The 57,671-nt window shown below is 69.3% G+C and carries 43 protein-coding genes and 1 pseudogene (2 of these 44 only partly in view); 9 read left to right on the forward strand and 35 right to left on the reverse strand.

Annotation, left to right across the window (positions count from 1 at the left end):
- The 16 genes from ACFQ9K_RS35230 to ACFQ9K_RS35305 all read right to left on the reverse strand — a co-directional run.
- Positions 1 to 845, reverse strand: the 5' portion of a protein-coding gene (locus ACFQ9K_RS35230) for an MAB_1171c family putative transporter (protein WP_378713374.1). It extends 229 nt beyond the left edge of the window; 845 of the gene's 1,074 nt are visible here — the first part of the coding sequence; its start codon is at positions 843 to 845; its stop codon lies off the left edge, out of view.
- The gene (locus ACFQ9K_RS35235) at positions 842 to 1,915 is read right to left on the reverse strand and encodes an MAB_1171c family putative transporter (RefSeq protein WP_378713375.1); all 1,074 of its coding nucleotides are present in this window, start codon (positions 1,913 to 1,915) and stop codon (positions 842 to 844) included. Before ACFQ9K_RS35235 ends, ACFQ9K_RS35230 begins: the two co-directional genes overlap by 4 nt.
- A 54-nt stretch (positions 1,916 to 1,969) precedes the next feature.
- Positions 1,970 to 2,734 (reverse strand): ABC transporter permease, encoded by a 765-nt coding sequence (locus ACFQ9K_RS35240; protein WP_378713377.1) that lies wholly within the window; start codon positions 2,732 to 2,734, stop codon positions 1,970 to 1,972.
- A complete protein-coding gene (locus tag ACFQ9K_RS35245) occupies positions 2,731 to 3,501 on the reverse strand; it encodes an ABC transporter permease (RefSeq protein WP_378713379.1) in 771 nt (256 codons plus the stop codon). The genes ACFQ9K_RS35240 and ACFQ9K_RS35245 overlap by 4 nt, the downstream gene beginning before the upstream one ends.
- On the reverse strand, positions 3,498 to 4,478 hold the full coding sequence (locus tag ACFQ9K_RS35250) for an ATP-binding cassette domain-containing protein (RefSeq protein WP_378713381.1): 981 nt from the start codon (positions 4,476 to 4,478) through the stop codon (positions 3,498 to 3,500). Before ACFQ9K_RS35250 ends, ACFQ9K_RS35245 begins: the two co-directional genes overlap by 4 nt.
- Before the next feature lie 108 nt (positions 4,479 to 4,586).
- The gene (nbtC, locus tag ACFQ9K_RS35255) at positions 4,587 to 7,685 is read right to left on the reverse strand and encodes a nocobactin polyketide synthase NbtC (RefSeq protein ID WP_378713382.1); all 3,099 of its coding nucleotides are present in this window, start codon (positions 7,683 to 7,685) and stop codon (positions 4,587 to 4,589) included.
- Positions 7,678 to 9,006 (reverse strand): polyketide synthase, encoded by a 1,329-nt coding sequence (locus ACFQ9K_RS35260; RefSeq protein ID WP_378713384.1) that lies wholly within the window; start codon positions 9,004 to 9,006, stop codon positions 7,678 to 7,680. Before ACFQ9K_RS35260 ends, nbtC begins: the two co-directional genes overlap by 8 nt.
- Positions 9,003 to 9,767, reverse strand: a complete 765-nt coding sequence (locus ACFQ9K_RS35265; RefSeq protein WP_378713385.1) for a thioesterase II family protein — start codon at positions 9,765 to 9,767, stop codon at positions 9,003 to 9,005. Before ACFQ9K_RS35265 ends, ACFQ9K_RS35260 begins: the two co-directional genes overlap by 4 nt.
- Positions 9,768 to 9,804: 37 nt before the next feature.
- A complete protein-coding gene (locus ACFQ9K_RS35270) occupies positions 9,805 to 15,930 on the reverse strand; it encodes an amino acid adenylation domain-containing protein (protein ID WP_378713387.1) in 6,126 nt (2,041 codons plus the stop codon).
- 51 nt (positions 15,931 to 15,981) lie between these two features.
- The gene (locus ACFQ9K_RS35275; RefSeq protein ID WP_378713389.1) at positions 15,982 to 19,416 is read right to left on the reverse strand and encodes an amino acid adenylation domain-containing protein; all 3,435 of its coding nucleotides are present in this window, start codon (positions 19,414 to 19,416) and stop codon (positions 15,982 to 15,984) included.
- 115 nt (positions 19,417 to 19,531) lie between these two features.
- Positions 19,532 to 23,893 carry an AMP-binding protein gene (locus ACFQ9K_RS35280; protein WP_378713390.1) on the reverse strand — a complete coding sequence of 1,454 codons (4,362 nt, stop codon included), beginning with the start codon at positions 23,891 to 23,893 and terminating at the stop codon, positions 19,532 to 19,534.
- The gene (locus tag ACFQ9K_RS35285) at positions 23,890 to 25,560 is read right to left on the reverse strand and encodes a condensation domain-containing protein (protein ID WP_378713393.1); all 1,671 of its coding nucleotides are present in this window, start codon (positions 25,558 to 25,560) and stop codon (positions 23,890 to 23,892) included. The genes ACFQ9K_RS35280 and ACFQ9K_RS35285 overlap by 4 nt, the downstream gene beginning before the upstream one ends.
- 152 nt (positions 25,561 to 25,712) lie before the next feature.
- Positions 25,713 to 26,699 carry an ABC transporter substrate-binding protein gene (locus ACFQ9K_RS35290; protein WP_378984157.1) on the reverse strand — a complete coding sequence of 329 codons (987 nt, stop codon included), beginning with the start codon at positions 26,697 to 26,699 and terminating at the stop codon, positions 25,713 to 25,715.
- 7 nt (positions 26,700 to 26,706) lie between these two features.
- On the reverse strand, positions 26,707 to 30,915 hold the full coding sequence (locus ACFQ9K_RS35295; protein ID WP_378713397.1) for an amino acid adenylation domain-containing protein: 4,209 nt from the start codon (positions 30,913 to 30,915) through the stop codon (positions 26,707 to 26,709).
- Between the two features lie 71 nt (positions 30,916 to 30,986).
- Entirely contained in the window at positions 30,987 to 31,940 is a 954-nt protein-coding gene (locus tag ACFQ9K_RS35300; RefSeq protein ID WP_378713398.1) for a methionyl-tRNA formyltransferase, read from the reverse strand.
- A gap of 42 nt (positions 31,941 to 31,982) precedes the next feature.
- Positions 31,983 to 33,281: a SidA/IucD/PvdA family monooxygenase gene (locus tag ACFQ9K_RS35305; protein ID WP_378713400.1), complete on the reverse strand. Its 1,299-nt coding sequence runs from the start codon at positions 33,279 to 33,281 to the stop codon at positions 31,983 to 31,985.
- Between the two features lie 199 nt (positions 33,282 to 33,480).
- Here ACFQ9K_RS35305 and ACFQ9K_RS35310 point away from each other — a divergent pair, with 199 nt between their 5' ends.
- The 3 genes from ACFQ9K_RS35310 (at position 33,481) to ACFQ9K_RS35320 (ending at position 36,309) form a co-directional block, all read left to right on the forward strand.
- A complete protein-coding gene (locus ACFQ9K_RS35310; protein WP_378713402.1) occupies positions 33,481 to 33,942 on the forward strand; it encodes a hypothetical protein in 462 nt (153 codons plus the stop codon).
- Positions 33,943 to 34,044: 102 nt separating this feature from the next.
- A complete protein-coding gene (locus ACFQ9K_RS35315) occupies positions 34,045 to 34,752 on the forward strand; it encodes a siderophore-interacting protein (protein WP_378713404.1) in 708 nt (235 codons plus the stop codon).
- A 168-nt stretch (positions 34,753 to 34,920) separates the two neighbouring features.
- Positions 34,921 to 36,309: an alpha/beta hydrolase family protein gene (locus ACFQ9K_RS35320; protein ID WP_378713406.1), complete on the forward strand. Its 1,389-nt coding sequence runs from the start codon at positions 34,921 to 34,923 to the stop codon at positions 36,307 to 36,309.
- Between the two features lie 46 nt (positions 36,310 to 36,355).
- Here ACFQ9K_RS35320 and ACFQ9K_RS35325 read toward each other — a convergent pair whose 3' ends face one another.
- Both ACFQ9K_RS35325 and ACFQ9K_RS35330 read right to left on the reverse strand, forming a co-directional pair.
- Positions 36,356 to 38,092: an ABC transporter ATP-binding protein gene (locus tag ACFQ9K_RS35325; RefSeq protein WP_378713408.1), complete on the reverse strand. Its 1,737-nt coding sequence runs from the start codon at positions 38,090 to 38,092 to the stop codon at positions 36,356 to 36,358.
- A complete protein-coding gene (locus tag ACFQ9K_RS35330) occupies positions 38,089 to 39,933 on the reverse strand; it encodes an ABC transporter ATP-binding protein (RefSeq protein ID WP_378713409.1) in 1,845 nt (614 codons plus the stop codon). The genes ACFQ9K_RS35325 and ACFQ9K_RS35330 overlap by 4 nt, the downstream gene beginning before the upstream one ends.
- Before the next feature lie 424 nt (positions 39,934 to 40,357).
- Between ACFQ9K_RS35330 and ACFQ9K_RS35335 the strand changes: the two genes are divergently transcribed.
- The 5 genes from ACFQ9K_RS35335 (at position 40,358) to ACFQ9K_RS35355 (ending at position 45,401) form a co-directional block, all read left to right on the forward strand.
- Positions 40,358 to 40,525, forward strand: a complete 168-nt coding sequence (locus ACFQ9K_RS35335; RefSeq protein WP_378713411.1) for a hypothetical protein — start codon at positions 40,358 to 40,360, stop codon at positions 40,523 to 40,525.
- 37 nt (positions 40,526 to 40,562) lie between these two features.
- Positions 40,563 to 41,015, forward strand: coding sequence for a TIGR03667 family PPOX class F420-dependent oxidoreductase (locus ACFQ9K_RS35340; protein WP_378713412.1), 453 nt, complete (start codon positions 40,563 to 40,565; stop codon positions 41,013 to 41,015).
- A gap of 58 nt (positions 41,016 to 41,073) precedes the next feature.
- The gene (locus ACFQ9K_RS35345; protein ID WP_378713413.1) at positions 41,074 to 42,003 is read left to right on the forward strand and encodes an RluA family pseudouridine synthase; all 930 of its coding nucleotides are present in this window, start codon (positions 41,074 to 41,076) and stop codon (positions 42,001 to 42,003) included.
- A gap of 206 nt (positions 42,004 to 42,209) precedes the next feature.
- Positions 42,210 to 42,953: a CPBP family intramembrane glutamic endopeptidase gene (locus ACFQ9K_RS35350; protein WP_378713414.1), complete on the forward strand. Its 744-nt coding sequence runs from the start codon at positions 42,210 to 42,212 to the stop codon at positions 42,951 to 42,953.
- Between the two features lie 243 nt (positions 42,954 to 43,196).
- The gene (locus tag ACFQ9K_RS35355; protein ID WP_378713415.1) at positions 43,197 to 45,401 is read left to right on the forward strand and encodes a hypothetical protein; all 2,205 of its coding nucleotides are present in this window, start codon (positions 43,197 to 43,199) and stop codon (positions 45,399 to 45,401) included.
- Positions 45,402 to 45,474: 73 nt separating this feature from the next.
- Here the strand turns inward: ACFQ9K_RS35355 and ACFQ9K_RS35360 are convergent, their stop codons facing one another.
- The 16 genes from ACFQ9K_RS35360 to ACFQ9K_RS35435 all read right to left on the reverse strand — a co-directional run bounded on the left by ACFQ9K_RS35360 (position 45,475) and on the right by ACFQ9K_RS35435 (position 56,989).
- Entirely contained in the window at positions 45,475 to 47,661 is a 2,187-nt protein-coding gene (locus ACFQ9K_RS35360; protein ID WP_378713416.1) for an MMPL family transporter, read from the reverse strand.
- A gap of 34 nt (positions 47,662 to 47,695) precedes the next feature.
- Positions 47,696 to 48,130 (reverse strand): EXLDI protein, encoded by a 435-nt coding sequence (locus ACFQ9K_RS35365; RefSeq protein WP_378713417.1) that lies wholly within the window; start codon positions 48,128 to 48,130, stop codon positions 47,696 to 47,698.
- Between the two features lie 328 nt (positions 48,131 to 48,458).
- On the reverse strand, positions 48,459 to 49,634 hold the full coding sequence (locus tag ACFQ9K_RS35370) for an MFS transporter (protein WP_378713418.1): 1,176 nt from the start codon (positions 49,632 to 49,634) through the stop codon (positions 48,459 to 48,461).
- 170 nt (positions 49,635 to 49,804) lie between these two features.
- Positions 49,805 to 50,584 carry a phosphatase gene (locus ACFQ9K_RS35375; protein WP_378713419.1) on the reverse strand — a complete coding sequence of 260 codons (780 nt, stop codon included), beginning with the start codon at positions 50,582 to 50,584 and terminating at the stop codon, positions 49,805 to 49,807.
- A gap of 214 nt (positions 50,585 to 50,798) precedes the next feature.
- Positions 50,799 to 51,071: a 30S ribosomal protein S17 gene (gene rpsQ, locus ACFQ9K_RS35380; protein WP_378726694.1), complete on the reverse strand. Its 273-nt coding sequence runs from the start codon at positions 51,069 to 51,071 to the stop codon at positions 50,799 to 50,801.
- Positions 51,068 to 51,307: a 50S ribosomal protein L29 gene (rpmC, locus tag ACFQ9K_RS35385; RefSeq protein WP_039822417.1), complete on the reverse strand. Its 240-nt coding sequence runs from the start codon at positions 51,305 to 51,307 to the stop codon at positions 51,068 to 51,070. Before rpmC ends, rpsQ begins: the two co-directional genes overlap by 4 nt.
- A complete protein-coding gene (gene rplP / locus ACFQ9K_RS35390) occupies positions 51,307 to 51,723 on the reverse strand; it encodes a 50S ribosomal protein L16 (RefSeq protein ID WP_025347180.1) in 417 nt (138 codons plus the stop codon). The genes rpmC and rplP overlap by 1 nt, the downstream gene beginning before the upstream one ends.
- A 4-nt stretch (positions 51,724 to 51,727) precedes the next feature.
- Positions 51,728 to 52,531, reverse strand: coding sequence for a 30S ribosomal protein S3 (rpsC, locus tag ACFQ9K_RS35395; RefSeq protein WP_040731339.1), 804 nt, complete (start codon positions 52,529 to 52,531; stop codon positions 51,728 to 51,730).
- Complete coding sequence (gene rplV, locus ACFQ9K_RS35400) at positions 52,532 to 52,933, reverse strand: 50S ribosomal protein L22 (RefSeq protein ID WP_107654115.1); 402 nt, start codon at positions 52,931 to 52,933, stop codon at positions 52,532 to 52,534.
- A complete protein-coding gene (gene rpsS, locus ACFQ9K_RS35405) occupies positions 52,930 to 53,211 on the reverse strand; it encodes a 30S ribosomal protein S19 (RefSeq protein ID WP_107654114.1) in 282 nt (93 codons plus the stop codon). Before rpsS ends, rplV begins: the two co-directional genes overlap by 4 nt.
- A gap of 15 nt (positions 53,212 to 53,226) precedes the next feature.
- Positions 53,227 to 54,066, reverse strand: coding sequence for a 50S ribosomal protein L2 (gene rplB / locus ACFQ9K_RS35410; protein WP_040731337.1), 840 nt, complete (start codon positions 54,064 to 54,066; stop codon positions 53,227 to 53,229).
- A gap of 33 nt (positions 54,067 to 54,099) precedes the next feature.
- On the reverse strand, positions 54,100 to 54,405 hold the full coding sequence (rplW, locus tag ACFQ9K_RS35415; protein WP_040731336.1) for a 50S ribosomal protein L23: 306 nt from the start codon (positions 54,403 to 54,405) through the stop codon (positions 54,100 to 54,102).
- Positions 54,402 to 55,076 carry a 50S ribosomal protein L4 gene (rplD, locus tag ACFQ9K_RS35420; RefSeq protein ID WP_378726689.1) on the reverse strand — a complete coding sequence of 225 codons (675 nt, stop codon included), beginning with the start codon at positions 55,074 to 55,076 and terminating at the stop codon, positions 54,402 to 54,404. The genes rplW and rplD overlap by 4 nt, the downstream gene beginning before the upstream one ends.
- Positions 55,073 to 55,738 carry a 50S ribosomal protein L3 gene (gene rplC / locus ACFQ9K_RS35425; protein WP_040731331.1) on the reverse strand — a complete coding sequence of 222 codons (666 nt, stop codon included), beginning with the start codon at positions 55,736 to 55,738 and terminating at the stop codon, positions 55,073 to 55,075. The genes rplD and rplC overlap by 4 nt, the downstream gene beginning before the upstream one ends.
- 14 nt (positions 55,739 to 55,752) lie before the next feature.
- Positions 55,753 to 56,058: a 30S ribosomal protein S10 gene (gene rpsJ / locus ACFQ9K_RS35430; RefSeq protein WP_003938093.1), complete on the reverse strand. Its 306-nt coding sequence runs from the start codon at positions 56,056 to 56,058 to the stop codon at positions 55,753 to 55,755.
- A gap of 520 nt (positions 56,059 to 56,578) precedes the next feature.
- Entirely contained in the window at positions 56,579 to 56,989 is a 411-nt protein-coding gene (locus ACFQ9K_RS35435; protein ID WP_378727264.1) for a hypothetical protein, read from the reverse strand.
- A gap of 184 nt (positions 56,990 to 57,173) precedes the next feature.
- On the opposite strand from ACFQ9K_RS35435, the gene ACFQ9K_RS35440 reads away from it, so the two are divergent.
- On the forward strand, positions 57,174 to 57,650 hold the full coding sequence (locus ACFQ9K_RS35440; RefSeq protein ID WP_378727262.1) for a hotdog fold domain-containing protein: 477 nt from the start codon (positions 57,174 to 57,176) through the stop codon (positions 57,648 to 57,650).
- A gap of 18 nt (positions 57,651 to 57,668) precedes the next feature.
- Here ACFQ9K_RS35440 and ACFQ9K_RS35445 read toward each other — a convergent pair.
- Positions 57,669 to 57,671, reverse strand: a pseudogene (locus ACFQ9K_RS35445) (triacylglycerol lipase) (its annotated part continues 312 nt past the right edge of the window); the annotation flags it as partial.

Raw genomic sequence — 57,671 nt, forward strand, 5'->3', positions numbered from 1 at the left:
CGGATTTCGACCGTCATGCGGTACAGGCGCGCGCTCGAGCCCCGACGATCCTCGCGGTCGGGCGTCAGCACCACCTCGGGCACGGCCGTCGTGAGGTCGTGCCACAGCGGGTGCAGCCGGCGGCACCATCGGCTTTCCCGATCGAGACCCGCCCGCACGAGCACCGCGCTGACCAGCGGCATCGATATCAGCGCGGCGAGCAGCGCCAGCATGGCGAACGAACCCACCGCCCAGGCGGCGCCCAGATCCTGTGGCGATGCCCCGGACACCGTGTGCAGTGTCCGATACGTCGACGCACACACGGTGTAGCAGGCGACGGCGAGCAGGGCCCAGTAGGTCAGCGTTTCCCCGGCGGTCGCGGCGGCGGCCCGGAGTTCGCGAATACACGCCCGCGCGAGCGACACCGCGATCGCGATGAGGAGGACATCGACGGCCACCCACAGCAGTCCGTCCCAATCCACCACCAGCATCGCCGCCGGGAACAGGCCCGCTTCGCCGGCCACCGCGCAGAGCAACACCACGACTGCGGCCGACGCGGCCACCGAATCGTAGGCGCGCTGGCGCTGCCAGGTCGTCCGCTGGTCCGCGCCGCCGAGCAGGGCGATGAACCCGCAGGTGTTGGACAACGTCAGGAAACCGATGGCCATGAAGACGCGCTGCCCCACATCGGGATAGCCGATGCCCGCCACCGCCGCGTAGCCGGCCACCGCCCCGATATCCCAGGTCAGTGCGCGATTGATCACGCGATCGGAGAGCGTTTCGTTGACCAGCCACCAGCGGCCGCAGACGATCGCCAGCACGAAAGCGCTGACGATGGTGGTGAATACGGGCGGTGCGGAATTCATCGGGTGGACGGCCAGTCGCGGGCCAGGCCGAGCAGCATCCCGAGCTCGGCGGAACGGTCCAGCGGGCGGGGTGCGGGATCGATGGGGCGCTTCGCGGACGCGACCGCACCGCGCGCCTTCGCGCGTGCCGCGCTGGCCATCAGCAGCGCGTAGCGCTTGCGATCGTCCTCGAACAGGGGACGGATCGCGGTGTCCTCGGCTAGGTCGGGCAGGTACGGGCGCAGTTGCAGCAACGCGTCCCAGATCTCGACCGTCATGCGATAGCGCCGGTGCGCGGAGTCCTGGTCCGCCGAATCGTCGGGCGGCAGAACCACTTCCGGTACCGCGGTGGTGAGTTCCTGCCACATCGGACCGAGGCGGCGGCAGTGCCTGCCCGCGCGATCCCACCCGGTGCGGGCGAGCAGCACGTCGACCAGCCGGACCGAGATCAACAGCGTGAGCAGGAAGAAATTGACCAGAATGACGACGACCCACGCCGCGCCCGGTTCCGCCGGCGGCGCCCCGGAAACCGTTCGCACGCTGCCGATCAACGACCCGACGGTCCAGTACCCGGCGAGCAGGAGCAGGGCGGAGTACAGGAACATCTCCCGGATAACCAGGTCGCCCTTGCGCAGTTCCCGAACGCAGACCCGAAGGATCAGCAAGCCGGCGATACCGCCGTAGACCTGGGAGACCGTCCACACCGCGGTGGACCAGCTGAACGGCAACAGGTGATCCAGGACGGGTTCGGCCAGCAGCACCGAACCCGCCGCGACGGCCGCGATCGCGTCGTAGACGGGCTGCCCGCGGCGAGCTTCGTAACGGGCCGTCCCGTCGAACAGCAGTCTGGCGAACCCGTAGGCCTGCGCACCCGCCATCAACCCACAGCCCATGAACACCCGCTGCGCCAGGTCGGGAGCCCCCGCGCCGGTGACGACGCCGTGCAGCAGGAACCCGGCCAGCTCCCAGCTGAACAACCGGTTGATCAGCCGATCCATGCTCGTACTGTTCGCGAAGAACCATCGCCCGACCGTGACGATCGCGGCGAACACACCGATCGACAGCACGAGCCAAACAGGTACAGAATTCATCGCCGGTGACACTAACCCGCGCTAGCTCGGCCGACCATGAGCCGGGTCCGGCGATCAGCTCTCGGCCGCGTCGCGGTAACCCCGAACGGCCAATGCCCCGAAGACCGCGACCAAACCCGCCGACCAGGCGAGCGTCTGCGACAACGGAACCGCGACCGGCCCACCGACGGTGAACCCGCGCATCGCCTCCACCGCGCAGCTGATCGGCTGGCCGCGCACGATCGGCTGGAGCCAACCGGGGTAGTTCTCGATCGGCACGAAACCCGAGTTGAAGAACATCGCGAGCAGCACTATCGCGGCGAAGATCTGCACCACCTTGTCGCCGATCCGGCTGACCCCCACCGCGATCACCATCGGCGTGAATCCCGCGATGACGATCACCGGCACGATCAGCACGCCAAGCACACCGAGCAGGCCCTGCTGGAAGCGCAGTCCGAGCACAACGCCGACTACCACCACGACCACCGTCGCCACCAATGCCCGCAGGCATTCGGCGAGCAGCCTGCCGATCAGCCCGGCCGAACGATGGATCGGCAGTACCCAGAAGCGGCGCAGCAGGCCGCTTTCCCGCTCGCCGTACAGCGAGAGGCCGGTGCCGGTCGCCCCGTACATCGCGCCGGCCACGGCGATCATCGGCACGAACCCGTAGATGGCGTCGGTACCGCCGCCGAGGTCGAGCGACTTGCTGAGCACCAGATCGAACATGAGCAGCAGCAGGATCGGCAGCACCAGGGTCGTGGTGACCACCTCCTGCTGCCTGCTCCAGCGGCGCAGCAGCCTGCCGGTTTCCACCAGGCTCTGATCGACCAGCGCGTTCATCGCCGCCGTCCTTCCACTCGCACCGACACGATCGCGCCCCCGGCCAGCAGCCCGATCACCCAGACGACGGCCACCACGGTGGTCGAGGTGTGCCTGCCTTCGGACAGCTCACGCAGTGCGGCCGCCACCTGCGAGACCGGTTGATTGCGCACGAAAGGCTGGATCCAGCCCGGGAATCCTTGCGCGGGAACGAAACCCGTCGACATCATGAGCAGCAGCAGCTGCGGCGCGAACAGCACCGTCGCGCCGAGTTCCGGATTCGCCGTCGCGGTGCCCAGCGCGTCGGCGGCGATGACCACGGCCGCCCCGAAGCCGAGCACCAGCACCAGGAAGGCCGCGGTGGGGCCGAAGCCGTGGAAGCGGAACCCGAACAGCGAGCCGATGACCAGCGCCCCGGCCAGCGCGGCGAGCGCGCGCACCGCGTTCGCGGAGATCCGGGCGGCGGGCGGTATCCAGGCCGGCACCGGCATGGCGCGCAGCCGAGTGCCCATGCCGCCCGCCACCTCGCGCGCCGCCCGATCGCCGGCGAACATGGCGGTGAAGAACATGGCCTGGATCGCGATCAGCGGCACCAGGTACTGCGCGTAATCGATCCCCGTCGCCTCCATCGAACGACGCAGCGGCAGATAGACGCAGACGAAGAAGGTCAGCGGCGCCGCGAACGCGAGCACCAGGTCGCCCTCGCGCACCGCGGCCCGAATACCGCGCCCGCTCAACGCGGTCCACTGCATCCCGTGCGGCACTCGCAGGATGGTGTCGGTGGTCATTTGACGGCCCCGGCGGGCTTGGTCAGTTCGATGAACACCTCATCGAGCGAGGGCCTGCGCAACGCGATGTCGATGAGTTCGATGTCGGCGTCGGTGATCCGGCGCAGCGCCTCGCCCAGAGTGGCGGCGCCGTCCGGCGCGGGCAGCGACACCCGGTCGGCGGACTCCGCGACGGTGATCTCGCCGAGCCCGGTCAGCGCGGTGACGACGGCGGGCAGGTCGCCGGGGTCGGCCGGGACCACCTCGCAGTAGCTCGCCCCGGTGCGCGCCTTGAGCTGGTCGGCCGTGCCCTCCGCGATCACCGTGCCCTGGTCAACGACAATGATGTTGTCGCTCAGCACATCCGCTTCCTCGAGGTACTGCGTGGTGAGCAGGATGGTGACGCCCTGCTGCTTGAGCGAGCGCACCAGTCCCCACAGGCTCTGCCTGCTCACCGGGTCGAGGCCGGTGGTCGGCTCGTCGAGAAAGACCACCTGCGGTGTCCGGACCAGGCCGCAGGCGATGTCGATGCGCCGCCGCATGCCCCCGGAGTACTGGCCGACCCGCCGATCGGCGGACCCGGTCAGCTCGAACTGGTCGAGCAGTTCGTCGGCGCGAGCCCGGGCTTCCTTGCGGCGCAGGCCCATCAGGCGACCGAACAGCACCAGGTTCTCCCGGCCGCTCAGCATCTCGTCCAACGCCGCGTACTGGCCGGTGAGCATGATGGAGGCACGGACCTCGGGCGCCTGCCGGACCACGTCGTATCCGGCCACCACGGCCCGCCCCGCGTCCGGCTTGGTCAGCGTCGACAGCACGGACACAGTGGTGGTCTTACCCGCCCCGTTCGGGCCGAGCACGCCGAGCACACTGCCTCGCGGCACCTGGAAGTCGATGCCGCGCAACGCCTTCACCTCGCCGAAGGACTTCTCCACGCCCTCTACGACGATCGCGTGCTCGGCCGAAGCCGCGGGCGCCCCCGTTACGCTGCTCGAATCCACCGTGCTGTCTCCGTCCCTGCTGCGAATCGTGTTCGGTCCCTGCGAATCCCGATCAGGGCGCACTCGGTAGCTCCGAGTCCGCCCTTACCTCCTGCCCGAAGCGGGCGGCTAACCCAGCAAAGTCACCACCTCGTCGAGCGACGCGCCGCCCAATATGGCGGTGACCGGCAGCTCGCGCTTCAGCTCGAGTTCGATGCGTTTGCGTAAGTCCAACGCCTGCAGCGAATCCAGGCCGAGCGCGACGAGCGGGATCGATCCGTCGATGGTCTCGGTGCGGTCCATGCCCATCACCGCGCGCAGGGCGAACTGCACCTGCTCGGCCGTGTTCGGCGCGACGGAACGGCCCGCCGCCGGTTCCGCCGCCGGGACGACGGCTACGGGCGCCTGCGTCACCTCGGCCGGCTCCTCGGGTAGGTCGCCCAGCTCCAAGGTGCTGAACAACGGGTCGAAACCGAAGGCGGAGAACAGGGTTGCCAGCCGGTCCCAGTCCGCGGTCGCGACGATCACGTTCTCCGCCTGCGCGGTGATACCCGCCGCGATCGCGCTGCCGGGTTCCATCGGCCGCAGGCCGGTTCCGCTGATCTTGGCCAGCGCGTCGGCCTGGTCGGCGCCGACCGCGCGCCACAGTCCCCACTGCACCGAGGTACTCGCGATGCCGCGACTGCGGTAGCGCGCGGCCGCCGCGTCGAGCATCCGGTTCACCGCGGCGTACACCGTGTGCCCGCGGCCGCCGATGGTCGCCGAGAGCGACGAACAGAGCACGATCCGACCGGCCGACGTGCGCGGGAAATGCCGGACCAGGTGCTCCAGCGCGAGTATCTTCGGCGCCGCCGCGGCACGCACCGACTCGGGGGTGACCTCGGCGGCCGCGCCGTAATCGACCGCGGCGTGCACGATCAGATCCGCAGGCGTACCGCGATATTTGTCGGACAGGGCGCGCACCGCGGCCTCGTCGGTGACGTCGCAGCGCCGGACGATCACCTCGGCGCTACCGATCTGCCTGATCCGCTCGATCCGCGCGAGCGACTCGGCGGCGCCGCCGGATCGGCTCAGCACGGTGATCCGTCCGGCGCCGTCCCTGGCGAAGCGTTCGCAGAGGTCGAGCCCGAGCTTTCCGGTACCGCCGACGATCACGATCTCGCGCAGGTCGGCGGGGGCGAGCGGCCGGACGGCCGAGACATCCTCGGCGACCAGCCGTTTCGCGTACACGCCGCCATCACGCAGCGCGAGCTCCGGTTCCCCGGCGGTGTGCAGCGCGACCATCAGCGCGTTGGCCGAGTCCGCGGCGGGCCTGCCGGGCGCGAGATCCACATGCCGGAACGAGACACCGAGGTGATCGGCGGCGAGGCACCGGAATCCGGCCTGCGCGCCGGCCTGGAAGAGACTCGGCACGTCCGCGTCGAGCACCTGCTCGCCGCCGACGGTGACCAGCCACACGTCGCGCACACCGTCGAGCCGGGGCAATCGCGCACGCTCGCCGAGGAATTCGGCGAGTTCGGCCACCGCCGCGTCGGCCGCCAGGTCGCCCAGTTCCGGCAACACGATGACGGCGGTGTCGACAACCGTTCCGGCATCGCGCGACGCGGTGTCGACGATCGACACACCGTGCCGCGCGGCGGCGTCCTGGAGTGCGGACACCAGCTCGGCGCTGCGGCCACCGTGATCCAGCACCGCCATGGTGCGCGGCGGCACCAGCGCGCGGCTGCCCAGCCGCGCCCACCGTTCGGTAATGCGCTGCGCGGGAACGGTCTTCGTGTCTTCGATGGCAGCGCTCGCCGGCGCGCTGCCGGTCGCCGCCGGAGCCCCGGCGTGGTCGTAGGCGGCCCACAGCTGCTTCGGGTTCATCTGGGTGTTGGGGAAGTCGAGCAGCGGAAGCCGCGGTGCGGCCGTCGAATTCGTGCGCAACGCGGACCAGTCGTAGCCGAGATCGCTGACCGCGACGAGACCAAGGTTGCGGGTGAACTCGCGCAGATCGGTGGCCGATCGGCGGGAGGTTCCGATTGTCTGGAAGTCGCGCTGCGGGGTAACGGCGCTCAGGTTCTCCTGTACCGCGAGGAACAGCGCCGGATGATCGGCGATCTCGAGGAAGGTGTCCACCCCGCGCTCGGTCGCGAGGGCGATCGCCAGGTCGAAGCGAACCCGGTTGCGCAGGTTCCAATACCAGTAGTCCCCCACCGGCAGATCGGGGGTGATCGCGGTGCCGAGGGTGGACCCGATGCACTCGATCTCGGTCGCCGCGAACTCCGGTCGATCGAGTTTCGCGGCCAGCGAGTTGTCCAGGAAGCTGTCCCGGAACTCGGTCACCACGGAGGTGTGCGCCGGGTACCCGACGCGAATCTCCTTGGCGAACTTGCCCTGTTCGGTCAGCTCGGCCACCACGGCGGCGACCGTCGGGCTCTCCCCGCCGATGGCGAGCACATGCGGGGAATTGATCACCGACAGCTCCGCCCAGCCGGAGTGCCGGGCCAGGATGGCCTCGCACTCCTCGCGGTCCACGCCGACCACGGCCATCGAATACTTGTCTTCCCGGCCCACCTGCTTGGCCAGGGTGTCGACGAGCCCGCCGCGCATGGTCACCACGCGCACGGCGTCGGCCAGCGTGATCACGCCGGACACCACGCCCGCGGCCAGCTCGCCCTGGCTGTGCCCGACGGTGACGCCCGGGGTGACCCCGGCGGCCCGCCACATCGCGGCGAGCCCGATCATCTGCATGAACAGCGCGGGCTGCACGATGCGCAACAGGTTGTGTCCCGGATCGGCTTCGGCGAGCAGGTAGGACCGCGGCGAGAACTCGAACAGGTCCTGGAAGACCGCCTCCGCCTCGTCCACCGCGGTCTTGAACGCGGGGGAATGTGCGTAGAGCATCCGGCCCATTCCGGGGTATTGGCTGCCCTGGCCGGGGAAGATGTAGCCGATCCGGCGCCGCTTGGCCGCGTTCCCGGTGGCGACGACCGACGCATGCGGCTCACCGTTCGCGACCGCACCCAGCGCCGCGATGAGCTCGGCGCGCTCGGTGACCATGGCCAGCGCGCGGTACCGGCGCGCGACCCGGGTCCGGAAGAGCATGTCGGCGACCTGATCGGGACCGACCTCGGGATGATCACCGAGGTAGGACCGGATGGCCGCGGCCTCACGGCGCAGCGAATCCGCCGTGTCCGAGGACAACAGCACCGGAATGCTGCCGTCCGGAAGTCGGTGCTCAGACATGGATCTCCTCCTCCAGCGCGGGCATCGCGAGGATCGCGTGCGCGTTCGTGCCCGCGACGCCGAACGACGAGACAGCGGCGTATCGCACCCCGTCCCGGGCTACCCAGTCCTCCAGTCGTTCGGCCAGGCGCAGACCCGAGTGCGCCCAATCCAGCTGGGCGGTCGGGTTTTCCGTGTGCCTGGTGGGAGCTATCTGCCCGTGCAGGCCGCTCAGCAGCACCTTGATCAGGCCGAGCATGCCCGCGGCGGCCTGCGCGTGGCCGAGATTCGACTTGACCGAGCCGAGCCGTGGGCTGTCGTCCCGCTCCCCCGCCGCGCCGTATACCTTTGCCAGCGCGGCCAATTCGAGTGGGTCGCCGACCGCCGTGCCGGTCCCGTGCCCCTCGATCATCCCGACCAGCTCCGGCGCGATGCCCGCGGTACGGACCGTCTTGGCGATCAGCTCGGCCTGCGCCTCGGCACTCGGCACCGCGATCGGCGCACCGGCGCCGTTGTGGTTCACCCGGGTGGCCAGAATCCGGCCGTACACCCGGTGGCCGAGCCGCCGCGCGCGCGATTCCCGTTCCAGCACAACGACGCCCGCGCCTTCACCCCACAGGGTGCCGAGCGCGTCGGCCGAGTACGGCTTGCACTGCCCGTCCGTGGACAGCGCGTTCGCCTTGGCGAACTCGAAGAACCCGGCGAGCGAGCCCATCACGCAGACGCCACCGGCCAGCGCCCAGTCGCAGTCACCGTTGCGGATCGCGGACGCCGCGAGATGCACCGCGGACAACGACGACGCGCAGGCGGTATCCACCGTCATCGACGGGCCGGACAGTCCGAGCGCGTGCGAGATCCGCCCGGCGACCGCGCCCAGCGCCGCACCGGTCGCCCGATATCCGGTGTGCTCGTTGGCCTCGTCGCCGCGTGGACCGTACTCGGTGTAGGAAGCTCCCATGTAGCAACCGATTTCGTCGCCCGCCAGGCTCGCCGGATTGATCCCGGCGTTCTCCAGAGCCCGCCAGGCCACCCGAAGCGCAACTCGCTGTTGGGGATCCATCGCGACCGCTTCGCGCGGGCTGATCCCGAAGAACATCGGATCGAATTCGGCTGCGCCGTCGAGGAAGCCGCCCGCGTCCTGGACCCGGCTCCAGCCCTCGGTGCCGCCCTGCGCCAGGAGCCGGTCGATCGGCCACCCACGGTCGCGCGGGAACGGACCGAGCAGATCGCGGGATTCGGCGAGAGCGGACCAGTACGCGGCGAGCGTGTCGATGCCGCCCGGCGCCTCGACCGCCAGGCCCGCGACGACGATCGGATCGTCCTCGATCGACTGCCCGCTCATCGGGCGACCTCCGCTGAATTCGGCTCGGCGGAGAGGATTTCCGCGATGCCCTCGACATGGTCGTTGAGGTAGAAGTGGCCGCCGTCGAACATCGACGCCCCCAGCGGCCGTTCGGTATGCCGTTGCCAGGCGAACAGATCGCCGATGCCGACGAATTCGTCCTCGCTACCGCCCATGACCTGGATACGGGTGTCGACGGTGACGTCTTCGGCACAGGTGTAGGCGTCGAACGCGCGGTAGTCACCCTTCAAGGCGGGCAACGCCATCCGCATCACCTCCCGGTTCGCCAGCAGATCGGCGCCGGTGCCCTGCAACCCGCCGACGTGATCGAGCAGTTCGTCGTCCTCGGTCGGGTGCGGCGGTTTGTCGGCCACCTGCCAGGGCGCGCAGGCGCCGGAGACGCCCAGCAGCCGCACCGGCACGCCCGCGGCGTCGGCCAGCCTGGCGAATTCGAAGGCCACCATCGTGCCCATGCTGTGGCCGAAGAGGGTGATCGGCACGCCGCGGTTGAACGGCGACCCGGCGAACTCGTCGAACGCGCCGCCCGCGGTCTCCTGGATGGTGCCGCGCACCGGCTCCTGCGCCCGATCCTGCCGGCCCGGGTACTGCAGCAGGATCACGTCGAAGGTCACGCTGAGCGCCTTGGAGAACGGCCGGTAGGCCGAGGCGCCGCCGCCCGCGTGCGGACAGATCACCAGTGGTGGATTGTCCGCGGACCGCGGTCTGTGGAACTTTCGGATCCAGCCCGGTGTACTAGCCATTACCTGATCTCCTGCCTGGCACCGCGATTGCGCTGCGTCACTGCCACATCCGTCGCATGACCAACATCCCCAGGTCCGCGTCGTCGAGGATCGCGGTGTCGCCGATGCGGCGATCGGCGTCCTCGGCGATGGCGCGCAGGGTGTTGGTGAAAGCGGATTCGATGATCTGAATGTCGTTGTCGTCGAAGGAGTCCTCGGCGTAGAAGACGACGGCCTGCAGGGGTTCACCCGGGAACAGCAGGTCCGCGGGGAAGATCATGAGGAGCAGCGCGTTGTCGGTGGCGCCGCGCCCCTCGAACGACACCAGGTCGAGTTGCGCTTCGCCGAGCAGCCGCACCAGTTCGTCGCGGCCCGACGGGTAGGACTGGAAGACGAACATGCTGTCGAACAGCCTGCGCGCGCCCGCGACGCGGTTGGCCGAGGTCAGCCGGTACTGCTGGAACTCCATGAGGCCGGCGCGCCGCCGCTGGACGTCGGTCAGCCGGTCCCGCCAGGTCTGCTCGGCGGGTAGCTCGATGGCGACCGGCACGGTGTTCACGAAGCAGCCGATGGCGTTGTCCACCTCGTCGAGGTCTGCCGGGCGGCCGGCCACGACCTCACCGAAAACCGCTGCGTCGCCGCCGGTTACATAGCGCAGCACGTTGGCCCAGGCCAATTGGCAGACCGTGCTCAGCGTGGTGCCCGCCACGGCGGCCAGCTCGGTCAGCGCGTCCGCGACCGCGGCATCGATCGGGAAGCGGTGTGCCACCGGCACTCCCGAGCCGCCGGGCACCCGGTTCGGTGCGACCACGCACGGCTGGACGCCGGCGAGGTACTCGTTCCACACCTCCTCGGTCGCTTGCTCGCGATCCTCGGTCAGGCGCAAGAACTCGGCGAAAGTCGCAGGGTTGCCGAGCGGTTCCGCGGTGCCGCCGCTGGCGTAGTCGGCGAAGATCTCGCGCGGCAGCAGCTGGCCGGACCAGCCGTCGGTCAGGATGTGGTGCGAGGCCAGCACCAGCATGTGCGCCGAGTCGGGCAGGTGCACCACGGTCGCGCGCATCAGCGGCCCGCGGGACAGATCGAACACGCCCGCCTGATCGGCGTCCAGGAACTCCAGCAGTCGTGCTTGCGCGTCCGGTGCGGTCGAGAGGTCGACCTCCTCGACGAGGAAGTCCATCCGGTCGGCGACGATGGCGTGCGGCTGCCCCGCGTGTGACACCGAAATGGCCACGCGCAGATTCGGATACCGATTCAGCACGGCGTTCAGCGAGCGGGTCAGCCGCGGGACGTCCAGCGTCCCGCGCACGGTGATCGTGGTCTGCACGGTGTATGCGTCGCGGCCCGCGTTGCTGATCGCGGTGAAATACAACCCGGCCTGTAGCGGTGCGAGCGGATACACATCGGCGCAGCGGGGGTAGAGCGATTGCCAGCGATCGAGGTCGAGTTGGGTCACGTCGCGGGCGAGCACGTCGCTCGGGGTCAGTCGCCGTGCCGGATTCTGGCGTACGGTCTCGGCCAGCTCGCCCAGCGCAGCGGTCCACAGCTCGGCGAATTCACGGACCGCGGCCTCGGCCATCGCGCCGGACGGGAACCGGAAGGACGCCCGGAGCCGCGGAGCGTCGTTGTCCAGTAGGGCGACCGTGTTGATGTCGAGCAGCGCGGGCGCGGGCATGGCGGGGTTCGCGTGACCGCCGAGGTAGCCGAATTCCGGTGCGGCGTCCCAGTCCCGCGCCGCGTCGGCGACGGTGAAGCGGCCCATGTAGTTGAAGCTCAGCTGGGGTGAGGCAGCACCGGCGAGCCGGGGAGCGGTGCCGGGATCGAGCCACCGGAGCAGGCCCCAGCCGATGCCGGAATCGGGCACGGCGCGCAGCTGCTCCTTGACCGCTTCGACCGCCCCGACCATCTCCGCGTCCGCCGCGATGTCCAGCGCGACCGGATAGGCGGTGGTGAACCACCCCACGGTGTTGGCGAGATCCACTCCGGCGAACAGGCTTTCGACGCGGCCGTGCCGCTCCATGGTCAGCGCGACCGGGCCCGCGTCCCGGTCGCGGGCCTGCCGGAACCGCCGGGTCGCCACGGCGAGCGCCGCCACCTGGATGTCGAGGAAGTCGCAGCCGAAGGCCTGTGCCGCGGTGGTCATCAGGTACCTGGTGTCGGCGATGTCCAGCTCGGCGGTGACCTCGCGCACCGTCGCGACGGTATCGACGGCGGCATCGAAGGCGCGGTCGCCGAGCAGCGGGTCGGCGCTGTCCGCGATCCGCTGCCAGAACGGCAGGGTCTCGGTCACCGGATCGGTCCGCGCGAGCCGGACCAGGCTGGCGTTCCACGCCTGCACCGACGTGCCGAGGTCGGCCGCCGAAAGCTCCTCGTGCGCCCAGAGTCTGCGCAGATCCTCGTGGATGACGCGCCAGGACACGCCATCGACCACCAGGTGGTGCAGCACCAGCAGCAGCCGGCCGGCGGACCCGTCGCCGGCGTGTACCCAGGCCGCACCGACCATCCGGCCCGCGGCGGGATCGAGCGATTCGGCGATCGCGCGCAGCTGCTCGTTCAGCACCTCGGTCGCGGTCGATGTCCATGCGGCGCTGTCGATCTCGACATCGATGAGACCGGGGTGGGTGAACGGCTCGCCGCCCCGCGGCACGTAGTAGGCGGTGCGGCCGTCCGGGCCGGTCGCCAGCCGGGCACGCAGCAGCGGATGCCGGTCGACCAGCCGGTGCAGGACGGTGGTCAGCCGCTCGACCGAGCTGTCCGCCGGGGTCACCACGGCCGTGGCCTGACTGTAGGCGGCGTAGTCCGCGCTCTGCTCGGTCAGCGACGTGGCGATCGGGTTGAGCGGAATCCATCCGGCGCCGTCGCCGGATTCGACCAGTGCGGGCGCGGTGGACAGGTCGATCGGCACGGTGGCCGCGGCGATCAGCGCGACGGTGCGGGCCGCGAACAGCGCGCTGGTGGTGATCAGCAGGCCGCGCTTCTTGAGCGCCGATGCCATCCGGATCGCGCTGATGGAATCGCCGCCGAGCGCGAGGAAGTCGTCGTCGGCGGCCAGTTCGACCCGCTCGGCGAGCCCGAGCACCTGCCGGATCACCGCGGCGACCGCCTGCTCGGCCGGGTCGCGCAGGGCACGACCGCGACCGGTGCCACCGCCGAGATCCGGCACCGGCAGGGCCCTGCGGTCCAGCTTTCCGTTCGCGGTGAGCGGCAGCTCGGCCAATTTCACCAGCGCCGAGGGGATCATGTAGTCGGGCAGCCGGTCGGCGAGGCGATCCCGGATGGCGCCGGAGTTCTCGGCCTCGGTGCCGGACTCGTACGCCGAGCCGGGCTCGGGCACGTAGTACGCGACCAGGGCCGCGTCGGTGTCGCGGTTGATCGCGATCGCCGCGGCGGACGCGATGCCCGGAACCCGGCGCAGCACCGAGCCGACCTCGCCGAGTTCGATCCGGTGGCCACGCACCTTGACCTGATCATCGATCCGGCCGAGGTACTCCATGCTGCCGCTGGGATGCCAGCGCACGACGTCGCCGGAGCGGTACATCCGCGCGCCGGGTGCGTCGGCGAAGGGGCAGGCGACGAAGGCGGCCGAGCTCAGGCCGGGGCGGTGGTGGTAACCCTGCGCGAGTTGAATTCCGCCCAAATACAATTCGCCGGTCACCCCGGGCGGCACCGGTCGCAAACCTTCGTCGAGCACGTAGACGTCGGAATTCGATTCGGGCAGCCCGATCAACGCGGCGCGGAAATCCTCCGGCGCGGCGAGCGCGCCCGCGAAGTTCTCGTGCATGAGGTCCATCGCCGCCTCGGTCGGACCGTAGAGGCCGAGCACGGTGCCGCCGAACACCCGGCTCGCCTCCTCGACCAGCGGCGGCGGCACCGCCTCGCCGCCGAGGTAGACGAACCGCACCGAGCGCAGGCGGGCGGGATCGGGCCCGGCGTCGAGGAAGGCCCGGGTGACGCTCGGCACCAGGGACAGCTGGGTGATCCGGTGCCGATCGATGATGTCGGCCAGCGCCTGCACGTCGGCCTGCCACCAATCCGGCGGCGGCAGCACGGTGGTGGAGCCGGTGCACAGCGCGTTCACCAGTTCGAAGACCGAGACATCGAATCCGATCGGCGCCTTCTGCAGGATTCGCTCGGCGCCGAAGCCGAGCTGGTCGCGCATCCACTGGACGTGACTGGCGACCGCGCGATGGTTGATCACCACGCCCTTCGGCCTGCCCGTGGTGCCCGAGGTGTAGAGCAGGTAGGCGGCGTCGAGCGGGCGGAGGGGGCGGGTGAGTTCGCCGGGCCGGACCGCGGTGGCGTCGATCCCTTCCGCCGCCTGCTCGGCCGGGTCGGCGAGATCCAGGATCGGCACGCCCGCAACGTGTTCCGGATCGAGCAACCGGCCGGGACCGGCGGCACGCACGAGCAAGGCGGGTTGCGCATCGCCGAGCATGAATTCGACGCGGTCGGCGGGGTAGCTCGGGTCGATCGGCACATACACGGCGCCCGCGCGCAGCACGGCCGCGAACACCACGGGCAGCCATTCGCTGCGCTCGGCGAAGACACCGACCCGGTCGCCGGTGCGCACGCCGCGCTCGAGCAGCCTGCGGGCGAGACGATTGACCCGCGTGTCGAATTCGGCGTAGGTGAGCTCGCTGTCGCCGAACACCACGGCGACCCGATCGGGATGGTCGCGCGCCGAATCGCGGATCATCGCGTCGACGGTGGCCGGCTCGACCGGCACCCGGTCGCCCCGCGACCAGGCCAGCACCGCCGCGCGATCCGCGGGCGAGAGCACGAGCAACTCGTCCACCCTGCGGTCTGCCGCGGCCCCGGCCAGCGTCTGATCGATGTAGTCGTGCAGCCGCTCGATCGTCGACGCGTCGAAAAGGTCTGTCCGATAGGTGATCTGCACATCGACCCGGTCGCTGTGCAGGAACGCCTCGACCGCGATCGGCAGCAGCGACGCGCCGTGATCGGCCAGCCGCCAGCTGGTGACCGCGCCGGGCAATTGCGGTCCGTCGATCTTCTGGTCCAGGAACAGCACCATGGTGTCGAACAGGGCGGAGCCGACGTTTCCGGTGGCGCGGTTGACCGCGCGGACCACGCCCTCCTGCGGGAAGTTCTTGTGCCGGAACGCATCCGTCGTCACGGTGCGCACGTACTCGACCAGCTCGGCGAACGTGCCGCCGCCGGGACGGTCCCCCGGCGGGTTCAACCGCAACGGAAGCGTGTTGCTGAAGTTGCCGATCAGCAGCTCCATCCCGGGCTCTTCGCGGTTGGCGACGGTGGTGCCGACCACCACATCGGCCTGACCCGTGAGCTGGCGCAGCGCAACGTAATACGCGGCCAGGAACACCGAGAACGGAGTGGTGCGCAGGGTCGCGCCGAGGTCGCGCAGGGCGGCGTCCGCGGCCGGCCCGAGCAGCCGGTCCAGGCGCCTGCCGGTTTCGGTGACGACCGGGGGCCGCCGGTTGTACGGCAGCGGCAATTCCGGCACTTCACCGTCGAATCGACCGGCCCAGAAGTCGCTGTCCGCACCGTGATCGGCGCTGGCGAAGCGATCCTGCTCCCACTCGGCGAAGTCGGCGACCTGGCGGCGCAGCGGCTCGACGGTGATCGGTCCGGTCAGCGCCGCGCGGTAGAACCGCTCGACATCCTTCGACAGGGCGGGCAAGGTCATGCCGTCCCAGGCGATGTGCTGGATCACCACGATGACGACCAGGCGGCGCGGGCGGACCCGGACGAAGTCGAGCCGCAGGGACGATTCGTTCGACAGGTCGAAGGTCTCGTGCGCGGCCGCCTCGATCTGCGCGGTCAGCCTGCGCTCCGCCGCACCGGCCTCGACCCCGGTCAGATCGAGCTCGCGCACGCGGGGCGCCAGCTCCGGATGGATCTGCTGATACGGGTTTCCGTGCTCGTCGTTGTGATAGGTGGTGCGCAGCACCTCGTGTCGCCGCACCAGGGCCAGAAAGGCTTGCCGCAGTGCGTCGTCGACGACCTCGCCGTCGAAGGTCAGCGCCAGGCACAGGTTGTACGCGGTGCTGTCCGGCGAGATCTGCTGGTGTGCCCACACATAGCGTTGCCCGAACGACATGGCGGCGCGGGCCGGATCCCGGCGCCGCGGGACGGTGGGCGTGCTTGCCAGCCCTTCGGCGGCGAGCCTGGCCCGCATCGCCTCCTGTAGGTCTTCCAGCGATCGCATTACGTCAAACCACTCTTTCTCGAACTATCCGGTGCGGCCGGCGATTCCGCGCTACACCAGGGCCGGAGCCGGGCCGAGCTCGGCCAGCTCGAGCAGGATCCGGGCGACGTGCACCAGCCGGTCCGGCGTCGGCTCGGCGGCCAGCAGGCCCGCGCTGATCCGGCGCACGGTGCGACCCTCGAGCACCCCGGTCACGCCGAAGCCGTCCACCGCGAGCAGGCCGCGGAGCTGCCCGGTCAGCGTGGTCGCCAGGATCGAGTTGCCGCCGGCGTCGAAGAAGTCCGTGTCGACGCCGAGCCGGTCGCGCCCGAGCACCTGGGCGGTGATGTATTCGACCGCGGCCTCCACCTCGTTCGCCGGGGGCACGTAGCCGGTACCGGTGTCGGCGTCCTCGGTGAACCGGGCGGCGATCGCGGCCCGGTCGAGCTTGCCGTTGGCGGTGAGCGGAAGCGCGTCGAGCACCTCGACGATGTCGGGAATCATGTAGGCGGGCAGCAGTTCCCGCAGCCGCTCGCCGAGTTCGGCGACCTCGACCGGTCCGTCCGCGGTCACGGCCGCGGCGAGCCTGCCCGCCGCGGTGATCACCACGACGGCCGAGCGCACCGGCGCGAGCGTGGCCAGCGCCGACTCGACCTCGCCGAGTTCGACCCGGTAGCCGCGAATCTTGACCTGGTGGTCGGACCGCCCGAGGAAGTCGACGGTGCCGTCCGGCAGATAGCGGGCCAGATCACCGGTCCGGTACCAACGCATGCCGTCGACCCGGACGAACCGATCCGCCGTTCGGTCGGCGTCGCCGCGGTAGCCGTCGGCGACGCTCGCGCCGCCGATCCAGAGTTCGCCGGGCACCCAGTCGGGGCAGTCCTCGCCGCGCTCGTTGACCACGCGCAGGCGGACGTTCGCCAGCGGCGTGCCATAGGGCACGTCGACCCATTCGGCGGGGAAATCGTCGGTGACCTCGCAGACGGTGGAGTGGATCGCGGTTTCGGTGGTACCGCCGAGGCCGACGAAGCGCAGGCCGGGCACCAGGGCGCGGGCACGTTGCGCGAGTTGGGTTTTCACCTTGTCGCCGCCGGTGAGCACGAGCCGCAGCGTGCGCAGCTGATCGGGCGCGGCGAGATCGAGCAGCATGCCGATCAGGCCGGGCGCGCAGTTGAGCACGGTGACACCGGCGTCGGCGATGAGCGCGGCCCACGCGGCGGCGTCCCGCTCGATCTCCGCGTCGACGCAGGCGAGCGCGCCGCCGACCGACAGCGGCGCGACGATGTCGTAGACCGACAGGTCGAAACCCAAGGCGGACAGGCCGATCAGGCGATCGCCCGCGCCGAGGCCGAACCGGGTGCCGATCGCGTCGACGGTGTTGGCCGCGGCGCGGTGACTGACCTCCACGCCCTTGGGCTCGCCGGTGGATCCCGAAGTGAACAGCACGTAGGCGAGGGCATCCGGTGTGGTTACCACCGGTTCGTCCAAAGGTGTTGCGGTCAAGGCGGTTCCGAGCGCGATACCGGTCACCGAGCCCGGCAATGCGTCCGCGTGGTCGACCAGAGCGACCCGTACACCCCCGCGCGCGAGGATCCGGTCCCGACGCGCGTTCGGCTGGTCGGTGCCGATCGGGAGGTAGGCCGCGCCCGCGGCGAGCACCCCGAGCACGGCCGGAATCTGCCGGTGTCCCTTCGGGATCACGATCGCGACGGTGTCGCCGGGCTCGACGCCCGCGTCGACCAGCGCGCGGGCGACCGCCAGCGCCTGCGCGGACAGTTCGCCGTAACCGGCCGACCCGCCGTCGCGCCAGCGCAGCGCCACCCGTTCCGGATGCTGCCGCGCCAGCGCGAAGAACGCGTCGTGCAGGGTGCGCTCGCCCAGATCCATGGCGCTGTCGTTCGCTGAATCCCGCACCGCGCGCTGGGCTTCCGGCAGCGCGATGCGCAGTTCCGCGGACCAATCGGCGTCCGGCCGCACGAGTGCGTCCAGGGTGGCGCGGAATTCGGCGAACATCGCCTCGGCGACGCCGACGGGCAGCGCGTCGCGGCGGATGTCCCAGTTCACCAGCAATCCGCCGGCCAGCTCCACGACCTGCGCGTCCAGGTCTACCTGCGGTCCCTGCGAGAGGATCCAGACCGGCTCGCCGAAGACGCGAGTCACCCGCTCGGAGAACAACTCCCCCAGATCGAGCCCCGAGGTGAAGACCACCGACGGAGTGACCGGCGCCCCACGCGATCTGCCGAGATCGCGCAGTACATCGAGCCCCTCGTAGCCGGCGTGCGCGGCCGCGGTGTGCAGCTCCCGCTGTAACCGCTTCGCCCTGGCCACCATCGACTCCGTCGTGCGGGCGTCGACATCGACCAGCACGGAATTGGTGAAATCGCCGACCACCCGGTCGATGTCGTCGTGCAGCGGCTCCCGGGCGAACAGCGGCAGGTTCAGCAGGAAACGCTGCCGGGCCGACCAGCGCGCGACGGCCTCGCTGAACACGGTGGCCAGCGCGACGGCCGGGGTCACGCCGTTACCGTGGGCGTACTGCTGCAAGCGGGCCTTGCCCGCGGGATCGAACCAGTGGTGCAACCGGATGCTGCGCGCAGGGTCCTGGCGCTCGTGCTCCGGAACGACCGGCAGCGCGGGAATGTCGGGCAGCGTCGGCACTTTCCGCGCCCACCACTGCTGGTCGGCCGAATTGTCCGGCGCGGTGCGCGCTTTGGCAGCAAGGTATTCGCGGAAGGTGACGCCGAGCGGCGGGAGTGCGTCGTCGTCGGCCTCGTACAGCGTGGCCAGGTCGTCGAGGATGCGGCGGTAGCTCTGCGCGTCGGCGGCGACCATGTCGACGTCGAGATGCAGGCGGTGCGCGCCGTCCGGCAGCACCGTGACGGCGATGTCCACCACCTGTCCGGCGGCCACGTCCATGCGCTGATGACTCTTGTCCTGACGGATCCGGTTCAGCTCGGCCTCGACGTCGGCCGCGCCGCGCGCGCTCAGGTCGAGCGTGTGGCACACCGGAACCAGCGGCTCCGGCAGGATCCGCTGCGTGCCGCTGTCCAGGAACTGGGCGCGCAGCATCGCGTGGTGGCGCACCAGCCGGTCGGCCGCGCGGCGCATCCGATCCGCGTGCAGGCCACGACCGTCGAATTCGACATAGAGGTGGGCCGCCACGCCGCCGAGCCGCTGATCCTGCCTGCGGCCGACCCAGTAGGCGTGCTGCATCGTCGCCAGCGCGAATTCGTCGGTGGCGGCACCGGTCTCGGCGACCGAGGCCGGGGCGGGTTCTTCGGCGATGTGGCTTACACCCAGCAACTCCGCCCACGCGGCGATCGTCGGGGACAGCGCCAGCGTGGAACTGCGCACGTCGTAGCCCTGTTTACGCCATTTGGCCGCCAGGTGCATGAGCTTCATCGAGTGCATGCCGAGACTGACCAGATCGTCGTGGTAGCCGACCGTTTCGGGTGCCACTCCCAGATCCGCCGCCACCAGGTCGCGTAGTTCTGCCTTGCCGAGCATCGGACTCCTCACCAGCCGAGAAGCAGCCCATCGGGCTACATAGGCAAGCCTTGCCTAATCTCATCGCATCGTAACCCAAGAAGTGGGGCTGGAGACAGAGTGTGGTTTGGCTAACCTATTTTCGATGATCCGTCATCGGCGTACCGCCGGTTACCGGGTCGGCGTCGGCGAATTCGGCCAGCGCCGCGGCCCAGCGGTCGACCCGGAGGTCGGTATCCGTCTCGCCCAGAACCGCGGAGTTGACGTCGAATTGGGCGACCAGCGACGGGCCACCGTCCCGGGGCACGATCGCCGTGGTCACGTCGACGGTGAACCGCACCGGGAGATCGGGATGACCCGCGACACCGAACTCGGCGGTGAATTCCGCCAGCGGCGCCGGCGACCACGCGCCGGTTTCGAAGCTCAACACGTCGAATCGGCCGAGATGATTGAGCCGGACCTGACCGCGCGCGGCGTGCGTGCGCTCGCCGAGCGGCGGCGGGCCCGCACCCGGCGTCCAGTCGTCGAGCTCCGCGAGCGGAACCAGCACGGTCTCCTCCACGGTGAACCAGCCGACCTGACGGGTGTCGTCGTCGGCGGGCCGGCCGTGCGATTCCCTGGTCAGCGCGATCCGGCCCGTGGTGTCGGCGCTGTCGGCGAACGTGCGCGCGGCGGCGAGAATCAGCATGTCCTCCACCGAGATTCCGTTCTCCGCGCACCGGGCGAGCAGCCGCTCGGTGTGTTCGGGACCGAGCTCGAGCACGCGCTGGCTCACCTTCGCCGCACGGTCGGTGGCGGGGTCGGTGAGCCTGCCGCCGAGCGGAGCGCCGAGGATCGGGGACCGCCTGGTCGGCGCGGGGGGCCCGGCCGGTTGCCGGGCGGCCTCGTTCAACGGGAGCAGGCCCTGCTCGAGCCTGCGCAGGTCGTCGACGAGGATCAGCCAGGACACGACGTCGACGGCGAGATGATGGATCGACAGCAGCAGGCGGCGCCGGCCGGACCCGCCGTCGAGCAGCGTCGCGGCGATCATCTGCCCGGACACCGGATTCAGCCGGTCGACGGTGTCGGCCAGCCGGGCGGCGGCGGGGGCCGACGAGTCGGCGACCACGGTCAAACACGCCGCGGCGTCCGCGGATTCCGCGACGACCAGCACCGCTGTGCCGTGTGCCGCGAGGTCGAGCCGGGAACGCAGCGCCGGGTGCGCGGCCGCCAGGGCATCGAGGCGCTCGGCGATCCGCTCGGCCGACGCGTCGTCGGGGAGCGTGATCACCTGGCTCTGCGCCAGATAGCGATAGTCGCCATTGGCGATGATCTCGTGCGCGAGCGGGGTCAGCGCGAGAACGGTGCCCGCGGGTGTGTGCGCCGCCTCGACCGTGACTGCCCCGTCCGAGGCATCGAGCATGCCCGCGAGCTCACGCAGATCCGCGGCGGCGACAACATCTTTCGCGGTCACCCGGAAGCCGGCGCCGCGCAGCCGGGACACCAGATCGATGACGCCGATGCTGTCGATGCCCAGATCGACCAGGCTGTCCAGCACACCCACCGCCGGGTGCCGCTCGCCCATCGCGGCGATCAGCCCGAGCAGGGTCCGCTCGGTCTCCGTGGCGGGCTCGGCCGCGACGGCGTCGGTGATCGGCGCGCGCAACAGCGCGGTCGCGGCGTGCACATCGAGCTTGTCGTTGCGGTTCAACGGGATCTGGTCGACGGGCACGATCCTGGTCGGCACCAGGAACCGCGGCAGCCGCAGCGCCAGCGCCGCGCGGATCTCGGCGACCGAGCGTTCGGCGACGACCAAGGCGCCGAGCCTGGTTCGGCCGTGCTCCACGAAAGCCAGTGCGGCCGCCTGCGTTACGCCGTCCAGCTCACGCAGCACGACCGTAGCCTCGTCGGGTTCGACGCGATAGCCGTTGATCTTGACCTGACTGTCGATGCGGCCCTCGTAGACCACCGTGCCCGCGGCGGTCCGGCGGACCAGATCGCCGGTGCGATAACGCCTTTCCCCGGCGCCCGCGACGAACGCGGCCGCTGTCGTGCCCGGCCTGCCGAGGTAGCCGAGCGCGAGTTGTGCGCCGGACAGGTACAACTCGCCGTGGCCGCCCGGCGGCACCGGGCGCAGCCGGTGATCGAGCACCTCGGCGGCCAGCCCGTCGAAGGTGCGCCCGATGGTGGGGGCCGGGTGCTCGTGCACGTCGGCCATCAGCGCTTCGACCGTGGTCTCGGTCGGTCCGTAGAAGTTGATGACGCGGGTGGTCGGCAGGCGCCGCAGCCGGGTCCAGGTGTCCTGGCTGATCGCCTCGCCGCCGAGCGCGAGCACCAGCAGTGGGCAGTACTCCCCTGCGGGCTCGGCGGATTCGACGAACAGCCCGGCGGCGATCAACCGGCTCAGCATCGACGGCGAGGTGTCGAAGATATCGATCCGCTGCCGCTCGATCGCCGCCACGATCCGTTCGGCGTCGGTGCGCTCCCGGTCCCCGAGCAGCACGACCGCGTGCCCGCTGAGCAGGGCGACCGTCGGCTGCCAGGCGGCGTCGAAGCCGGTCGACCAGCCGTGGCCGATCCGCAGTTGCCGCCCGGTCTGCGCGGCGAGCGGAGCGAAGATCCGGCGCTCGTGGTTCGACCAGTGGTTCAGCAACGCGCCGTGCGGCACCACGACGCCCTTCGGCCGGCCGGTGGTGCCGGAGGTGAACACGACATAGCAGGGCGTGTTCCGATCCGGTTGCGGGACAGGGATGTTCGTGTCCGACGCACCCCGGTCTCCGCGCACGCACAGCCCGCCGTCGTGGTCCGGTATCGCGTGGGTGACCTCGCGGCCTTGCTCGCGCACCAGCATCAGGGTCTCGGCCAGCGACTCGTCGCCGAGGACCACGCCCACCTCGGCCACCTCGAACATGTAGGCCAGTCGATCGGCGGGCGTGGCCGGATCCACGTGCACGCACAGCGCACCGGCCAGGCCGATCGCGAACGGCGCGTGCAGGACTCGGCGATCACGGGGCAGCACGACCGCCACCGCGTCGCCGGGCCGAACCCCGGCGGTGCGCAGGTTCGCGGCCAATCTCGTTACGGCCGAACCGAACTCGGCGAAGGACTGCTCTCCCGCCGGATCGATCACCGCAACCCGATCGGCGGCCCGCTCGGCCGCGGCGAGCACCGCCTCGGGCACCGAGGCGTAGGCCGTCGGCGGCCGGGCCTCGACGGTCAGCGCGGCGGGCTCGTCCGCGAGCAGCAGATCGATGTCACAGCCGCGCTCCGCCTCGATCATCCGGCGCATGGCCTCGAGTACCCTGCGCGCCAGCCGATCCGGATCGAATCGGTCGGCCAGATCCGGCCGGATCTCCACCCTGGCGATGAGCCGCTCGTGCTCCACCACCGGTACCACCGCGATCGGATAGTGACTCGGCGAGTCGATCCGGCGGGGTGTCATGGTGGCCCCGCCGGCCAGCGGCATCGACGCGGTGATCTCGCCGAGCGGAGTGTTCTCGAAGACCAGCAGGGTGTCGAAGAGTTGCCCGGCGTCCGCGTACTTGGTGATCTCGGCGATGCCCACGTACTCGTGTGCCCGCAATCGCGCCACCGTGCGCTGCAACTCGGCGCCGATCGCCGCGGGCGAACGCTCGTCCATCCGCACCCGGACCGGGATGGTCGTGACCAGCGCGCCGACCAGTCGATCGGCGTGCGGCAGCGACGTGTCCCGCCCCGATGTGGTTTGCCCGAAGACCACGTCGTCACGGCCGGTCAACCCGGAAAGCACCCGCGCCCAGGCCATTTGGCAGACGGTGTTCATGGTGAGGCCGTGGGACCTGGCCCAGCTCGCGACGAGTTCGGTTTCCGCACGGTCGAATTCGGCCGTGCCGAGCACCGGCAGGTCGCCCGGCGCGGGCGGCGCGAGCATCGGCATGGGGGTCAGGCCGGCCAGCGCCTCGGTCCAGGCCGCGATCGAGGCGGCGGTGTCGCGGGTGGCCAACCAGGCCGCGTGCTCGCGCAGCGGGGGCGCCGGGGGCAGCGCCGATCCCGCACCGCCGTGCAGTGCGATCAGGTCGGCGAAGATCAGCGGGATGGACCAGCCGTCGACCACGATGTGATGTGCGGTGCAGATCAATTCGTAGGCGTGCTCGCCGACCCGCGCCGCCGTCACCCGGAACAGCGGGCCGTTGTCCAGGTCGATGCGCCGGCGACCCTCGTCCCGATAGAGCTGCCGGGCCGCGGCTTCCGGGTCGTCGGCGGACCGCAGATCGATCTCGCGCCAGCCGATCCGGCCGGCCGAGGTGATGACGAGAACCGGATGCGGCAGGCCGTCGGTCAGCACCGCCGCGCCCAGGTGCGGATAGCGTTGCAGCACTTCGTCGAACGCCGAGCGCAGGCCGGAGAGATCGGCCAGGTTGTCGATCCGGGCGGCGAACGTCACCAGGTAGGGGTCGACGTCGCCGGACATGGCGCTGACCGAGTAGAGCCCGCGCTGCAACGGCGACAGCGCGACGACGTCGAGGATCTCGGTGGTCACCGCGCGCCGAATCGCTGGCCGAGCGCGGCCAGGGCCGCCGGATCCAGGCCCGAGGCGCTCATCGGCGCCGCGGCGGCGGGGGCGTCGGCAGCGGGCGCGCCGTCGCCAAGCTGGGTGGCGAGTTCGTGGATCGCGGGGAAGGCGAAGACCGTCTGCACGTCGAGCCCGTACCCCTGTTCGGTGAGATCGGTGGCCAGGCGCAGCGCGGCGATCGAGTCGCCACCGAGGGAGAAGAAGGTGTCCGCGCGGCCGACCTCGTCGTCCTCGTCCAGCTCGAGCACCTTCCGGATCGCCGCCGCGACAACGCGTTCCGCGTCGGTCTGCGGCTCGCCGCCGAGACCGGGTCCGCCAAGCGGACCGGCTGCCGGGCCGGTCCGGGTGAACAACACCGTGCCGATGGGCTCGTCCGTGCCCGCCGCCCAGGCCGCGCACCGGCTTTCGAGGTGTGCGGCGAGTTCGTCCAGGGCACGTCGCCCGGACAGGGCGGGGAAGTCGAGGGTGACGGCCGCGCCGTCGGCGTCGAGCGCGATATCGACCACCAGGTCGACCCCGTGCGGGCGGGCGGTGCGCCGATTCGACTCGCGCACGGTGTATTCGGGCGTACGGATGACCATCGGTCCTCCGTCGCGCACGCCGACCAGCACCTGGAAGAGCGCTCCGGTCACCACCGCCGCGGTGCCCTTCAGCTGATGGGTGAGCCGCTCGATCCGGGTCCGCGCGTGCGCGCGGGCCTCGGCCGCACAAGTCTGGGCGGCGTCGATCAGTGCACGCGGTGGGCCGGTCCGCACCGAATCCAGCCGCAGGACCAGCTGATTGGCGGTGTTGCCGAGGATGGCGCCCGGCTCGGCCCGCGCCGGCTCGACCAGGCCCACCGGAACGTCGTCGCCTATTCCGGCCTCGCTCAGCACCCGGGCGATGAGCGCGGCGAAGGTGGCGCCCGCGTCGCGTCCGTCGAGCAGCGCGTCGAGGGTGCCGCGATCGAGGCGGAAGGCCCGGCGCGGCCCCGCCGCGCCGGGCTCGTCCGCGACGACCGGTGCCGCGCGTTCGGGGAGGTCGGCCAGCCGCGCCGTCCAGTAGGCCAGGGCCGGATCGTCGCCCGCGGTGGCGCCCAGCTCCGTCAGCTGGGCGGCGACCAGACTGCGGTACTGCGCCGCGGCGGGCTCGGCCTGGCCGTGCTCGTAGGCCGCGAACAGTGCGGTGACGAGCAGATCGAGAGCGCGGTCGTCGGCCGCGACCGGATGCACCGTGATCGAGACGACGGCGCGGTCGGGCAGGGCGTAACGCCGGATCCGGATCGGGAGGTCACGCACCAGATCGAAGCGGTGCGCCGCGTCCGAACGCAGCGCGGGTTCCAGTGCGGCAGCGTCGATCCGGGCGGTCTCGACCACGCTGTCCGGCACCGGCACGACCCGCTGATACGGGACGCGGCGATCGTCGGGGAAGACGGTCCGCAGGATCTCGTGCTCGGTCAGCACCGCGGCGGCCGCCTGCTCGAACGCCTCCTCGTCGAGTTCGCCGGAGATCTCCAGCGCGACGAACAGATTCGCGGCTGCCGTGCGCCGCAGTCGTTCCGGGAGCAGCACGGCCTGCTGCGCGAGGGACAGCGGCGTGCCGCGATCCTCGGCGGTGGTGGCCCTCGGCGCGTTGCGCACCAGCGAATCCGACATTTCGATCCTTCCGAGCACCGCGGCAACCACCGGAGAACCGCCGCGGCCACTGTGTACCGATCAAACAGGCGGGGGTGGATAGCGCGTAGCTACCCACCCCCAAGTAAAGTTAGCCTATCCTAAAGCAGATAGGTCCAACGGACCAGTAGTGCCTACTTGCTCACAGCGGACAAGGTCGGATCGAGCTTCTCCAGGACGTACGGCACCGACAGCGGCGTCGGGATATTGATGGCGCTGATCGTCGTCACGTCGACGAAGGCGATGCCGTTGTTCCGCACCGACGGCAACTCGTCGTAGCCGGGCAGTCGCTTGAACTTCTCCGTGAAGGCCGGCAGCGCGCCGCAGATCAGCATGTCGGAGGTCAAGTCGCCCAACCGTTCCGGGGACAGCGCCAGCCGGCCACCGCTCGGCGCCTCCTTCGCGATCTGCTCCGGAATGGCCATGCCGAGCCGGTTGAACAGCGCGGCCGAGCCGTCCTTCGGATCGGCCAGCACCATCAATTGCGCCGGACCGGTCAGCATGCAGGTGAGGAAGGTCTTGCCGCGCAGGCCCGGATAGCGGTGCGCCACCTCATCGATGCGCCCGTTGACGTTCGCGACCACCTTGTCCGCGTCCGACTCTTTGTGCAGCACCTTGCCGAGCGTCGCGAGCTGATCCGACCACTGGTCGATCTGCGCGTTCGGGGTCACCGGGCCGATCGTCGGCGCCAGCTTGGACAGCTTGTCGTACATGGCCTTATCCACCATGAAACCGGGCACCAGGATCAGGTCGGGCTCCAGCGCGGCGATCTGCTCCACCACATCGGCACCCATCTTCAGCACCTTGGCCTCGCTCAACGAGTCCGGCACCCATGGCACCTGCGACTTCGCGCCCTGCGAGACGTTGTCGGCGTAACCGACCGGCGTCACGCCCAGGGCGAGCGTGGCATCGAGCCACTGATTACCCAGCGTGACAATGCGTTTCGGGGTGCCGCTCACCGCGGTCCGACCCATCGAGTGGGTGATGGTGACCTCCCCGGACCCGCCGCCCTGGTCATCGGATCCACAGGCGGCGGTGGTGAGCAGCACACCCGCCGCCAGCACCGCGACGGCCCGGCCGACCAGGCCACGACCCCGTCCCGCCGTTCTTCGGCCCAGCATCATTGCCTCACTCCTCATATCGCGAATCACACCTGGTCGAGCCGAAGACCAGCCAGCCGTCGTCGGTCCAGGACGCACGGTCACCGGTGCGCACCAACCACCCCGGGGCGAACGGATCGGCCAGGAACGGTCCCCCGGCCGCGTCGCCCGCGCGGTCCAGTGCCGCGCCGCCGACGAAAACCTCACCGAGCACGCCGGGCCGGACCGGCCCGCCGCGTTCGTCGAGCACCAGCACTCTGGCGCCGGGAATCGGGCGCACCCGCCCGGTGCCGTCCAGCGGTCCACGCGCGACCGCGCCGACGTACTCCGGCACCGCGTAGGCGAGGGTGCCCGCCGAGCCTGGCGCGGCGGCCGCGAGCAAGGCGGGAAGTGTTGACGCAGTATCGATTCCGGCGAGGTCCCAGCGACAGACCGGCATCGACGCCGGCTCGGCCGTCTGGGCGAGCGCGGCGGCGGTACCGGGATCGGTGACCACGTGGGTCACCGCGAATTCGGTGATCAGCGCGGCCAATTCGGCGGGATCGGTCCGTTGCGCCTCGGTCGCGACGATGAGCAGCGCGCCGTCGGCCAGCGCGGCGAACAGTTCGACCGCCGCGCGCGCGTCGATGCGCCGCACCGCGAGCAGGCGGACGTCGCGCGCGTTGTAGGCCGGATCGGTGCGCCCGCACCGGCGATCCGCGGCCACCGCCCTGCGGTCCGCGACGGCCACCGCCAGCGCATCGGCGGCGGGCAGGGCGAAATCGCACGTGCCGTCGGCGGATTCGCCGGCCGGACCGACCAGGGTCAGGACCAGCCGGATCAACCGGTCGCCCAGATCGGTGGCCGGTATGACCTCGTCCGGCCGTCCGGCGGCCAGCCGGTCGAACAGCTCGCCATAGGTCAGGGCCTTTGCCCCGCAACGGATCGCGGGGCGCGCACCGGGGAACCCGTGCCCGCGGCGGATGACCTCGGCCAGGTCGGCCACGTCGGCGAGCTCGACGCCGGTGGACCACTCGCCGAGCACGCGCTCGCGTTCGGCGGTGGTCAATTCCGCGGGCGCCACCACGGGACTCGCCTCGATGAGCGCGGCGAGACCGGCCACCGTCGGGTGGTCGAAGATCACGCGCACGTCGATCTCCACCCCGAACTCGGCGCGCAGCCACGGCACCAAGCGGTTGGCCAGCAGCGAGTGCCCGCCGAGGTCGAAGAACGAGTCGTCCGCGCCGACCCGGTCGACACCGAGGATCTCCTGATACAGCGCGACGAGCCGAATCTCGGTGGCGGTGCCCGGTTCTCGATAGCCGCGAGCGGCCCGGACCGGCTCGGGTAGCGCGGTGCGGTCGAGCTTGCCGTGCTTGGTCAGCGGGATCTCGTCGATCAGCATGAACGCCGACGGCACCATGTACTCGGGCAGGCTCGCGGCGACCCGGGTCCGCACCTGCTCGAGGTCGAGCTCGCCCGCGGCGGGAACCACGTAGGCCGCGAGCATCATGCCGATCGATCGGTCCGCCACCGCGACCACCGCGCAGTGCCCGACGCCGGGATGCGCCGCGATGGTGGCCTCCACCTCGCCGAGCTCGATGCGGTAGCCGCGCACCTTCACCTGCGCGTCGGCGCGGCCGACGAATTCGAGCACCCCGTCCGCGGTGCGCCGCGCCAGATCCCCGGTGCGGTACAGCCGTTCACCGGACAGGAACGGATCGGCGACGAAGCGCTCCGCGGAGAGCCCGGACCGGCGCAGGTAGCCGCGGGCCAATTGCGCACCGCCGAGATAGATTTCGCCGACCACCCCGTGCGGGACCAGATGCAGCCGGTCGTCGAGCAGGTAGCAGTACACGTTGCGGTTGGGCACGCCGATCGGCACGATCCGGGTGCCCTGCGGGCCGTCGACGGGCATGTGGGTCGCCGACACCACCGCCTCGGTCGGCCCGTAGTGGTTGCGCAACTCGGCGTCGAAGACGCCGGAGAACCGGTCGGCCACCTCGCCGAGCAAGGCCTCGCCGCCGACCGGAACATGCCGCAGCGCACGCCATTCGCTCACTTCGGGCAGCAACAGGAACGTGCTCAACGCCGACGGGACCATGTGCAGCACGGTGATTCCGCAGCGGGTGATCAGATCGGCGACGTACGGGATGTCGCGGAACGCCGCGCGCTTCGGAATCACCAGGCGCGCACCGACGGTCAGGGTGACGAAGATGTCGAGCAGGGAGGCGTCGAAGCTGACCGGCGAGGATTGCAGCAGCCGATCGTCGGCGGTCATCCCCCATTCCGCGCGGAAGCCCTCGAGATGTTCGGCGATCGCGGCATGCGAAACCGCCACGCCCTTGGGCTTTCCGGTCGAACCCGAGGTGTAGATGAGGTAGGCGAGATTGCCGGGGCGCAGCGGGCGCACCCGGTCCGCGTCGGTCGGATCATGGTCGGGCAGCCCGGCCGCGGACTGCTCCGCGGCGGCGAACTCGACCATGCCGAACACCATGCGCGGAGCCGCGTCTCGATAGAACTCCTCGATGCGCTCGTCCGGATCATCCGGATCGATCGGCAGGTAGGCGCCGCCTGCCTTGAGCACCGCGAGCACGGCGACCACGAATTCGACCGAGTTGCCGAGTCGCAGCGCGACCGCGTCCTCGGTGCCGACGCCCTGCCCGATCAGCCAGTGCGCCAGCCGATTCGCGCGTCGGTCGAGCCGGTCGTAGGTCATCGACACGTCCGCGGCGGGGTCGGTGCTCGGCGCCACCACCGCGAGCGCATCGGGTGTGGCCGACACGGTCCGCTCGAACAGCGCGACCAGCGTGGTCGCCGGGGCGTGCACCAGCGTGCCGTGCGACTGCGCCAGCAGTCGCGAACGGCCCTGCGGCCCATACATATCGAGATCGCCGACCCGCGCGTCCGGCGCGGACAGCGCGCTGTCGAGCAGCTGGACGTAGTGCGTGAGCAGTTGCTCGGCGAGCCCGTGCTCGACCTCGCCGGCCCAGTATTCGACCTCCGCGTGCGCGCCCTGCGCGTCGAAGACGGTGGTGACCCGCAACGGAACCTCGGGCGCCGAGCGGACCAGGTCGAGTCCGGTCGCGGCGACGCCGTCGAACTCGAAGCCGCGCGGCGCCTCGCGCACCCCGAAGCCGACCCGCACCAGCTGCTCCAGACCGTCCCTGCCGTTGCCCCGGTCCGGATTGATCTCGCGGATCACCCGGTCGATGCCGACCTCCTGATGCGCGAACGCCGCGGCACAGGTGTCGCGAACGCGCGCGGCGAAACTCGCGAAGGTGTCCTCGGGCCGGACCGCGGCCCGCAGGAGCACGGTGTTGCCGAAGTATCCGATCACCGCGACGGCCGACGCATCCCGGGTCGAGACCGGTACCGAGACAAGGAAATCCGTCGCCGCCGTGTAGCGGTGGATCAGCGCGTGGAAGGCGGCGAGCGCCACCGCGAACGGGGTCGAGTCGTATTCGCCGGCGAACGCGTACACCCGGGAAAGCAGCTCAGCGGGAACCGGAAGGACACAGCGCCCGGTCCGGCGGGTCTCGGTGTCCGCGGCGATCGGCCGGCCCGGCAGCTCGAGCGGCTCCGGCAGCGGACGCAGCGTGCCGCGCCAATAGTCGATCGCGGCCGCGCCGGGCTCGGCCGACCGGAGGTCATTGCCCAGCGCCTCGACCTCGACGAACTGGGTGGCGCGGCCGGCCGGCGCGGCGCCGTTGTACGCGGCGTTCAACTCCGCGCGCAGCACACTCCACGAATCGTCGTCCCAGCAGATCGTGTGCGCGACCAGGATGACGGCGAACTCGCCGGATCCGGTGCGCACCACCGTGATCCGTAGCGGCGCCTCGTCGGCCAGCGCGAACGGACGGCCGAACACGCGGCGCGCCAGCACTTCCAGCCGCCGGGCCCGGCTCGGTTCGGCCAACTCGGACAGATCGTGTTCCTGCCAGGACGGCGCCAGCTCCGGCCGGACGACCTGGAACGGCTCCCCGTCCGCGGCCAAACCATAGGTGGTGCGCAGAATGTCGTGCCGAGCGACCACCGCGCCGACCGCGGCGCGCAAGCGCGCGACGGACAACGGCCCGGTCAGGCGGTACGCCACGCAGATATTGAGCGTGGTGTCCGCCGGATCGCGGGTCTGCAGGAACCAGGCGCGCCGCTGCGCGGCCGACAACGGGAACCGCGCACCCTCGCTGTTGTCGTTCGATGCCGGATCGGATCGGCTGTCCCGCAGGCGATTCGGAGAGTTCGCAATGATCGACATGATTCCTTCAGCCCCCGGTTGAACGTCGCTTCCCGGTCCGCGCGCGTGACCGCGCATACCCCCGGCAACGGTCAGCCGAAGGACGCCTCCGGGACAGCGGTGAGATAGCCGCCGCGCGCGAAGAATTCGGCGCCGTCGTGTTCGACCCCGTCGGCCGTGCGGATCCGGGTCAGCACCAGGCCGCGGTTGCGTCCACGCACCGGGTCCGGCCCGCACACCACGACCCCGCCACCCTCCTGCACGACGACTCGGCCCGCGGTGCCGCCGTAGCAGGCCGCGGAGACCGAGGCGGCGAGCACCTCGATCCGTTCCCCGCGATAGCAGGTGAACGCCCGCGGGTACGGCTCGGAGAGGGCGCGCACGAAACGCTCCAGATCGACGGCGCCGCGCTGCCAATCGATCTGGCTGTCCCGGTCGGAGCGCTTGTGAAAGTAGGTGCGTTCGGCCTTGTTCTGCGGGCGCCAGACCGCGTTGCCGGACTCGAGCAGGCTCAGCGCCTCGTGCACCGCGCCCGGAATCAGGTCCATTCCGGCGAGCACCAGCTCGGTCCCGGTGGCGTCCGGCGGAATCGGCAGCGCGCGCTGCACCAGGATGTCCCCGGTGTCCAGCTGCTCGTCCATCCGGTGCACGGTCAGCCCGAACTCGGACTCACCGCTGATCAGCGCCCACAGCACCGGCGAGAATCCGGTGAACTTCGGCAGCAGCGAATCGTGCAGATTGAGCGTGCCGTACGGCGGCATCGCGTAGAGCTCGGCGGGCATCCAGGTGTACCAGCTGTTCACCACGATGACGTCCGGCTCGGCCCGCTTGACCAGATCGATCGTCGCGGCATCGGCTCGCTCGGTCAGATGCACCGGGATGCCGTGCTCGCGCGCGAGCTCCTCGACCGAGTCCGACCAGATCGCCTTGTACGACTGTTCGCTGGCCGGGTGCGTGACCGCGAGCACCACCTCGTGTTCCGAATCGAGCAGCGCCTGCAGGGTTTTGCGGCCCCAGGTCTGGAAGCCGAACGACACGATGCGCATGAACCGAACCCCATCCTCGAATATAAGTAAGGCTAGCCTAGCCTACCGATTTGCTCGCTGAATCGCGGGCTGGGGAATCGACCGGGGCGCGGACGGCACCGGGGCAAGCACACGATCGGAGAGTTCGCCGAGGCAACTGAGGTTCGGGAAGCCGGGGCCCTGCGCGAGGCCGGCGAGATTGGGCAGGTACAGCTTGGCGTCCAGCCCGGAGACCGCGAGATCATGACCGATCGACGCCTCGAGCCGCGCCTGGGTGATCGGCCCGCCGACGGCGAGCTCGACCAGGTCCGCCGCGTCGGCGTCGAACAGCTCGAGGAACCACAGCGGTTGCCCGCCGGTTGCGTCGACCACGAGATCGAAGGTGTGCACCTGATCGGGACGCAGTTCGTTGCGCAACGTGAGCGCGACCCCCTCGCCCTGCTCGGCCACGCGCACCACCCGACCCTGGAGATGATGAACCCGGCTGTCGCCCAACAGGTTCTCCTGCACGCGCACGGAGAAGACGCCCCGGTCGGTGCGCCGGACGACGTCGCGCCGCTCCCGAATGCTCAGCGCACGCCACTTGGCCGGATCGCTGTACAGGGAGTTCTCGAAGTAACTTTCGCCACGGGTGTAGATGGTCGCGGCGGGCGAGATCACCGACACCGTGAGCACGTCGTGGCGGACCAGTTCGTCCATCGCCGAGCCCGCGGTCTCACCGCCACCGATCACCGCGGCCCGCGACGAGGCAGGCAGCCGACGCCTGCCGACGAGGTCCCAGAAGTCCGCGATACTCAACACTTTCGGATGTTCGGCGAGCGCGCGGCGGGAGTGCCCCGGACCGGTGATCATCAACCGGTCGGCCTCGATCGCACTGATCGAGCCGTCCGCGCCGGTCACCGAGACCGACCAGCCCTCGGCCGCCGGGGAGATCTTGCCGACCGTGCCGAGCACCAGTTCGAGGTCGGTCTTGCGCGAAACCCACTGCAAGTACTTGGCCCACATGGTGTGGTGCGGACTCGGGCGGCCGCGGTCCACCCATTCGGCGTAGGTACCGCGTTCGACCAGGAACGACGTCCAGCTGAACGCCATCATGGCCTCGTTGATCGCGTGGTTGTGCCCGCGCGCCCAGGTCGAGCGATAGGGGAAACCGACATCCTTCTCCGGACTGGTGCCGAGCCGATGCTGACCGTCGGTCCAGCCGCCGCTGGGCAACCAATTGCCGCCCACCGCTTGCGATTCCACGACGACGACCTGCGGCGCCGGCAGGCCGAGCCCGCGCAGCACGTGCGCCTTCGCCGCGACCGCCATGGCCTTCGGACCAGCTCCGACCACGAGAAGTCTGCCCACCGGTTCTCCCATCTGTGATTCCAGCCACCGCGCAGCTATCGGATCGGGCCGCCAGCTGCGGCGACGCTCGGCGGCGTCCGGCACCCGCGACGCCGGGCGGTCGAGCCGCCCCATATATGCATAGGCTTACCTTATATTCATGGGCAGTGCCAGCCCTGTGGCGAAGAACCCAGGCCCGGCGCCACCACGCCCCAACGGAATGGAAATGCACATGATCAAGCGCAAAGCCCACGCGGCCACCGCAGCAATCGCCCTCTCCGCCGCCGCTCTCGGCGCCTTCGGCACGGTGGCCATCGCCGCTCCCGCGACCGCGGCACCCGCCATCGTGCGTACCGCCGCGCCGTCGGCCGGCGAGCTGAATGCCAAGCTCTCGCTGGTGCTGAACTCCGGGGCCGCACGTTCGGCCCGCGCGGCCGAACTCGAGGGCGGCGAAGCCGACCTCGCGGTCGTCGAACGGGTCGGCGGCGTCATGGGCGGCGTGCCCGGCCTGACCTGGACCGTGCAGAACGCGCGCGCCGCGGGCGACACGCTCGACGCCGACCTGATGGTCACCGTCCCCGGCTACGGCACCTTCCCACCCATCCAGATCGCCTGGCGGCAGATCGACGGCATCTGGAAGCTGACCAGCGAGTCGGTCGACACCATCGCGTACTACGCGGGCCAGCAGCGCTGATCGCCTGGGCCGCAACGACATCGGGCTCCGTGCGGCGCGCGGAGCCCGATCGCGTCCGGCGGGCGCGCGACTTTCTACTTTACTTAGGCTAGCCTTAGCCGCATGGGTAAAGGAGCCAATGGCCTCATCCTGAAGGCCTGGCGGGCGGACGACTACCGCTTCCGGGTCACCTCGACCGAGAGCATCACGGACAAGTACCAGCGCATCGGCTTCACCGCCGGTGGCCTGCTGGCGGCGCACCCCGTGCATCCCACGCAGTGGATCCGGCTCTGGGTCCCCGATACCGCGAGTGACAAGCTCCACCAGCGCGGCTACACGCTGGTGGATCAGGATCCCGAGAACGACCACTTCTACATCGAATTCGCCCTGCACGGCGGGCCGGCCAGCGCGTGGGCGCAGCGGGCCCTGGTCGGCGACGAGATCGAGGCCTGCGTGCTCGGCTCCGATTTCACGCTGCCCGAGACGACGCCGAGCGAATACCTGGTGTTCGGCGATACCGCCTCGCTGCCCGCGGTCAACTCGCTGCTCGACGCGATCGGCGACACCCCGGCGCGGGTCTGGCTGGAATGGCAGTACGAATCCGACACCACGCTGCCGGTGCGCAACAAGCCGCACCACGAGGTCAGCTGGGTGCAGCGCGTCGACAACGGCAGGCTGCTGCGCGAGCGGGCGCACGAGATCTCCTGCGCGAAGGACGCTTATGGCTGGGTGGCCTGCGACGGCCACACCACGCGATCCATCGTGAAGACCCTCAAGACCACCCATGACCTGCCGAAAACCGCGATCAAGTCGCGCGCCTACTGGAAGTGAGCCGCCGATCCGCCATTCGGCGGGGGTCGGTTCATCCCAGAGGATGACCCGGATCGCGACCTGCTGTCGACGCGCGCCGGCGCCCTCGTCCGCCAGGCTGTAACTCGGATTCGAACCCGTCCGCGCGGCACCTGCGCGGCCCGGCGCCGGAGCGGAGGTTCAACTGGCATGTCGATCCTGGACGCGGTACTCGGGTTCGCCGCGGTCGCATTCGCGGTGACGACGGTCGCCACCGCACCCGTCGCGCGACGCGTCGCGCCCGTCGCGCTGCCCGTGCTGCTTGCCGGGTGTGTGGCGCAATTGCTGCTCGAGGGGTTCTATTGGCAGTTCGCGCCGACGTATCTGTTGCTCGGTGCGGCCGCCGGACTCGTTGTCTGGCAGGCGAAATGGCGGGCCGGCGGCTGGACGACGGTGGCCAGGGTGGTCGTCGCGCTGCTGCTGGCCCCGGCCGCGCTGGCCTGGGCGATGGTCCCGGTTCCCGATCTGCCCCGGCCCACCGGGGCCTATGCCGTCGGTACCGAGGTCCTTCGGCTGGTCGATCCGAACCGGCCGGAGCCGGCCACGGACGCACCGGACGATCACCGCAATGTCGTTGTGCAGGCCTGGTATCCGGCCGAACCGGGGGCGCACGGAAAGCGCTCGACCTACATCGACGGCGCCGATCGACTGCCGGATCGGGTCACCGTGCTGCCGAGTTTCCTGATGCGTGGATATCACCGGATCGACACGCACGCCCTGCTCGACGTGCCGGTCAACCCCGACCGGTCGCGCTGGCCGGTGGTGCTGTTCTCCCCCGGATACGGTGCGCCGCGCGCCTTTTACACCGGACTGATCGCGGACCTGGCCAGTCGCGGATTCGTCGTGCTCGCCGTCGACCACCCGTACGAGGCCGCGGTCACCGAGCTCGCCGACGGCACCATCGCGACGACGCGGGAGCATTTCCTCGACGACGACCCGGACCAATCCCGCTACATGAGTGGACTACTCGACGTGCGCACCGCCGATCTGCGCTTCGTGGTCGATCAGCTCGACCGGCCGGACATCCTGGGAGCCAGGCTTTCCGGCCGCCTCGACACCGAACATGTCGCCGCGATCGGGCATTCGTTCGGCGGCGCGGCCGCGACGGCGGCAGTCGCGAGCGACGGGCGAATCAAGGCGGCGGCGAATATCGACGGCACGCTGTACGGCACCCTGCCGCAGCAATCGTTGCCGAAGCCGTTTCTCCTGCTGGAAAGCGATCATGCGGAAACCGGCCACGGCACAGCGTATTTGGACGGCAATCGCGCCCTGCTCGAGCGCTTGCGGGCCGGCGGCTTCCGCTACGAGATCGCCGAGGCCAACCACTACAGCTTCACCGACGCTCCGCGATTCCTCGCCGATCCGGCCAGGTTGCTGACGGCCGAACTGATGGGCGGCTCGCGGGGGCCGCGCGAAACACAGCGGGCCACCAACGACATACTGACCGCGTTCCTGCGGGAGCCGCTCGGTGGTGGCCGCGGCGATGTCGAGGCCGCCGCGGCGCGTTACCGGGACATCCACGGCGGACCGGTGCGCTAGATCGCTCGCGACGGCCGGTGCCGCAAGCAGCAGACCAGGCGCCCGGTCAGACCGCGACCGGCTCCAGTCGCCATCCGGCAGCGCGGGAGCGTTCGTTCCAGAAGTCGGCGTACCGCCCACCCGCGGCCAGAAGCTCTGCGTGCGTGCCCCGTTCGACGATCCGGCCGCCGTCGAGGAACAGGATCTGGTCGGCGTGCGCGATGGTCGCCAGGCGATGCGCGACCACGATGACCGTCTTGTCCTTGGTGAGCTGGTGGATGCCGCGCACCACCACCGCCTCGCTGTGCGGATCGAGCGCGCTGGTTGCCTCGTCCAGCAGCACGATCGGCGCGCGCTTGAGCAGCGCGCGGGCGATCGAAACCCGTTGCCGCTCACCGCCGGAGAGCGCGACCCCACCCTCGCCGACCGCGGCATCGAGCCCCTCGGGCAGGCGCTCCACGATCTCGTCCACCCTGGCCGCCTCGGCCGCCTGCCAGATTTCCGCGTCGGTGGCCGCGGGCTTGCCGATCCGGATGTTGTCCGCCACCGAGCGATTGAACAGGTAGACATTCTGAAAGACCAGCGACAGCTGATCCAGCAGCGTCTCCGACGGCTGGTCCCGCACGTCGTGCTCGCCGACGAGTACGCGGCCCGCGTCCACGTCGTAGAAGCGCGCGGCGAGCCGGAGCAGCGTGGTCTTGCCCGCGCCGCTCGGCCCGACGATCGCGGTGGTGGTGCCTGCGGGCACGGTGAACGTCAGGTCGGCGAGCACGGGCTCATCCGGCCGGTAGCCGAAGCTCACGTTGTCGAACTCGACTGCCGGAATCCCCGGCGAGACAGCGGTTTTCGCCTCGGGCAGCACCGGCTCGGCGAGCAGTCCGCCGACCCGGTCGACCGCGCCCGCGGCCGCACGCAGTCCGTTGGCGAGCTGTGCGGCCTGATTCAACGGCTCGATGAACCGCGAGCTGACCGCGATCAGCGCCACCGCGGCCGCGGCCGAGACCGCGCCGTCGGTGAACCTGCCGACCACGACGTAGGCCAGCACCAGGAACACCGCCTGCACGAACAGCGCGAACACGATCAGGCCGGGCACCGCGGTGAACACCATCCGGGTGATCGCCGAACGCTGCCGGTGCAGTGCGGAATCGAGGGCACGGTTGCCCGCGCCGACCGCGCCGAACGCCCGCAGCACCGGCTGTGCCTGCGCGAACTCGACCACGCGCGCGTCGGCCTCGGACGCCGCGGCGTGCACCCGCTCGTCGGATCTGGTGTAGGCCCGGTTGGCCAGGCTGTTCACCACGACCAGCACCGGCGCCGCGAGCAGCATGGCCACCGAGATCCGCCAGTCGATGAACAGCATGCCCACCGCGACACCGAGCGGAACGATCACGCTGTTGAGCACCTTGGCGAGCAGATACGCGACGGTGCCCTGGATTTCGCGCACATTCTCCACGGCGATCCTGGACAGCTTTCCGGCACTGGCGGTTTCGAACCAGCCGAGCGGCAGCGCGTTGAGCTGATCACCGATCCGGGCTTGCAGCCGCAGCTGCATGCCGACCGCGATGCGCAGGCCGAGCACCGCCTGCAGATAACCGAAGATCGCGACGCTCGCGACCGCGGCGATCATCAGCAACGCCCAGAACCAGGCCCGGCCGAGATCGCGATCGAACAGCGCCTCCAGCACCGGGACCAGCAGCAGATAGGCCACCGCCTGGCTCAACGCCTGCGCGGTGATCGCGGCGAACAGTTTCGGGGTCAGCGGGGCGAACTCGTCGGGGACGAGCCCGAGAACCTTGCGAATCATCGCGCCGCCTCCTTGTCGATGAGGGAGACCGCGCCGAGCGCCGCCTCGTTGATTTCCCAGAGCCGCTGGTAGGTGCCACCGGCGGCACGCAGGCTCAGATGGTCGCCCTGCTCGACGATGGTTCCGTTCTCCAGCACCAGGATTCGGTCCACGCCGGTGATGGTGTGCAGCCGGTGCGCGATCACCAGCACGGTGCGCCCGGCGACGAGCACGGCGAGCGCGTCCTGCACGGCGGCCTCGGACTCCGGGTCCGCGAACGCGGTCGCCTCGTCCAGCACCAGCACGGGACTGTCCGCGAGCAACGCGCGCGCGATCGAAAGCCGTTGCGCCTCACCGCCGGAGAGGCTGGCGTCGACGCCGATCTCGGAGTCGTAGCCGCGCGGCAGCGCCATGATCCGGTCGTGGATCTGCGCGGCCCGCGCCGCCCGTTCCACGGCCTCGTCCTCGGCGTTCCGATCGGCCAGGCGCAGGTTCTCCCTGATCGTGCCGCGGATCAGCCGTACGTCCTGGAAGACGAAGCCGACCGTGCGATACAGCTCTTCGGTGGAGTAGTCGCGAATATCGCGCCCGCCGATGGTGATTCGGCCGGAGTCGACATCGTAGAAGCGCGGAACCAGCTTGCCGAGCGTCGATTTGCCCGAGCCGCTCGGCCCGACCAGCGCGGTGAGGGTGCCCGGCCGCAGTTCTAGATCGATATCGTGCAACACCTGATGGTCGGAGCGGTAGCCGAAGCCGACCGACTCGAACCGGACCACACCTTGTTCCTCCGCGACCGGCGAAGCGCCTGTCCCGGTGGCCAATTCGGGCGTCTGCTGCAACTCGTGCAGCCGCACCGCCGCGGCGCCCGCCGCCCGCAGCGCCTGTCCGCCGTAGCCGAGGCCGAGCAGCGAGCTGCCCAGTCCGAGACCGACCAGCAGGAACGGCAGCACGTCGAGCGGCGCGAACCAATCGAGCCCGACCCCCGCCAGTCCGGCGAGCACGACCAGCAGCATCACGAATACCGGGGCGACCACGATGTCGGAGGCGGACTGCAGCCGGATCATCGGCGTCTTCCACCGATCCAGGCTGCGCGCCTGCCCGTCCACCGCGTCCTGGAACACGCTGTGCGCCTTGCCCGCCTGGCCGAACGCGCGCACCACCTGAATGCCGTCGACGAACTCGATGGTCGCCTCCTGCGTCCGGTGTTCCCACCGGTTGTAGACGGCCAGCCGATCCCGGCTGTCCTGATCCATCATCTTGCTGAGCGAGATCGCGTACGCCAGTAGCGGAATCAACAGCACCAGGGTGAGCCGCCAGTCCACGGTCACCAGGTAGCCGAGGGTGACCACCGGCACGATCAGCGCGCCGACGAACTCCAGCCGCGCGTGCGCGACCAGATAGTGCAGCGCCTCGACATCGTCCTGCAGGTACTTCTTCACCTCACTGGAGGTGCGCTCGCCGAACCAGCCGAGCGGCACCCTGGTCAGCTTGGCCGCGAGCGCGCGCCGGACGGTGAGCTGATAGCCGGCGTCCACCAGGTGCGACCAGGTGAGCGCGACCGCCTGCAGCAGCCCGCGGATCAGCAGCACCAGCATCGCCGCCCAGACCAGGCGCCAGACTCGATCGGTGTCGACCTGGTCGGCGAGCAGCTCCCGGCAGGCCTCGACGATCAGCACGAACGGCACGACGGTGCACACCGAGGCCACCGCCATGATCAGGCTCGCCCCCGTGAGGGCGTGCCGGACCGGCGCGAGGATCTCCTTGCGGGCCAGCTTTTCCTGCTGCTTCCGCGCCTTGACCACCGCCTTGGGCGGCCGGTTCCCCGCCTCCGCCGCCGGAAGCGGCGCGACCTCCACCGTCATGTGTTGCTGCCTCTCGCCATCGTTGGGCCTCCCCCGACCGGACTCATCGTCACACAAGATCGGACGAGAATGTAGGTTAGCCTAAGTTATCTGCGCCGCGGGTGGGGCGCCACCGACTCCCGATCGGGCACGCACGCCACGGACCGAAGTGCGATTTCCGGCACAGACCTTCGTACGCCCGGCCCGCAATTCAGAAATACTCGCATTTATCGCCGAATTGATGTGTCGCGCACTGGACTTGTTCCGGACATCTGCGAAAACACCGCAATACCCATGGCTTTCAGCCGCCCATCGCGCCGGGGAATGCTCCATGAACGAACGGCCGACCAGCTCCGATAGCGCACATACATCGCTAGCTTCTTGTGCACACGGAAGCACTGCCTACGGAGTCGTGAATATGTTTGTTACACAAGTCATTTCCACAATGTCGCGCTGTTCGACCGACCCCGGCGAGCTGACGCCGGATCAGGCCCACCGCGCTATGCAGGTCCATTTGAATTGCAGCGTCGACGTGTGCCGGGTGCGCCGGCGTGCGCGCCGGACGCTCGTCGAGGCGCGGCGGATGGTGCTCGACGAGCGGGCGACGCCCTAGGCGGAATCCTCCGGGTTGTCATGGTGTTGTCCCCCACATGACCACTACGGCATCCGACCGCTCCGCCGCACCCGTCGTCGACCCGAGCACCGCCTTCGGCGCCAAGGTCGTCGCCCGGCTCGAACGGGAGCCGGTGATCTGGCTGACCACGGTCGGCGCCACCGGGACACCGCAACCCAACCCGGTGTGGTTCCAGTGGCGCGACGACGAGTTCTTGCTGTTCAGCAAGCCCGGCCAGGCCAAGCTGCGCAACCTCGCCCGCAACCCACGCGTGTCGCTGAACTTCAACAGCACCGAGTGGGGCGGCGACGTGGTCGTGTTCACCGGCACCGCCCGGATCGATGACGTCGCGCCGACCCCGGACGAAATCGAGACGTACGCAACGAAATACGCCGACGGCCTGCGCGACATCAAACTGACCGCGGAGCAGTTCTTCGCGGAATACTCGGCGATCGTCCGAATCCGACCGGATCGCCTGCGCGGTTTCTGAGGCCGCGCGCACCGGCCCGCGCGGCCGGTGAAATGGCCGACGACTAGGGTCGATGCCGATGAGAAGGCGGCAGCAACCGCCGTTGCCCAAGCGGCACGGCCTGGACCCGGCCCGGCTCCGGCTGCCGGAGGACGGGGACTGGGCGACGATTCGCGACCATCTGGTCGAGCGACTACCCCGGGTTGCTCCGAGCCGCATCGATGAACTGCTGCGCGAGGGCGGAATCGTCGATCTCGACGGCCCGATCCCGCCGGACGCACCGTATGTGCCCGGCGGCGCGGTGTGGTTCCACCGGGATCTGCCGATCGAGACGCCGGTGCCGTTCGACATCACCATCGTCCATCGCGACGCGGACCTGCTGGTCGTGGACAAGCCGCACTTCCTCGCCACCATCCCGCGCGGCCAGCACATCGTGCAGACGGCGCTGGTCCGGTTGCGCCGGGAACTGGACCTGCCGGACCTGATTCCGGCACATCGGCTGGATCGGGTGACGGCGGGGCTGGTGCTGTTCATCATCAACCCCGCGCGGCGTGGGGCGTATCAGACGATGTTCCACAAGCGCACGGTACGTAAGGAATACGAGGCGATCGCGCCGGTCGATCCCGGGCTGACCCTGCCGCGGGTCGTGCGCAGTCGCATCATCAAGGAGAAGCACGTGCTCGCGGCACAAGAGGTCGAGGGCGAGCCGAATGCCGAGACCTCGATCGAACTGCTGGAGCAGCGCGACGGGCTCGGGCGCTACCGACTGCGGCCGTTGACCGGGCGCACCCATCAGCTGCGGCTGCACATGAACGGCCTCGGCGTCCCGATTCTCGGCGACGACTTCTATCCGGTGATCACCGACAAGCCGGTCGACGATTTCACCCGTCCGCTGCAACTGCTGGCCGCGTCGCTGGAGTTCACCGATCCGATCAGCCACGAACCGCGGCGCTTCGACACCACCCGCACGTTGCAGGCCTGGACAGATCCGGTGGGGTGGGCCGGCTGACGCACTGGAGGTCAGCCGGCCCATGCGCCCGCCGCGGGGCTCAGGCCACGCCGGGCGCGGCTCATGGAACTGAAACAGGTTCCAGTCAGAGTAGCCGGTGCGCCGCGCCGCCACATCGAGACCCGCATATCCGGCGAATTCGGGTAGGCCGACCGCACCTGACCACTCGAGCGGCGGCCCGGGCACCCATCCGTACACTGGGCGGGATGCTCGCACAGGACCTCGAGGAAGCGGCTCCGCCCCGCCACACATTGCACGCGTACGCCGATGTGGCCGTGGTTGTCGTCGTTCTCGCGGGGACCAACCTGATCGCGCATTTCACCACCGCCTGGGCCAGCATCGTCACCGTGCCGGTGGCCGCCGTGGCGCTGCTGGCGCTGATGCGCAGGCGCGGACTGCACTGGCACGAACTCGGCCTCTCGCCCCGGCAGTGGCGGCGCGGGACGGTCTACGCGCTCGGCGCGGTCGGGATCGTGCTCGCCGCGGTCGCCATCGGTGCGATGCTGCCGATCACCCGGCCGTTCTTCCTGGCCGATCGCTACGCCACCATCTCCGGCGCGCTGATCGCGTCGATGATCGTGATTCCGTTGCAGACGGTGATTCCCGAGGAGCTGGCGTTTCGCGGGGTGCTGCACGGCACGCTCGATCGGGTTTATGGCGCGCGCGGGGTCTTCGCCGCCGGATCATTGCTTTTCGGTTTGTGGCATATCGCCTCGTCGCTCGGATTGACCAGCAGTAATCGCGGACTTTCCGGGTTTGTCGGCGGCGGAGTCGCGGGGCAGATCGTCGGCATTCTGCTTGCCGTTGTCGCCACCGCCGGGGCAGGCGTCGTTTTCACCTGGTTGCGTCGGCGCAGCGGCAGCCTGCTCGCGCCGATCGCCCTGCATTGGTCCGTGAACGGCGCGGGCGCGCTCGCCGCCGCCATCGTTTGGCATACGACACTCAGCTGACTCCGCCGCAGGCGCCGAAAACATGCGCGGCGCAGCGGAATTCCCGGGGTAATCCGCGCGAATTCGGAACCGACACCGACGGCGTGTTGGCTAAATCGGCGTGTCCCACGATCACGAGAGATATTCGCACTGGTTTTCGAGCGTCGGCATTGACCTCGGCCGGTGGCCGGTTTAGCCTCAGTGCGATCACACATACGTTCGAGCAAGTAGGTCTGCTGACGATCTGCTCCGGGAAGGCTCGCGATGCGCGACGAACAATCCACCGGTAGTTCCGAGATCGCCGCGTTGGCGCAGCGGGTCGAGACGGCCCGCGGAAAATTGCCGCTGCAGCACGACGCCGCGCTGTTCGAGGTGTTGTCCGAGCGCGAGATCAGGGCGGAACGCGAACTGGCCGAGTGGGTTCGGGCGCAACGGCGGATGCAGCGGCGCCGGGCGGTCGAGGAAGAGCTGGCCGCCGAGAAGCGAGACCGGCGCAGCGCGACCGCGATTCGCCGGGCCGACGAGGCGGACGCGCGGTGGCATCGGCGGGCGCTGGCGGCGCGCCGGCGGGTATCCAGCGAGGACGCGCGGCTGGCCCAGCTGTATCGGCGGGCCGAATGGTCCTCGCGGGCCCTGATCGCCGTCGTGGTGCTCGGCATGGTGTGGGCCGGGGTGAACGTGCAGCACAACCTGGTGCCCAGCGGGGACATGACCGACCCGCTGTACTGGTTGAGCTACGGAATCGAGGCGATGATCTCGATCCCGATCATCACCATCATGGTCGCCGCGACCACCGCCGCCCGCTGGGGGCGCGAGCTCGCCCGGGGCAAGGTGGTGTTCTTCGAGACCGCGTTGCTCGGCACCACCATCGCGCTGAACGCCGGGCCGCACCTGACCTCGGGATCGTTCGGGCGGGCCGCGGAGTACGCGATCGCGCCGGTGATGGTCGGGGTCGTGATCTGGTTGCACGCGTGGGTTTCCGCGCGATACGCGCTGCTCATCGACGGCGCTCCGGTGGTGGACCGGGACGCGACGGTGATTCGGCACCGGGTCAGCGATCGGGATTCGCCGACTGAGCTCACGGTCGACGCGCCGGATGATCGGCGCTGGTCGCTCAGCGGAGTGGATCCGTATGCGGCGACCGCGGCTACTCGGCTGGCCGAGGCGAGTCCGGTGGAGAATGTCGATGAGCCGACGGAACATCGGCGGGACGATCATCCGGAACCGATCGTCGCGGCGACCAATGGGCATGCGGTGCGGTCGTTCTCGGCCGACCCGGTCCACTCGGCCGATGCACCCGATGGCGATGCGCCTCGGCCATCGACCAACGGCCAGGTCACGGTGCCGTTCTCGGCGATCAACGGCCATCCACTGCCGGTCGAGCTGCACGACCCGCGTTCCGCCGCACCGGTCCACAACGGCCGGTCGACCAACGGCTCTGCGGTCCAGCCCGATTCGTCCAGGCACCAGGACGCCGCAACCGAATCGAACACCATCGAGTCGTCTGCGCGGACAAACGGCAACACCTCGCCGTCCAACGGCCATGCGTTCGCGAACGGCCACCCGATCACCAACGGCCGCGCGGTGGCGAATGGCCACCCGGTTACGCACGACGACTCGGTCACGCACGATCATCCAGTCACGAACGACGACGAAGTGACGAATCGCCGTCCGATGACGAACGGCGATTCGGTCACCGACACCGCCCGGCCCGCACGAAATGGCAAGCCGGTCAACGGGATCAACCGCACCACCCCACCCACCGGCGATGCCACACCATCCAACGGCCACCCGGTCGACGGCGGCCGCGGCGCACAGACCAACAACGGTCACGCCGCCGTCAACGGCCACGCCATGCAGCTATTTCCGGTGCACGAAGTGCCGCCCGCGCGCACCGATCCCGACACCGGTACCCCGGCTCCCGAAACCACCACCGACGCCCACCGTGGCGACGAGCCAGAAGAGCCTCATCCTGGTGACTCCATACGTAAGGCCTCAGCAGCCATCGCCGACACTGTCGCACAGGCGATCTCGGGCGAAACCGTCTCCCGTCCCGCAGCGAACCGCCGGAAGACGGCCACTCCCGACGCCGAGATCGAACAACTCGCTTTCGAGGCGACTCCGGAACCGTCCCGCCCCGCCGCGCGCACCGAGCCGGCCAGTCCCACCGCGCGCACCGAGCCGGTAGTCGTCGCCCGGGTCCGCGCCGAGCCGCCGGTGGAACCGGATTTCCTGGACGACGAGGACGACATCGACGAGGACGACGAAATCACCGCTCTCGCACACGAGATCGCGCGACGCGGCATGTCGAACCTGTCCATCGAGCAGCTCACCCAGATCTTCCGCCTCGCCGACGAATCCTGGCTGACGCCGGGCATCGCCAACGAGGTCGGCGTCTCCCGCGCCGCCGTGGCCCGTGCGGTCGAGGCGGGAATCAAGGTCCGCCGCCCCTACGCGATCAGCGGCTGACGACTGCGCTCCACCCGGCACGCGAAAAGGGCTGTCTTCCGGAATGACCGGAGGACAGCCCTTTTCGTTTTACTTACCGTCGTTGACCGGTGTCGGACCAACTCCCACTGGGCACGGTCAGTGCCCCATCACCTCGTACGGTGTCGTGCACCTCGGGCGAGCCGCCGGACTTCTCGTCCCCATGCCCCGGCCACCACGCGCGGTGTCCGAGGAGCGCGGTCAGCGCCGGGGTGAAGAACATCGCCATCACGAAGGCCGCGATCGCGATGCCGACCGAGATGGCGAATCCCATCTGCGAGAGCACGTTGTTGCCCGCCAACATCATCGACGCGAAGGTGCCGGCCAGGATCAGGCCCGCCGCGGCCACCGTCGGTCCGGTATGCCGCAGGGCAAGCGCCGCAGCCTGTTTCGGGTCGTGCCCCTCCCGGGCCTCCTCCCGCAACCGCGCCACCATCAGGATGTTGTAGTCCGTGCCGAGCGCCACCACGAACAGGTACATGATCACCGGCAGCGTGAAGATCAGCCCGGTCTCGCCCTGCAGGTGCTGGAACACCAGCACCGAAGCGCCGAGCGTGGCGGCGAACCCGAGGAACACCGACGCCATCAGGTACCACGGCGCGACCAGGCTGCGCAGCAGCAGGCCGAGCACGATCATGATCAGGATGGCCGCCACCGGGAACACGATGGCGTAGTCGTGGTTCATCGCGTCCTGGAAGTCGACGAACACCGCCGTGATGCCGCCGACCGCCGCGGTCGTCCCGGCCGGCACCGCGGCGTGCGCGGCGTCGCGCAGCGGACCGCGCACCGTCTCGATCGCGGCGTCCGATTCGGGTGCGGAGGTCAGCGTCACCTGGAAATTGGCGGTCGCCTTGTCCGCGGAAAGCAGCGGCTCGGCCACCTGGCCGACGCCGGGCACCGCGGTCAGCGCCGCCCGGTAGGCGGTGAGCTGGTCGCTGGTCAGCGCGCCTTCGGTCGTGCGAAGCAACACGTCCGACGGCTGGGTCGCACCGGCGGGCATGCCCTTGAGCAGTTCCTTGTTGTAGACCACCGATTCGGACGCGTTCGAGGTCGAGCCAGAACTCAGATCGAAGGTCGGATTGAACCCGACGGCAATGACGCCGAGCGCGACCAGCACGCCACCGGAGACCAGGGCGAACACCGCGGGCCGCCGCCCGAGCGCCGCGCCGATCGCGCCGAACCGTGCGCCCTTCGGCTCCGCCCGCCACGCCTTCGACGGCCAGAACACCTTGGTGCCCAACAGCGAGACCACGGCGGGGATCAGGGTCAGCCCGGCCAGCAGCGCCACCGCGACGGCGATCGCCAGCGCCGGACCGAGCGCCCGGAACATGCCGAGGGTGGACAGGGTCAGCGCCATGAAGGCGATGATCACCGCGGCCGCCGCGGAGGTGATGGCCTCGCCGACCCGGGTGACGGCGCTGACCATGGCGGTCTTCGGATCCTCCCCCGCCCGCAACCGTTCCCGGTAGCGGAACATCAGGAACAGGATGTAGTCGGTGCCGACGCCGAACAGCACCACCAGCAGGATGGCATTGACCGAACTGTCGATCTTGAGGTCGAAAGCCTTGGCCACCATGGCGATCAGTCCGGTGACCACGCTGGAGACCGCACCGATGGTGACGATCGGCAGCAAGGCGATCACCGGGCTGCGGAAGATGATCAGCAGCAGCACCAGAATCAGAATGATGGTCGCGGCGCCGATGATGGCCATGCCCTTGTTGCTCGACTCCACCTGATCCAGCAGCTGTGCCGCCTGACCGGTGATGCCCGCCTTCAAGTCGGTGTCACGCACCTGGTCCTGCAACGAGCCGCGCAGCGCCTTGACCGCGTCGCTCTGGGTCGTGTCGCTCGCGCTGGTCGCCTTGGTCAGCTGCACCGCGATGACCTGGATCAGCCGGTTCTCCGACGGGGGAATCGCCTGTAGGCCGAGTACATCCTTGATCTTCGCGTCGGTGAGCTTCGCGCCGATCGACGCGACCGCGGCCGTGTCGCCGTCGCTGAGCTGCGCCCCGTCGGAACGGGCGAAGACGATGAGCGCCGAGGGCGCCGCGCTCTGCGGGAACGCCTTCTGCTGCATATCGAGTGCCTGGATCGACTCGTAATGCGAAGGCAGGAAATCGGATTGGTCGGTGGTCGAGGTGAGCTGCGGTGCCGCCGCGACCACGCCGACGATGATGAGCAGCCAGAGGCCGATCACCTTCCACGGATGGTGCACGACCAACTGCCCGAGACGAGCAAACATGGGGGACAAGTCCTTTCGGTATCCGAGCCGCGGCTCAGATGTCGAGATCCTCGATGGGCGGGTGTTCGGTGACCTCGACGAGCGTGCGGTAGATCTTCAGCGGCACCCGGTCGCGCAGCTCCTCCACCGAATCCAGCACCTGCAGCGTGGAATCGCCCCAGCTCTGGTCATCGAGGTCGAAACCGTTGCGCCAGTCCTTCTTCAGGTCCTTGACCCAGTCGGTCATCACCGAGAAGTCGGTCCAGTCCGTGCTCTGCTTGTGCACCGCGTACTTGCCCTTGCGGGTCAGGTAGACCCGGACCTGCTCCACCCCCACCCTGGTGAATTGCGTCGACTCCCCCAGCAGGCGGCCGGTGAACCGCTGCGCCCGCGCGCCCCCCGGCCCGATCTTCACCACGACCTCGCCGAACTGGTCGGGATCCCCCTTCTCGAAACGCACGACCTCATCCACCGCGTGCTGCGTGTCCATGATGACTCCATTCATAAGTTAGTGCGCATGTGCGCATAGACCCGGCAGCCGACGAACCCCTCGTGCGTTCCCGTCGACCCCCGCAGATCTGCCGTTCATCCCGTTGTGCCGATCCGCCCGCGTAGGGCGTCCCGCCTTGGCCAACTATATGTAGATGTATACGTATAGCGCAAGACCCTGTCGGGACTTGATTCCACAGGGCCGTACGGAAGGCTGATTGAGCAGGGCGGATGAGGCGCAGACCGCTAGAAGCGTTCGACATCGGCCGGTGCAGCGGTGAACGAACCGGCGGGCGCCGGGAACGGAACCGGCGGGGACGCAGGAGAACTCAGGCGCCGACTTGGCCGGCCGCCGCCGGCTCCCGGTGCATCGCCGGGCGGCGGCGTCCGCGCAGCATGAGCAGCAGCGGGATGCCCAGACCGATGACCAAACCGAGGGACGCGGCCGCGCCGAAGCCGGCGGGGAAGCCGCCCGCGTCGATGGCGATGCCGGCCAGTGAGCTGCCGATGCCGTTGCCGAGGGTGAGGGCGGCGCTGTGCCAGCCGATGGCTTCGCCACGGCCACCCTCGGGGACGATCCGGCTCATCTGATCGATGGAGGCGGTAATGGTTGGGGCGCAGAAGAATCCGGCGACCAGGCCGGTGATGGCGAGCGAGATCGGGCCGACGGCGAACGCCATCGGGAGGGTGACCGCGCCCAGGCCGGCGAGCAGCAGGTAGGTCGAGATGGAGCGGTGCAGCGCGCCGTAGATGAGGCCGCCGACGACCGAGCCGAAGCCCCAGACGGCCAGGACCACGCCGAGCCACTGCTGCGCCCCGAACTCGCGGATCGCGGAGACGAAGGTCAGTTCGGAGCCCGCGAGCACCGCGATGGCCGCGCTCGCGCCGACGCACAGGGCGACGAATTCGAGGCGGAACCAGCTGCGGCGCGGGACGGCGACCGAACTCGCTCGATCGGCGTCCGCGGCGGAGCGCAGGGGTGGATTGCGGACCCAGAGCAGAATGCCCGCGAGCACCAGCGTCATTTGAACGAAGAACAACACCATCGTGGTCGACCAGATGCCCGCCGCGGCCACGCCGACGATCGGCCCGACCATGAACGCACACTCGACGGACACCGCCTCCAGCGCGAGCGCGGGCTGGCGGTTCTGCTCGGTGGTCGCGGCGATGACCGCCTGGCGGACCACGGTGAAGATCGGGACGTCGAACAGGCCCGCGATGGCGGCCAGGATGAGCAGCGGCACATAGTCGACGAACGGCGCGATCGACCAGCAGACCGCGCCGATCAGGATGGACGGCGCGATGGTGCGGCGCAGTCCGAATCGGTCGAGCAGCCGCCCACGCCACGGTCCGCTCAGCGCGATACACACCGTGACGATCGTGCTGAGCGCACCGGCCTGCACATACGACCCGTGCAGGGTCTGGACGACATGCAGCGCGAGCAGCACGGCCCCGGCAAAGAACGGGATGCGCACCAGGGCCCCGAGCAGCAGTACATTCCGCACCGCCGCACTCGACAAAACCACTCGATAGGACCGCACCAACCGAGCTTGTCACGCCCCGCCGACAACCCGCCAGCGATTTATCCCATGAATTCACCCGGCCCGGGGAAACCCCTGCTCGTCACTCAACGCGCAAGCGGTAGTTCAGCTTTCGGCCACGCGCGGGCGGGCGCTCAGCTGGTCAGCCCGGCGCGGTCGAGCAGGTAGTCGATCATGGGTTCGTAGTACTCGGGGAAGACGCCGTCGTCCAGCGGCACGGTGACCGCGATCTTGCCCTCGGCGTGGCCGGCGAACAGGGCCGGGTCGTTGCAGTCGGCGAATCCGACGGTGTCGATGCCGGCTTCACCCGCGGTTCCGGCCCAGCCGTGGTCGGCCATGACGAGGTCGGGCCAGGGCTGCGGCTCCGGGCTGTCGCGCAGTTCTTGCAGCATGGCCTGCATCGGGTTCGGGTCGTGGGTGTGCTGCAACCGGCCGCCGGTGCTGAGTGCGGCAACGCCCGAGGTGTACACGATTTCGCGGACCCGCGAACCATTGGCGGTGATGACCTGGTACGACCAGCCGGCCGCCGGGGTCAGTATCGTGCAGCCCGCGGCGTGCAAGGCATCTTCGACGGCTCGGTAAACACCCATGAGCGGCCCCGGATGACCGGTCGCCAGCAACACCGTCTCCTGGTCCCGCGCGGCCTGCCCGATTCTGGCGCCCATCTCGTCAAGCGCCGCGATGGTCAGGTCGACGCCGATGGTGTCGGCTCCCTGCCGGTGCCGCGGATCGGGATTGACGCCGCACAACCGCGCCATCATGTCCAGCGTCTCGTCGAACGTCCAATCCTTCAGCGTCAGCCCGAACTGATACCCGGGATCCTTCGCGACCATCCGCCGGTAGTGCGCCAGGTTCCCCTCGCGTGGCGTCGCGACATCCCCCGCTATCCGAGTCTGTAACAGATGCTTCCGCAACAGCGCCCGATCATATGGCTGCACCAACAATCCCACCTCCGCATCGGCCGACCGCCACCGAGCCAGATGCACGGACGCAGTCCTCGATCGCCGTCAACACGACACTACAAGCCCGGATGGACGAGCCGCGGGCGTCCGACTGGTTCGCCGCCGGAAACGACGAAGGCCCGCCTCCCGAACGGGAAGCGGGCCTTCGGCATTCAGACCGGAAAGGCTACTTGGCCTTCTCCAGCACCTCGACCAGACGCCAGCGCTTGGTCGCCGACAGCGGTCGGGTCTCCATCAGCTGGACGCGGTCGCCGATGCCGGCGATCTCGTTCTCGTCATGCGCCTTCACCTTGGAGGTGGTGCGAATGATCTTGCCGTAGAGCGGGTGCCGGTTACGGTCTTCCAGCTCGACGACGATCGTCTTGTTCATCTTGTCCGAGACGACGTAGCCGGTACGAACCTTGCGGCTGTTGCGCTCTTCGACTTTCTGTTCGGTCATGCCGCATCTCCCTTGTCAGCGGGTCCGGAGGCCAGACCGAGCTCGCGCTCGCGCATGACCGTGTAGATGCGCGCGATCTCGTGACGAACCACGCGCAGCCGACGGTTGTTGTCCAGCTGACCCGTCGCCATCTGGAAGCGCAGGTTGAACAGCTCTTCCTTGGAGTCGCGCAGCTTCTGCACCAACTCTTCTTCGGTGAGCTCGCGGAGCTCTGCGGCCGGTGTTTCGGTAGCCATCAGAACTGCTCCTCCCTGGTCACGATCCTGCACTTCATCGGGAGCTTGTGCATCGCGCGGCGCAGGGCCTCGCGAGCGATCTCCTCATTGGGGTAACTCATCTCGAACATCACGCGGCCGGGCTTGACGTTCGCGATCCACCACTCCGGCGAACCCTTACCGGAACCCATGCGGGTCTCGGCGGGCTTCTTGGTGAGCGGGCGATCCGGGTAGATGTTGATCCAGATCTTGCCGCCACGCTTGATGTGGCGGGTCATCGCGATACGTGCCGACTCGATCTGCCGGTTGGTCACGTAAGCCGGCTCCAGCGCCTGGATCCCGAACTCGCCGAACGCCACCGAGGTGCCGCCCTTGGCCATGCCGGAACGACCGGGGTGGTGCTGCTTGCGGTGCTTGACCTTACGAGGCATCAGCATTGCGTCAGCCCTCCTGTGTCTCTGCCGGAGCGTCCACCACCGCGGTGGCGGCGCGTCCGGCCTCGGTGCTGGTCGCCGTGGTACCGGCGGAGCCGGACCGACGCGGGCGAGACGGACGCTCGCGGCGCGGACGATCACGATCGCCGGCCGGCGCGCTGGCGGCGGCGAGCTCACGCTTGCCACCGACGATGTCGCCCTTGTAGATCCAAACCTTCACGCCGATGCGACCGAAGGTGGTCTTGGCCTCGTAGAGGCCGTAGTCGATGTCGGCACGCAGCGTGTGCAGCGGAACCCGACCCTCGCGGTAGAACTCCGAGCGCGACATTTCGGCGCCACCGAGGCGGCCCGAGCACTGCACGCGGATGCCCTTGACGTTCGGCGAACGCATGGCCGACTGGATGGCCTTACGCATCGCACGACGGAACGCCACACGGTTCGACAGCTGCTCGGCCACGGCCTGAGCAACCAGCTGCGCATCCGACTCGGGGTTCTTGACCTCGAGGATGTTCAGCTGCACCTGCTTCTTGGTGAGCTTCTCCAGCTCGGCCCGGATGCGATCGGCCTCGGCGCCACGGCGACCGATGACGATGCCCGGACGAGCGGTGTGGATGTCGACCCGGACGCGATCCCGCGTCCGCTCGATCTCCACCTTGGAGATGCCCGCCCGCTCCATGCCGGTGGCGAGGAGCTTACGGATGGCGACATCTTCCTTCACGTAGTCCGCGTACTGCTTGTCCGCGTACCAACGCGACTTCCAGTCGGTGGTGATACCGAGGCGGAAGCCATGGGGATTGATTTTCTGTCCCATTTACTTTGCCCCTCCCTTCCGGCGGTTGCGAGTTGCTCCACCGGCGGTGGGGATGCTCTCGACCTCGATGGTGATGTGGCTGGTGCGCTTGCGAATGCGGAACGCACGACCCTGGGCGCGCGGCTGGAACCGCTTCATGGTCGCACCCTCGTCGACGTAGGCCGTCGAGATGACCAGGGTGGCCGGGTTCAGGCCGAGGTTGTTCTCGGCGTTCGCCGCGGCGCTGGCCACGACCTTGGCCACTGGCTCGCTCGCGGCCTGCGGCGCGAACTTCAGGATCGCCAGGGCATCTTCGACTCGCTTGCCGCGGACCAGGTCCACGACACGGCGAGCCTTCATCGGGGTCACGCGAACGTGCTTGGCCGTCGCGCGTGCAGTCGGATTCTGAGTGTCAGTCGTCATCGCCGCTTGCTCTTCCGGTCGTCCTTGATGTGGCTCTTGAACGTCCTGGTCGGCGCGAACTCACCGAGCTTGTGCCCGACCATGTTGTCCGAGACGAACACCGGCACGTGCTTGCGACCGTCGTGGACGGCGAAGGTGTGACCGATGAAATCGGGGATGATGGTCGAACGACGCGACCAGGTCTTGATGACCTGCTTCGTGCCCTTCTCGTTCTGCACGTCCACCTTCGCGAGGAGGTGGTCGTCGACGAACGGGCCTTTCTTGAGGCTGCGTGGCATTTCTTACCTCCTCCTTCAGCGCTTGTTCTTGCCGGACTTGCGGCGGCGGACGATGAGCTTGTCGCTCGGACGGTTGGGCTTGCGGGTACGGCCTTCCGGCTGTCCCCACGGCGAGACCGGGTGGCGACCACCGGAGGTCTTACCCTCACCACCACCGTGCGGGTGGTCGACCGGGTTCATCACGACACCACGGACGGTGGGGCGGCGGCCCTTCCAGCGCATACGGCCGGCCTTGCCCCAGTTGATGTTCGACTGCTCGGCGTTGCCGACCTCGCCGACGGTGGCGCGGCAGCGCACGTCGACGCGGCGGATTTCGCCGGAGGGCATACGCAGCGTGGCGTAGGTGCCTTCCTTACCGAGCAGCTGGATGCTGGATCCGGCCGAACGGGCCATCTTCGCGCCGCCGCCCGGACGCAGCTCCACCGCGTGGATGGTGGTACCGGTCGGGATGTTGCGCAGCGGCAGGTTGTTGCCCGGCTTGATGTCGGCCGTGGGGCCGGACTCGATCGGGGTGCCCTGCACGACGCCCTTGGGCGCGATGATGTAGCGCTTCTCGCCGTCCACGAAGTGCAGCAGCGCGATGTTCGCCGTGCGGTTCGGGTCGTACTCGATATGCGCGACCTTGGCCGGGATGCCGTCCTTGTCCAGTCGACGGAAGTCGATCAGACGGTAGGCCCGCTTGTGGCCGCCACCGCGGTGCCGAGTGGTGATGCGACCATGCGCATTACGACCACCCTTGCTGTGCAGCGGACGGATCAGCGACTTCTCGGGGGTCGACCGAGTGATCTCAGCGAAGTCCGAAACGGACGACCCGCGGCGACCGGGGGTTGTCGGCTTGTACTTACGAATTGCCATGAGTTCTTCTCTTCTTTCTGGAGTCCCAGGCGCTTACGCGACCGGGCCTCCGAAGATCTCGATGGGCTTGCTGTCGGCCGAGATGGTCACGAGCGCGCGCTTGGTGTTCTTGCGCTTGCCGTAACCGAAGCGGGTCCGCTTGCGCTTGCCCTGACGGTTGGCGGTGTTGACGCTGGTAACCGTGACACCGAAGACCTTCTCGACGGCAATCTTGATCTGCGTCTTGTTGGAATCCGGGTGCACGATGAAGGTGTAGGTGCCTTCCTCGATGAGTCCGTAGGACTTCTCCGAGATGACCGGCGCCAGCAGGATGTCGCGGGGGTCGGCGATGGTGGTCACTTGCTCTCCTCCTGTGCCGCCTCGGCGGGGCCGTGCACGAAGGCGTTGAGTGCCTCCACGCTGAATACGACCTCGTCGCTTTCCAGCACGTCATAGGTGTTGAGCTGGTCCGGCGCGATCGGGTGCACGAACTCGAGGTTCTGCACGCTCTTCCAGGCCGCGATGTCCTCACGTCCGAGGACGAGCAGGAACTTCTTGCGGTCCGACAGCTCCGCGAGGAAGCTCTTGGCCGTCTTGGTCGACGGGTCCTGCCCGGCGACCAGTTCGGTGATCACGTGGATGCGCTCGTTGCGCGCCCGGTCCGAAAGTGCTCCACGCAGTGCGGCGCGGATCATCTTCTTGGGGGTGCGCTGGCTGTAGTCGCGCGGCTGCGGGCCGTGCACGACGCCACCACCGGTGAACTGCGGCGCGCGGGTCGAGCCCTGACGGGCGCGGCCGGTGCCCTTCTGCCGGTACGGCTTCTTGCCACCACCGCGGACTTCACCGCGGGTCTTGGTGGAGTGCGTGCCCTGGCGGGCCGCGGCCAGCTGCGCGATGACCACCTGGTGCATCAGCGAGATGTTCGCGGTCACGTCGAAGATCTCCGCGGGGAGTTCGACGGTGCCATTGGTCTTGCCGCCCAGTTCCTTGACCGGCAGGGTCAGGTTGGCCTTCTTTTCCAGGCTGGTCATGCGTGCGCACCACCCTTCACTGCGCTCTTGACGATCACGACGTTGCCGCGACGACCCGGGATCGCTCCCTTGATCAGCAGCAGGCCGTTTTCGGCGTCGACCTTGTGAACCGAGAGGTTCTGCGTGGTGACGCGGTCGTTACCCATACGACCCGACATGCGCATGCCCTTGAACACGCGGCCGGGGGTGGCGCAGCCACCGATGGAGCCGGGGCGACGGTGCACAGCCTGCGCACCGTGCGAAGCGCCCTGACCGGCGAAGCCGTGACGCTTCATGGTGCCGGCGAAGCCCTTGCCCTTGCTGGTACCCGTCACGTCGACGTAGGTGCCCTCTTCGAAGACGTCGGCGTTGATCTCCTGGCCGACCTCGAAGGTGGACGCGTCGGCGACGCGGATCTCGGCAACGTGCCGGCGCGGGGTGACCCCGGCCTTGGCGAACTGGCCGGAGACCGGCTTGTTCACCTTGCGCGGGTCGATGGCGCCGAAAGCGACCTGGACGGCGCTGTAGCCGTCGCGCTCCACGGTGCGGATCTGGGTGATTACGTTCGGTCCGGCCTTGATGACGGTCACGGGAACGACGCGATTCTTCTCGTCGAACACCTGGGTCATCCCGAGCTTGGTGCCAAGGATGCCCGCCGCGGGCCTGTTCTTGTTGTCAGTCATATCTCCAGTCCCCGTCACTGAATGTTGACGTCGACGCTGGCCGGCAGGTCGATGCGCATCAGCGCGTCGACCGTCTTCGGCGTCGGGTCGAGGATGTCGATAAGCCGCTTGTGCGTACGCATCTCGAAGTGCTCGCGCGAGTCCTTGTACTTGTGCGGCGAACGGATGACGCAGTACACGTTCTTCTCGGTCGGCAACGGCACCGGCCCGACGACACGGGCCCCAGTGCGGGTCACCGTCTCAACGATCTTGCGCGCTGACGCGTCGATCGCCTCGTGGTCGTAGGCCTTGAGCCTGATGCGGATCTTCTGTCCCGCCACGCTAAGTGTCCTTTTCTCCGCTTATACCTTCGTGATCCGGAAGCTGGCTTCCGTACCACCCTCAATTTGCACAGCCCGAACACACGAAGACGTCTCACGTGAGACCGCGACCAAGCACGCGTGCCTGATCCTCGCCGCTGTTCATCTGTCATGGTTCTCCGGTCCACGCGGTCGGGCGTGTCGCCCATCCGCTCATTCCTCGGCCCCGGATCGACTTCATCTCAGGCCTGGAACCGTGTTCCCGGACGTACCCACACCGGATGAACCAGTGAGGTACACGATTGGTAGTTCTCGCCTCGCCTAGCCATCCCGTTCGAAAACAGGCACGGCCCGGTGCAAGGCAACCCGAACAGTATGCCCGACGCGGTCGGCTACTTCAAATCCGGCCCCCGCGAGCCGCTCCGCCCAGGTCACAGGCATGACAACGGAGACAGCAAAGGCGGCGGGCGACGATCCCGAAGGGTCGTCACGGCCGCCGCCGCTGGTCAGATCGGGCCGGATCCCAGCCCGGACGGTCGGGTCAGCGCAGATCCTGAATGATCACGTACTTCGAGCCGTCGAAGACGGCCGGATCGACCACCGCGAGCGACAGGGTGCCGCCGCGGGTGTTCGCCGCCTCGCCCGCGACGCCGGCGAATTCGAGATTGTCGCTGTACCGGATGCCGTCGACCTCGACACCACCCTGATACACCGACTTCTCGTCGAGGTAGAACAGGCCGTCGGTGGTCAGCGGGGCGTTGAGCAGCCCGGCGAGCGGGCTGCGCGCCAGCGCGACCGTCTCGTTGTGGTCGAGGTCGACGCCGAGGTAGATGCCGTGCTCGGGCGCGATGACCGGAGTGAAGGCCGCGGCCTCACCCGCGCCGGCCGAGGCCGCGATGGCGGCGCCGCCGAGGGCGATGCCGAATGCCGCGACGACAGAACGAATACCCATGTCCAAGATCTCCCAGTTCCCCTGTGCACCAACGGAAATGGCGTCGGCCCCCAGCCGCGTCAGCGATCGACGCAACCAAGAAATATAGCAAGTTGAACCGCCGACCAGGTAGCCCTTATCGCACCGCGCCAGTGAATTGGGGCACACTGGACCGACCGAACTTACTCAGCAGTAAGATGAGCGCATGACGAAAGAGACTGCCACCCTCCGCAGCTGGAAGAAGCTGCCGGACAACCGGCTCGGTCACACGCTGTTCTCGCTGGGCATGGTGGCGCGGGTGCCGTACTTCGGCACGGTGCTGCCGAGCGTCGTGCGGCTCGAGCCCGGCCTGTGCGAGGTGACCTCGCCGAAGTGGTTCGGCATCCACAACCACCTCGGCACCTATCACGCCATCGCGGCGTGCAACCTGGCCGAGGTGGCCATGGGCATGCTGAGCGAGGCGACCGTGCCGAGCACCCACCGCTGGATCCCGAAGGCGATGAACGTGCAGTACCTGGCCAAGGCCGAGACCAGCCTGCGGGCCGTCGCGAAGCTGACCGAGATCCCGGACTTCAGCACGATCACCGAGGGACAGAACCTGATCGTGCCGGTCTCGGTCTACGACAAGCACGGGCTCGAGGTCGTGCACGCGGACATCACCACCTGGGTCACCCCGAAGTAGTCCCCCGGCCGCGCCCGCCTA

The organism is Nocardia sp. NPDC056564 (assembly GCF_042793755.1).
Classification (GTDB): Bacteria; Actinomycetota; Actinomycetes; order Mycobacteriales; family Mycobacteriaceae; genus Nocardia.

Bases quoted from the DNA above. Each gene is read 5' to 3' on its own strand.
- rplB (WP_040731337.1), bottom strand. From the start codon at position 54,066: ATGGCAATTCGTAAGTACAAGCCGACAACCCCCGGTCGCCGCGGGTCG.
- rplV (WP_107654115.1), bottom strand. From the start codon at position 52,933: ATGACGACTGACACTCAGAATCCGACTGCACGCGCGACGGCCAAGCAC.
- ACFQ9K_RS35235 (WP_378713375.1), bottom strand. From the start codon at position 1,915: ATGAATTCTGTACCTGTTTGGCTCGTGCTGTCGATCGGTGTGTTCGCC.
- rpsC (WP_040731339.1), bottom strand. From the start codon at position 52,531: ATGGGACAGAAAATCAATCCCCATGGCTTCCGCCTCGGTATCACCACC.
- ACFQ9K_RS35320 (WP_378713406.1), top strand. From the start codon at position 34,921: ATGTCGATCCTGGACGCGGTACTCGGGTTCGCCGCGGTCGCATTCGCG.
- rpsS (WP_107654114.1), bottom strand. From the start codon at position 53,211: ATGCCACGCAGCCTCAAGAAAGGCCCGTTCGTCGACGACCACCTCCTC.
- ACFQ9K_RS35340 (WP_378713412.1), top strand. From the start codon at position 40,563: ATGACCACTACGGCATCCGACCGCTCCGCCGCACCCGTCGTCGACCCG.
- ACFQ9K_RS35275 (WP_378713389.1), bottom strand. From the start codon at position 19,416: ATGCTCGGCAAGGCAGAACTACGCGACCTGGTGGCGGCGGATCTGGGA.
- rplP (WP_025347180.1), bottom strand. From the start codon at position 51,723: ATGCTGATGCCTCGTAAGGTCAAGCACCGCAAGCAGCACCACCCCGGT.
- ACFQ9K_RS35325 (WP_378713408.1), bottom strand. From the start codon at position 38,092: ATGATTCGCAAGGTTCTCGGGCTCGTCCCCGACGAGTTCGCCCCGCTG.
- ACFQ9K_RS35265 (WP_378713385.1), bottom strand. From the start codon at position 9,767: ATGGCTAGTACACCGGGCTGGATCCGAAAGTTCCACAGACCGCGGTCC.
- ACFQ9K_RS35440 (WP_378727262.1), top strand. From the start codon at position 57,174: ATGACGAAAGAGACTGCCACCCTCCGCAGCTGGAAGAAGCTGCCGGAC.
- ACFQ9K_RS35345 (WP_378713413.1), top strand. From the start codon at position 41,074: ATGAGAAGGCGGCAGCAACCGCCGTTGCCCAAGCGGCACGGCCTGGAC.
- ACFQ9K_RS35300 (WP_378713398.1), bottom strand. From the start codon at position 31,940: ATGCGCATCGTGTCGTTCGGCTTCCAGACCTGGGGCCGCAAAACCCTG.
- ACFQ9K_RS35240 (WP_378713377.1), bottom strand. From the start codon at position 2,734: ATGAACGCGCTGGTCGATCAGAGCCTGGTGGAAACCGGCAGGCTGCTG.
- ACFQ9K_RS35355 (WP_378713415.1), top strand. From the start codon at position 43,197: ATGCGCGACGAACAATCCACCGGTAGTTCCGAGATCGCCGCGTTGGCG.
- ACFQ9K_RS35290 (WP_378984157.1), bottom strand. From the start codon at position 26,699: ATGCTGGGCCGAAGAACGGCGGGACGGGGTCGTGGCCTGGTCGGCCGG.
- ACFQ9K_RS35435 (WP_378727264.1), bottom strand. From the start codon at position 56,989: ATGGGTATTCGTTCTGTCGTCGCGGCATTCGGCATCGCCCTCGGCGGC.
- ACFQ9K_RS35260 (WP_378713384.1), bottom strand. From the start codon at position 9,006: ATGAGCGGGCAGTCGATCGAGGACGATCCGATCGTCGTCGCGGGCCTG.
- nbtC (WP_378713382.1), bottom strand. From the start codon at position 7,685: ATGTCTGAGCACCGACTTCCGGACGGCAGCATTCCGGTGCTGTTGTCC.
- ACFQ9K_RS35295 (WP_378713397.1), bottom strand. From the start codon at position 30,915: ATGTCGATCATTGCGAACTCTCCGAATCGCCTGCGGGACAGCCGATCC.
- rplD (WP_378726689.1), bottom strand. From the start codon at position 55,076: ATGACCAGCCTGGAAAAGAAGGCCAACCTGACCCTGCCGGTCAAGGAA.
- ACFQ9K_RS35310 (WP_378713402.1), top strand. From the start codon at position 33,481: ATGATCAAGCGCAAAGCCCACGCGGCCACCGCAGCAATCGCCCTCTCC.
- rpsQ (WP_378726694.1), bottom strand. From the start codon at position 51,071: ATGACCGAACAGAAAGTCGAAGAGCGCAACAGCCGCAAGGTTCGTACC.
- rpmC (WP_039822417.1), bottom strand. From the start codon at position 51,307: ATGGCTACCGAAACACCGGCCGCAGAGCTCCGCGAGCTCACCGAAGAA.
- ACFQ9K_RS35270 (WP_378713387.1), bottom strand. From the start codon at position 15,930: ATGCGATCGCTGGAAGACCTACAGGAGGCGATGCGGGCCAGGCTCGCC.
- ACFQ9K_RS35330 (WP_378713409.1), bottom strand. From the start codon at position 39,933: ATGACGGTGGAGGTCGCGCCGCTTCCGGCGGCGGAGGCGGGGAACCGG.
- ACFQ9K_RS35285 (WP_378713393.1), bottom strand. From the start codon at position 25,560: ATGTCGGATTCGCTGGTGCGCAACGCGCCGAGGGCCACCACCGCCGAG.
- ACFQ9K_RS35360 (WP_378713416.1), bottom strand. From the start codon at position 47,661: ATGTTTGCTCGTCTCGGGCAGTTGGTCGTGCACCATCCGTGGAAGGTG.
- ACFQ9K_RS35365 (WP_378713417.1), bottom strand. From the start codon at position 48,130: ATGGACACGCAGCACGCGGTGGATGAGGTCGTGCGTTTCGAGAAGGGG.
- ACFQ9K_RS35315 (WP_378713404.1), top strand. From the start codon at position 34,045: ATGGGTAAAGGAGCCAATGGCCTCATCCTGAAGGCCTGGCGGGCGGAC.
- ACFQ9K_RS35350 (WP_378713414.1), top strand. From the start codon at position 42,210: ATGCTCGCACAGGACCTCGAGGAAGCGGCTCCGCCCCGCCACACATTG.
- ACFQ9K_RS35305 (WP_378713400.1), bottom strand. From the start codon at position 33,281: ATGGGAGAACCGGTGGGCAGACTTCTCGTGGTCGGAGCTGGTCCGAAG.
- ACFQ9K_RS35335 (WP_378713411.1), top strand. From the start codon at position 40,358: ATGTCGCGCTGTTCGACCGACCCCGGCGAGCTGACGCCGGATCAGGCC.
- rplC (WP_040731331.1), bottom strand. From the start codon at position 55,738: ATGACTGACAACAAGAACAGGCCCGCGGCGGGCATCCTTGGCACCAAG.
- ACFQ9K_RS35245 (WP_378713379.1), bottom strand. From the start codon at position 3,501: ATGACCACCGACACCATCCTGCGAGTGCCGCACGGGATGCAGTGGACC.